This window comes from Kutzneria sp. CA-103260, from assembly GCF_018263855.1.
GTDB lineage: Bacteria > Actinomycetota > Actinomycetes > Mycobacteriales > Pseudonocardiaceae > Kutzneria.
In genome coordinates this window covers 575,680-633,350 of record NZ_CP073318.1, presented here as the reverse complement: position 1 = coordinate 633,350, position 57,671 = coordinate 575,680, and the positions used below count along the sequence as shown (strand labels likewise).

Annotated in this window: 20 protein-coding genes (2 of these 20 only partly in view); 4 read left to right on the top strand and 16 right to left on the bottom strand. The window is 71.1% G+C overall.

What is annotated here, in order from left to right; translation table 11 throughout:
• Window positions 1–1,037: the 3' portion of an aldo/keto reductase gene (locus JJ691_RS02665; RefSeq protein ID WP_211767204.1), read on the top strand. 7 nt of this gene lie to the left of the window's left edge; only the last 1,037 of its 1,044 coding nucleotides appear in the window; its start codon lies off the left edge, out of view; its stop codon occupies window positions 1,035–1,037.
• A gap of 78 nt (window positions 1,038–1,115) precedes the next feature.
• Here the strand turns inward: JJ691_RS02665 and JJ691_RS02660 are convergent, their stop codons facing one another.
• The 15 genes from JJ691_RS02660 to eccCa form a co-directional block, all read right to left on the bottom strand.
• Entirely contained in the window at window positions 1,116–2,639 is a 1,524-nt protein-coding gene (locus JJ691_RS02660) for a dolichyl-phosphate-mannose--protein mannosyltransferase (protein WP_442912602.1), read from the bottom strand.
• A gap of 102 nt (window positions 2,640–2,741) precedes the next feature.
• Window positions 2,742–4,919, bottom strand: a complete 2,178-nt coding sequence (locus JJ691_RS02655) for a hypothetical protein (protein WP_211767202.1) — start codon at window positions 4,917–4,919, stop codon at window positions 2,742–2,744.
• 194 nt (window positions 4,920–5,113) lie between these two features.
• The gene (locus JJ691_RS02650) at window positions 5,114–5,617 is read right to left on the bottom strand and encodes a type VII secretion system-associated protein (RefSeq protein ID WP_211767201.1); all 504 of its coding nucleotides are present in this window, start codon (window positions 5,615–5,617) and stop codon (window positions 5,114–5,116) included.
• A complete protein-coding gene (locus JJ691_RS02645; protein ID WP_211767200.1) occupies window positions 5,607–33,572 on the bottom strand; it encodes a putative nucleotidyltransferase substrate binding domain-containing protein in 27,966 nt (9,321 codons plus the stop codon). The genes JJ691_RS02650 and JJ691_RS02645 overlap by 11 nt, the downstream gene beginning before the upstream one ends.
• Before the next feature lie 77 nt (window positions 33,573–33,649).
• Window positions 33,650–35,302 carry a hypothetical protein gene (locus JJ691_RS02640; protein WP_211767199.1) on the bottom strand — a complete coding sequence of 551 codons (1,653 nt, stop codon included), beginning with the start codon at window positions 35,300–35,302 and terminating at the stop codon, window positions 33,650–33,652.
• A gap of 25 nt (window positions 35,303–35,327) precedes the next feature.
• On the bottom strand, window positions 35,328–35,759 hold the full coding sequence (locus JJ691_RS02635) for a YbaB/EbfC family nucleoid-associated protein (RefSeq protein ID WP_211767198.1): 432 nt from the start codon (window positions 35,757–35,759) through the stop codon (window positions 35,328–35,330).
• 28 nt (window positions 35,760–35,787) lie between these two features.
• The gene (locus tag JJ691_RS02630) at window positions 35,788–38,922 is read right to left on the bottom strand and encodes a hypothetical protein (RefSeq protein WP_211767197.1); all 3,135 of its coding nucleotides are present in this window, start codon (window positions 38,920–38,922) and stop codon (window positions 35,788–35,790) included.
• A gap of 83 nt (window positions 38,923–39,005) precedes the next feature.
• Window positions 39,006–39,584, bottom strand: a complete 579-nt coding sequence (locus tag JJ691_RS02625) for a hypothetical protein (protein ID WP_211767196.1) — start codon at window positions 39,582–39,584, stop codon at window positions 39,006–39,008.
• 15 nt (window positions 39,585–39,599) lie between these two features.
• Entirely contained in the window at window positions 39,600–39,887 is a 288-nt protein-coding gene (locus JJ691_RS02620) for a hypothetical protein (RefSeq protein ID WP_211767195.1), read from the bottom strand.
• A gap of 43 nt (window positions 39,888–39,930) precedes the next feature.
• Window positions 39,931–40,260: a WXG100 family type VII secretion target gene (locus tag JJ691_RS02615; RefSeq protein WP_211767194.1), complete on the bottom strand. Its 330-nt coding sequence runs from the start codon at window positions 40,258–40,260 to the stop codon at window positions 39,931–39,933.
• Window positions 40,261–40,330: 70 nt separating this feature from the next.
• Window positions 40,331–43,489: a right-handed parallel beta-helix repeat-containing protein gene (locus tag JJ691_RS02610; RefSeq protein WP_211767193.1), complete on the bottom strand. Its 3,159-nt coding sequence runs from the start codon at window positions 43,487–43,489 to the stop codon at window positions 40,331–40,333.
• Window positions 43,486–46,563, bottom strand: coding sequence for a hypothetical protein (locus tag JJ691_RS02605; protein ID WP_211767192.1), 3,078 nt, complete (start codon window positions 46,561–46,563; stop codon window positions 43,486–43,488). Before JJ691_RS02605 ends, JJ691_RS02610 begins: the two co-directional genes overlap by 4 nt.
• Before the next feature lies 1 nt (window position 46,564).
• Window positions 46,565–47,920, bottom strand: coding sequence for a type VII secretion protein EccB (gene eccB, locus JJ691_RS02600; protein ID WP_211767191.1), 1,356 nt, complete (start codon window positions 47,918–47,920; stop codon window positions 46,565–46,567).
• Window positions 47,921–47,925: 5 nt separating this feature from the next.
• The gene (gene eccD / locus JJ691_RS02595; protein ID WP_211767190.1) at window positions 47,926–49,410 is read right to left on the bottom strand and encodes a type VII secretion integral membrane protein EccD; all 1,485 of its coding nucleotides are present in this window, start codon (window positions 49,408–49,410) and stop codon (window positions 47,926–47,928) included.
• Window positions 49,411–49,483: 73 nt separating this feature from the next.
• Window positions 49,484–53,431 (bottom strand): type VII secretion protein EccCa, encoded by a 3,948-nt coding sequence (eccCa, locus tag JJ691_RS02590; RefSeq protein WP_211767189.1) that lies wholly within the window; start codon window positions 53,429–53,431, stop codon window positions 49,484–49,486.
• Window positions 53,432–54,311: 880 nt separating this feature from the next.
• Here eccCa and JJ691_RS02585 point away from each other — a divergent pair.
• From JJ691_RS02585 to JJ691_RS02575, 3 genes are all read left to right on the top strand, one after another.
• On the top strand, window positions 54,312–55,382 hold the full coding sequence (locus JJ691_RS02585) for a phospholipase D-like domain-containing protein (RefSeq protein ID WP_211767188.1): 1,071 nt from the start codon (window positions 54,312–54,314) through the stop codon (window positions 55,380–55,382).
• A gap of 26 nt (window positions 55,383–55,408) precedes the next feature.
• On the top strand, window positions 55,409–56,395 hold the full coding sequence (locus tag JJ691_RS02580; RefSeq protein ID WP_211767187.1) for a class I SAM-dependent methyltransferase: 987 nt from the start codon (window positions 55,409–55,411) through the stop codon (window positions 56,393–56,395).
• A gap of 74 nt (window positions 56,396–56,469) precedes the next feature.
• On the top strand, window positions 56,470–56,619 hold the full coding sequence (locus tag JJ691_RS02575) for a hypothetical protein (protein ID WP_211767186.1): 150 nt from the start codon (window positions 56,470–56,472) through the stop codon (window positions 56,617–56,619).
• Between the two features lie 13 nt (window positions 56,620–56,632).
• Here the strand turns inward: JJ691_RS02575 and JJ691_RS02570 are convergent, their stop codons facing one another.
• A protein-coding gene (locus tag JJ691_RS02570) for a hypothetical protein (protein WP_211767185.1) crosses the window boundary here: on the bottom strand, window positions 56,633–57,671 show its 3' portion. 524 nt of this gene lie beyond the right edge of the window; only the last 1,039 of its 1,563 coding nucleotides appear in the window; its start codon lies beyond the right edge, outside the window; it ends in the stop codon at window positions 56,633–56,635.

The following is a 57,671-nucleotide window of genomic DNA, read 5'->3' as shown; positions in this document are numbered from 1 at the left end:
ACGTGAAGCTGGGCGCGACCGGCCTGGACGTGTCGCCGATCGCCATCGGCGCGATGACCTACGGCCGGCCCGACCGCGGCCACCCGGCCTGGTCGCTGCCCGAGGAGGAGTCCCGGCCGCTCATCAAGCACGCCCTCGACCAGGGGATCAACTTCTTCGACACGGCCAACCTGTATTCGCAGGGCTCCAGCGAGGAGATCCTGGGCCGGGCCCTGCGGGACTTCGCCGACCGCGACGACGTGGTGATCGCGACCAAGCTGCGCCACCCGATGCGCTCCGGCCCCAACGGCAAGGGCCTGTCCCGCAAGGCGATCATGTCCGAGGTCGAGCACAGCCTGCGCCGGCTGGGCACCGACTACATCGACCTGTACCAGATCCACCGCAACGACCCGAGCACGCCGCTGGCCGAGACCCTGGAGGCGCTGCACGACCTGGTGAAGGCGGGCAAGGTGCGCTACCTCGGGGCGTCCTCCATGCACGCCTGGGAGTTCAGCAAGGCCCTACACGCGCAGAAGGCCAACGGCTGGGCCCGGTTCGTCTCCATGCAGGACCACTACAATCTGTTGGCCCGCGAGGAAGAGCGGGAGATGCTGCCGCTGTGCGCCGACGAGGGCGTGGGCACGATCGTGTGGAGCCCGCTGGCCCGGGGCCGGCTCGCGCGGGCCTGGGACGACAACGTCACCGCCCGGTCGCAGACCGACGGCAGCTACGCCGACATGCTCTACGCCACTCCGGACAGCGACCGGCGGATCATCGACGCCGTCGGCACGGTGGCCGAGGCTCGCGGCGTGAAGCGGGCTCAGGTGGCCCTGGCCTGGCTGCGCACCAATCCCGTCGTCACGGCCCCGCTGGTCGGCGCGAGCACCGTCAGCCAGATCGACGACGCCGTCACGTCGCTGGACATCGACCTGACCGCCGAGGAGATCACCCTGCTGGAACGGCACTACACGCCGAGGCACGACTTCCAGGGCATCTCCGACGACGCCGAGTTGCAGCGGATCATGGCCCGGATCCCCCAGTTCACCACCGCCTCCTGACCATGATCAAAGCTCAATTACTGACGTTGAACGAGAGGAATGCCCCCTTCCAAGCATCAAGGGGTTGACAAACGGGGGTCAGCGCCAGCTGGGGAGCCAGAGTTCGGCCTGCCACTGGGCGGCGCTGATCGGATCGCCGTTGAGGATCGGCCACAGCCAGACGAAGTTGGCCACCACCAGGCCGGTGTAGATGGCCACCACCAGCAGTCCGGTGCCACGGCGTTCCGCGCCGGCACGCGCCCGCCCGAGGATGTCGCCGCAGGCCAACACCAGGCCCAGCACCAGGAACGGCGCCATCGGGGTGACGTAGAAGAAGAACATCTGCCGGTCGATGTTGACGAACCAGGGCAGCAGGCCGGCCAGGTAGCCGACCATCACGGCCGCGTGCCGCCAGTCGAACTTGACGAAGGCCCGCCACAGCGACCAGCCGATCACCGGGAAGGCCAGCCACCACATGGCGGGAGTGCCCACGAGCATTTCGGCCTGCACGCACCGCAAAGCCCCGCAGGCCGGCTGTTCGATGTAGTACAGCATCGGCCGCAGCCCCATCGGCCACGTCCATGGCTTGGACTCCCAGTAGTGGGTGTGGTTGCTGCTGAGCAGGTTCTCGTGGAAGTGCAGCACATCGGCCTCGTAGCCGAGCAGCGACTGGAATGCCGAGTCGGTGATGTGCCGGTCGTAGGCGGTCTCGCTGCCGAACCACGCCCACCACGTCCCGAAGTACACCACCACGGGAATCACGAGGAGGCCCCACAACGCGGGCAGCAGATCCCGCATCAGGGTTCCCATCCACGGCCGCTCGACGCCCGCGGCCCGCCGGGCCAAGGCGTCCCAGATCACCGACAACAGACCGAAAGCGGCGACGTAGTAGAGCCCGTTCCACTTCACGCCGCACGCCAACCCCAGCGAGACGCCGGCGGCGAACCGCCACCACCGGAAGCCGAGCCGAGGCCCCCAGGGCGACACATCCACCCAGCCCTCGGTGACGGCCACCGCCAGGCGTCCCCGCACGAGATCCCGGTCCACCAGCAGACAAGCGAAGGCGATCAGCACGAACAGGGCGACGAAGATGTCCAGCAGGGCGGTGCGCGACTGCACATGGCTGACGCCGTCGCAGATGAGGAACACTCCGGCCAGCGCGCCGAGCATGGTGGACCTGGTCAGCCGCCGTCCGATCCGGACGATCAGGAAGACGCACACCGCCCCGGCGATGGCCGAGGAGAACCGCCAGCCCCAGCCGTCGTAGCCGAACAGCCATTCCCCGATGGCGATCAGGTACTTGCCGACCGGCGGGTGCACGATGAACGTCCATCCGGCGCCGACGTCGTCCTCGTAGCCGCCGTTGCGCAGCATCTGCCACGCCTCGACGGCGTAGTACTTCTCGTCGAAGACGGGCGTGCCGCGATCGGTGGGCCAGTCCAGGTTCCAGAACCTGACCAGTCCTCCGATCAGGGTCACGGTCAGCGTGACGACCCATCCGCGCACGGTGTCGGTCGGCCGCCACACCGCCAGCCGCTCCAGTGGCCCGGCCGTGGACGGCCGCGTCGTCGGCGGCACCTCGCCGACATCCACCACGGCATCGATCGTCATGGCACCGATCATGACCGCCCACCCGTGAAAACCCCGCGAGTCCCGCTCTCAGGCAACTGAAACACCAGTTCCGAACTCGACATTCAGTTGCCCCACAGCGGGACTCGCGGAGGTTCAGGGTGGGGAGCCTACGGAGCGGCCGAAGCGGATGGGGTCGGCGACGGGGCCGGTGGCGGCGCGGAGCTTGGCCGCCTCCTCCAGGCGGGCCAGCTGGTCGCCGCCGCCGATCTCGCCGAGCAGCACTCGGTTGTCGTGCACGCCCAGCACCTGGAAGCGGGTGCCGGGCAGGAACACGATGGGGTCCAGCTCCGGCTCCAGCAAGCCGGTGCGGCGGGCGCTGTCGGACCAGATGACGAACTCGGCGTCGCCGGGCAGGGCCGCGTCGTCGGCGGTGACGGCGTTGAGGAAGCTGACCTCGGTGAGAATGGCGCCGGTGCGGTGGGTGCCGGGATCGAGCGCCCCGCCGCAGAACGCGACACCCTCGTACATGGGTAGCCGCTGCAGGCCGGAAATGACGCAGCTGAGGAACGGCAGCAGGGCGTCGACGTCGCCGGACAGCAGGGCCTCGTCGGCCTTGCGTTCCCCGGCGGCCAGGTAGACCAGCACGGCCACCAGGTCGGTGACCACGGACTGGAGCTCGCCCTCCCGCAGCTCGGGGTGCTGCACGAGCACTCGTAAGACCCTACTGGCGTACGAGTCGTACTGGTCGCCGAGGGTCCGCAGCATCCAGCCCCGGTGCTCGTCCAGCGCCGTCTCGGCGGCGACCAGGGTGTCCAGCAGCGTGTCGACGTCGATGCCGGGGTCGACCAGGAACGGCTCGACCCGGGCCGGCACCGGCGGCGGCTCCACCACCGGCCACGCGTCGGCCGGCGCCTGCTGCCCCAGTTCCATCTGCCGGCGCAGCAGCACCATGGTCGGCAGGTCGTCGCCGATGTCGTAGTTGATGTCGGCGTCCACCGCGGTCAGCACGGATTCGGCGACGACAGCGGTCGGCTCCTCGACCACGACCGGCTCCGGCTCCTCAGCCTTGGGGGACTCGCCGAACACCAGCCGTACCACGCGCTGCGTGTCGGCGTCGAGGCCGGCGAACAGCTTGGCCCCGGCGACGCTGATCTCGTCTCCGACGGGCTCACCCGGCACGCCAACGGTCAGCCGCGCCCACTCCGGGTCGACCGGCATGCCCCGCACGACCTCGGCCCCGACGGGGGTGGCCCCAGCGGCTCGCACCCACAGCCCGGCGGCCACGGCCTCGACGACAACGTTGGCGGTGAGCTCCCACAGCCCCGGCCGCAGCGACTTCAGCCCGGCCACCGGCGGCCGGGCGGCGATGACCTCGGGCGGCTTGCCCGGCCGGTACCGCAGCTCGCTGGCGAACGCCCGCCAGGTGGGGCGGCCGTCGGGGGCGACGATGCCGACCTCGATGCCCCGCTCGGTGGACACCGGCAGCCCGTTGAAGGCGATCACCGGCCGGCCGATGGTGTCGGCGGCGAACTGCCCCAGGTCGGCCCCGAACGAGGCGAACCGGACCCGGCGGCGGATCTCCTCGGGCAGCGCCTCCCACAGCGCCCCCAGGTCGGCCGACGGCAGCTGGGCCTCCTCCGGCCCGCCGAGCACGACCGTGAGCACGTCCATCCGCACCGGCACGCCGAAGGCCAGGGTGGAGTGCCGGCGGGTGGCGGCGGTCGGGGTGGCGTGCAGCCACAGGCCGGTCGGCACGGGTTCGGCCACCGACACCGGCCCGGCCCGCCACGGGGCCGTCGTCATGAACGACTCCCACTCCGGGGACGGGAACCGCGCGCCGAGCGATTCGCTGGGCTTGTCCGGGTGGAAGCTGCGCCACGAGCCGGTGGCGTGCGCGTTGGCGACGAACGTGGAGCCGCCAGGCACCGGCACCAGCGTGCCGTCGGCGGCGACGACCTCGGCCTTGAGCTGGTCGGAGAGCCACTGCGCGGCGATGGCACGGGTCGGTCCGGCGCCGGTGGCGCTGCCCGCGCCCGACACCGCCAGCCGCACCGGACCACGACCGCGCAGCGCCTGCACGAGCGCCGTCCAGTAGCCGCCGTCGCCGCCGGCCGGGAAATCGACCACGACGATCGTGCGCCCCGGGTCGGCCGGCACCGAGCCGGCCAGCGCCATCGCGTGCCAGCCGGGGCCGGGCGGCGCGGAGACGACCAGGGCGGACCCGACCTGCCTGGTCTGGAACTCCACGACGGGCGACTGCGGCTCGGCCGCGGGGCGCCGAGACTTGAACCCCTGGGGCTTGGGCCGCCGCGACCGCAACCAATTGATCATGGCGCGCCGATCCGAGCCCGCTGCCCGCCCAGCCCTGCGGGCTCATCCACCCGTTCAGGTGGGGCGGTCAGCTGCTCATCGGGTCCGGACGCCACGCGCACGCCCCCGATACTGCCAGGTCCCCACCGAGTAGTTCACCCGGCCGGGTGAAGCACTCTTGATCCAGGTCGGTTGACGCCAACAACCCGGCTCGGTCACCCGGCGGCGTCCGCGATGGTCGAGGCCAACAGCCGGGTCGACGTGGCCGCACCCGGGTTGACCAGGGCGTCCACCTCGTGCTCGGCCAGCATGCCGGCCAGCTCCGCGGCGTTCACCACCTGCCACGCCTCGGCCCGGACCCGGCCGCGGTGCGACGGCGCGGTCGTCACCAGCAGCGACAGCACGTCGTCCGGGGCGGGGGCGACGACCGGCCGATGGTGCTCGTCCAGCGCCACGCCGAACTCGGACTCGCGGAGCACGGCGAACAGCGCGTCGGCGTCGACCTCGCCGTCGGCCATCAGCCGCAGCGCGGCGTCCACCGGGTCGGTCGGCGACTCCGGCGTGGCCGGCTCGTAGTCCGGGTTCGGCTCGAACCGGCCGACCGCCCCGTCGGCGGCCACCAGCCAGCCCCCGACCACGGCCTCGGCCGGCGGGTTCTGCCCCTCCGCCGCCGGCTGCCAGACCGGGTCGACCAGCAGCATCCACTGGTCATCGGACATCTGACGTCATCTCCTCGATCGACACCGGTTCAAAGCCTAGCCCCAACCGCTTCATGTCCTGGGCGACCGCGGCGGCGGCCACCGCGGGCCCGCCCTGGGCGTAGGCCCGCGCCACGCCCTCCAGCACGTGGGACAGGGTGAGCCCGGCAGTCACCGCGTCACCGGCCTGCCGCAGCAGCTTGCCCACCACGCCGGCCTTCTCCAGCAGACGCATGGCGTGCGGCATGGCGGACGCGAGCTTGCCGGCGGCCGCCTCGCCCTCCAGCGCCCGGGTCCCGTCGACGGCGTCCCGCGCCGACGAAACGACCAGGTCGGTGGTGTCGTCGTGGGCGCCGTGCCCGGCGAGGCTGGACGCCAGCCCGTCCTCGTCGAGGGACGGCGTGGCGTGCGTGTCCGGGATCGGCTCCAGCAGGTGCGGGTTCACCGGCTGCGGCGTCGGCTCCGACCGCCAGCCGCCGTTGGCGATCCACCGCCGGACCCGGGACGTGCCGTTGGGCGAGAAGCTCGCGCCCAGCACCCGGCCCTTGTGCACCAGCGGACCGCCGCCGGCGGCCCGGCTCTCCGTGGCGCCGTGCGGCGACTGAGCGGCCTCAACCGACCGGCTCGCGTCCTCGTGGGACGCGTGCAGGGTGACCACGGCCTCCCGCGAGTTGGCGCGGCCGGGCTCGTGCACCCCCTGGATCCCGTTCTCCGGCACCAACTTCTCCGCGTCGATCTCCCGCGTCCTCGGCGGCGTCATCCGCTCCAGGTGCCGCGACACCAGGTGGATCAGGTGCTCACGGGTGTCCGAGGCGCGCAGCTTGCCGGTCGCCTCGGCGGTTTCCTTGGTGTTGCCCAGCATCGAGCCGTTGCCGTAGCCCTTGATGTGCGCCTCCGGCAGCGGCAGCCCGTCGGCCTGCCGCTCGATGGCCAGCTCGGCCAGCTTGCGCGCGAAGTCGTCCAGGCGCTCGGACCGCATGCCGGGGTCCAGCGCGGTCTGCTTGTGCCGGAACGGCACGGTGACCGGCTCGTGCGCCACCGGCTCGGACAGCGGGCCGTTCTCCCCCAACGGGTTCAGCCGGACCGGGCGGCTCACCTTGCCGGCGCCCTCGTCCCAGCTGGACTCGCCGGTGACGGTGAACCGCTGCCGGGTGTGCTCGCTGACCGGCACCGGCACCCAGCGGTCGTGCCGGTCCAGGTACCGGTCGGTGATCGAGTGCACCGAGCCGGCCAGCTTCGGGTCGGAGGCGATGTGCGACAACACCGTGGCGGTGACGATGTCCGGCCGCTGGTGCCGGCTCGCTGCCTTGTGCACGGCCGCGAGGTCCAGATGCCCGCCGTTGGCCGGCAGCTTCGCCACCGAACTGTCCACAAGGGACTTCGCGAGGGCGATCGTGCCGGCGCGGTCGGACAGCCCGATCCGGCCGTCCGGCCGAACGTGGTCGCGCCCGGCGTACTTCCAGTCCTTCTGCATGGCGTGGACCATCTCGTCCACCATGGCGGCCTCGTGCTTGGGCAGCACTTCGCCGTAGACGTTGAAGTGGCCGCCGCTCTCCAGCCCGGTGAACCGATCCCCGTCACGGTGCCCGAAGCGCATGATCGTGCTGCCGCCGAGCGTCGTGTCGGTGAGATCCTTCTGCTGCAACGCCTTGTGCAGGTCGTGGGCCAGGCCGCCGGGCCCGGTCTGCGCGCCGGCCTCGCACGCCAGCAGCATCGTGGTGCGCCGGCCGTCGCCGACGGCCTTGAGGAAACCGCCGCTGCGCGCGGCGATCTCGCCCATGGTGTCCGGACGGACGTGCACGTTGCCGAGGCCGCGGACGTGCAGGCTGGCCGTGTACGGGTTGGCGTGGAAGGCCAGCACCGCCGAGTCGTCGGCCAGGCCCGGCCGGGTGGTGGCCAGGTCCGAGTCGATGGCGCCGCGGTCCTTGCCGTCCGCGTCGTACTGGTAGACGCGGTCGGGGTTGCCGCCGCGGGCCCACCGGTCGGCCGCGCGCTGGTCGGATTCCTCCTTGTAGAACGAGGTTCCGAACACCTTGCCGGACGAGTCCCGCAGGTCGGTCTGGGTGACCCGGCCCATCGGGAAGCGGCGCTCACGGCCGGCGGCGTCGTGGCCGCTGAACCAGTCCTGCCGCGTGTCGGCGTGGCTGCCCGAGTGCGGCATGGAGTCCACGCCACGCTTGGGTTCCTGCGACAGCTGCTCCAGGTGGTGCTGGGTCAGCTTCTCGCCGGCGTGGTGCTCGGTCAGGCCCAGCGCGGTGCCGATCTTGTGCGCCAGCTGCTCGCCGGTGCTGTCCGCGCGCCACACGTCGTGCCGGTCCGGACCGGACTCGGTGATCTTGGCGCGGACGTCGGCGTCCAGCCGGTCGTCGACCCGCTCCAGCCGCACCCGGAAGTGGTCGCCGTTCGGCAGCCGCTCGTGGTTGAACTGCTGGTCCGCGCCCTGCTCCAGCTTCTTCCACAGCTGGTCGACCTGGCGCGGCGTCCGGCCGCCGGGCTCGATGTGCACCTTGACGGTGGCCTCGCGGACCCAGGTGCCCGGCTTGACCTCCATCCGGCGCATCTCGTAGTGGAACCGGTTCTGGCCGACCTGCGGCCGCACGAAGTTCAGCGGCGCGTCGTCCCGGACCAGGTCGATGTCCGCGTGCGACACGGGCTCGTGCGGCGTCGGCGCGGTGTGCTCGTCCGGCGCGGCGACGATGTGCTCCCGGTCCCGCACCAGGTGCTCGCCCTCGGCGTGCATCCGGTCCAGCAGGGCGTGGTTCTGCTGGAAGCCGGCCAGGTCGCCGTCCCGCAGCGCCTGCATGGACCGCTCCCGCGCCGCACCAGCGTTCGCCATGTGCACGGCGGCGTTGTGGGTGTTGAGGTCCAGCTGCTGCCGCTGGTGGGTCAGGTCCTCGTCCAGCGACGCGGTGACGTGCTCCTCGTCGTTCGCCCGGAAGTGCTGCCCGAGCTCGGCGCCGAGGTCGATCGCCGGCAGGTTGAGCGCCGGCAGGTGCTCGGTCGGCGGCGGCGCGTCCCGGGACGGCGGAGGCGGCGGGGGCGTCGGGTTCTGCCGGGCCAGGGCGGAATCCCGCTCCCGGCGGGCGGCCCACCACGCGTCCTCGGCGTCCCGGGCCCGCCGGTACGCGTCGACCGCGGCGGCACGGGCCTGCCGGCGGGGCTGGTCGACGGCGCGGATCGGGGCCATCAGCCGGTTGCGGTCCAGCGTCAGCTGGTGGCCGTGCTGGTTGGCCTCGCCGAGCTGCCGCTCCAGGTCCGGGATGCGGTCCTGGTGGCCGCCGGCGTAGGCGTCCCACAGCTGCTGGCGCAGCTGGTTGACGTGGTCGTTGTGGTCGCGCTGGTCCTGGAGGTTCTGCGCCAGCTCGTCCCGGTGCTGGTCGCGGAGCTGGTCGATGCGGGGCTTGGCCCGCAGGTACTCGTCGTCGACGGCGTGCTGCGCGGTGACGACGTCCTTCTCCGCGTCATGCCAGGCCTTCTCGGCGTCGCGGACCTTGTCCTGGGCGTCCGAGACGTCCCTGGGCAGCGAGCCGTCGTCGTAGACCCGGATCCGGGACGAGTCGTCGAACTTCAGCGTGACGCCGCGGTCGCCCTTGACCAGCCGGATCTCGGTGTCGTGCACGAGGACCTTGGTCCGGCCCAAGGTGGACGTGGAGCTGCCGGTGGCCGGGTGGACCGGGCCGCCGGAGCCGAGGCTGCGGCTGTTCTCCATGCCGCCGCGGTCGAGGTAGATGCCGGTGCCGCCGGCGTTGACGTCCCGGTGGTGGGCGCTGTGCGGCGGGTCGGTGACGTTGCCGCCGAGGCCGCCGATGATGGCGTTCACCGAGCCGGACACCGACCGGTTCACCGAGGTGTCGATCGAGCTGTGGTCGGTGCGGCCGCCGCCGAGGTCGACCGAGTCGCTGACGCTGACCAGCCTGGGGTTGGTCAGCTTGGCGTACGCGGTGAGGCCGGCCTCCTTCAGGCCCGGCAGCTCGACCGGGCCCTTGGCCATGGCCGGCATGTTGGCCTTGATCACCTCGGGGGTGAGCGTGGTGGTCAGCGCGTGGTCGGCGGTGCTGCTCAGGTCGCCGGCCAACTGCCGGGCCTCGTGTCGGATCTCGTCCACGTCGCCGGTGAAGTCGTCCACGTGCAGCTCGTCGGGCAGCCGCTCGCCGTTGCGCTGCCACTCCTCGTGGTCGCTCGGCGTCGCGTCCCGGAACTGCTCGACTTCCGCGTGGTGGCCGACCGGCCCGTTGGTGGCCGTGCTGACGTCGTCGGCCAGCTTGCGCACCACCAGGTCGTGCGGGTCGGAGTCGGAGACGGCCAGCGACTCGCCCTTGTGCTTGAACTCCAGCTGGAAGGTGACCGGCAGCTTGTAGCGGGCCTGCGCGCCGCTGGCCGAGCTGCTCTGCGTGATGTCGGTGGAGTCGGTCTTGGTGGTGCTGTGCCCGGTGGAGTGGCTCAGGCTGAACGACGTCGCGTTGTTCACGGTCATGCTGGCCGACGAGTCGGGCAGGTGCGGCAGGCCCGTGCCGAGCAGCCGACCGCCGACGCCGGAGCTGGCGTCCTTGCCCTTCATGCTGGCCTCGGACAGCGCGCCAGTGGCGTCGTGTGACAGCTTGCTGCCGTCGTTGGTGACGCCCAGGTAGGTCGCGCCCTCGTCGGTCGGCCGCGCGTGCAGCACGACCTCGTAGTTGTCGTGGGTGAACGTGTTGGGCTTCGGCGTCATCAGCGAGACGCCGCCGTTGAGCGCACTGTCCACAAGGGACCTAACACCGTCCTGAGAGGACTGTTCGTCCAGCCGGCGCAGGTTGCCCATGGCGTCGGCGAGGACGGACTGCGGCAGCAGCTTCGGGCCGAGATCGCCGAGGTTGTGCCGCAGCGACGGCACCAGGTTCACCAGGTCGCCGGTCGGCTCGACATGGCCGAAGCCGATCGACGGCCGCTCGGTGTTCAGGGTGCTCGGCGTCGGCAGGCCCGGCTTCGGCCCGATCGGCGCGTCGCCGGCCAGGTTGTGGTCGGGCAGCGCGCCCATCTGCCGCGCTTCCTGCTCGGTGACGCGGACGAACACGCTGTCCGGCAGCTCGACCGTGCGGCCGGCGGTGCGGACGTCCGTGTCGTGCACGATGCTCGTCTGCCGCGACTCCGCCACCACGTGCACCCGGGCGTCCATCTGCACCAGCACGGTCCGGCCGTGCGGCGAGGAGACGCTGTGCTCGGCGGTGCCGCCCAACGACTTCGTCAGCTTCGACGTCCACGTCCAGTTGCGCAGGCTCGCCACCGCGAACACGCCGGCCCGCCCCTTGGCGTGCGGCACGTCCGGGGTGAGGGTCAACGCGTTGCGGGACGCGGAGGTGCCCAGGTTCAGGCCGAAGGAGTGCTGGGTCTGTTTGCCGCCGGAGGCCGAGTAGCCGCCGGAGTCCTGGTGCTTCAGCGAGATGTCGTCCGAAATGGACACGATCTTGGGGTTGCTGAGCTCCATGGTCATGCCGACCGCGCCCACCCGGTCCGCGACCCGGCGGTTGTGCTGGAGGCCGTCCACCTGCACGCCGTGCTTGACGACCTGCGGGTCGGCGGTCAGGTTCTCCGGGCTGAAGGCGTGGTGCAGCGCGTCCGCGCTGACCGTGCCGTTCAGCGACAGCGACCGGTCGCCGCCGGCCGCCTCCGCGAGAGCCTCATCGGCGGCGCGCTGGATGTGCTCGGCGCCGACGATCGCCTCCACCCGCTGGAACTCCGGCTGCCGGGTGCCGCGGGCCTGCGCGCGCAGGTCGTTGATCGACGGCGGCGTGTCCATCCGCGTGGTGACGTGGTTGTCGACGTGGGGGGCCGCCGCGGTGCTGCGGGTCAGGCTCTCCGGCACCATCACCGTGACCTCGCCGCGCGGCGGCCGGCTGAGGCCGCCGGGCCGGGCCACGTGCGGGTTGTTGTGCACTTCGGGCACGTGCTGGCCGGGCGTGCCGGGGGTGATCCGGCGGATCCACGACCGCACGCGGCTGTGGTCGTTGACGGTGACCTCGTAGTGCACCTTGGCCTTGAAGCCGTGCACGTCCTCGCTGCCGCCGGTGGACAGCTTGTGCCCGGTCGACGGGCCGGCCTCGGTGGAGTGCGAGCGCTGGTAGCCGTACTGCGCGCCGATCGAGGCCGTCGGCGCGCCCTTGACGTGGCCGCCGTCGAACGGCGTGGTGACCCGGCCGTCCGCGTAGACCGTCACGCCCTTCTTGGACGTGCCGGAGACGCCCAGCTTCGTCGACGTCGCGCCGGACCCGCTGACAGCGTGGTCCGGGGCCTTGCCGAGGTGCTGCATGTCGGTCAGGCGGGCCTTGACCGTGACGGTGACGTAGCGGTTGAAGAACAGGCCCGGCTTCTTCAGCCGGATCTTCATGCCGTCGCCGAGCATGCTGTTCATGTTGGCCTTGAGGTGCTCGTCGGACAGCTTGGTGTCCAGCTCGCGCCGGTTGGCCGCGGCCAGCGCGGTGTCGCCGCGCGAGGCCCCCGTCAACTTGTCGCCGCCGAAGTCCGGGGCCAGATCCTTGAGCTCCTCGTTGTTCCGCAACGTGTCCTCGACCCGCTCGCGCACCTCGTCGCCGCCGGACAGGTGGAACACCTTGGCCAGGCCGAGGGACTTGCCGCTGGCCAGGTAGCTCGGGGCGTGCTGGGCCTGGGGCGTCGGCTCGAACTGGCCGTGCGCGCCGTTCGGCACGACCAGGCCGGCGTTGTGCGCCTCCAGGCCGGACATCCGGACGTGCGCCGAGGCGTCGTGCACGGTCACCGGGTTGTGCCCGATCACCTGCATGTGCAGCCGGAAACCCATCTTGTACAGGCCGCTGACGCCCTCGGACTCCAGCACCGACTGCCACTTCGCGGCGTCGCCGACCTTGGTGCCGAGGCTGTCGGTCTTGCTGAACGCCGTGGTCAGGCTGGCGCCGGCGGCGATGCTGTGCGTCGGGTCGGCGATGCCGGCCGCGCTGCCGCCCAGCCACAGCTCGCCGCCGGTGGTCGAGGTGTTCGACCGGCCGGGGCCGCCGGAGCCGCTCAGCGTGGAGCCGATCTTGTAGCCGCCGGCGCTGCTCTCCAGCGCGGCGTCGGCCGGCTCGATCCGCATCCGGACCGCGCCGATCCGGCTGCCGTCCGAGCTGATCAGATCGGGCGAGTAGATCCAGTCCTTGGCCATCGCCGGCAGGTTGTCCTTGACGTTGCCGGCGCTGACGAACTGCTGCAGCACCTTGCGGCCCGGCGAGCCGATCTCGGTGATCTTCGGGTGCAGGTCGGCCGCGACCTTGTCGAAGGCCTCGCCGATGCCGTGCACCGACTCGGCCCCGAACACGCCGAGCCCGTCCAGCCGCACCGGCCGCGGCGTCGTGTCGTGCGAGGGCGTGTTGGTCTCGTGCGGGAACGCCAGCGTGGCCTCGTGCTCGAAGCTCACGCTGCCGGCCGGGTTGGTGTTGACGCCGTGCTTGTCCGTGACCGAGATTTCCAGCGTTGCCTTGCCCTGCACCACATCCGAGCCGGTGTGGCTGATCGACACCGAGTGGCCGGCGCCGTGGCCGGACTCCAGCGTCACGCTCGGGGCGGCGTGCAGGATCGAGCCGAACACGTTGCCGCCGCCGATGCCGTTGCCGGCGCTGACGCCCATGGCCAGGTCGTGCTGCTTGGTCTTGGTCGTGCTCTCCGAGGTGGACCGGTCGGTGCCGCCGGAACGTTCGAGGCCCCGGTTCTCCTCGGTGGTGTGCTGGGCGTCGGTGAGGTCCGTGCGGGCCTTCACCGTCGCCTCGTACACCTTGTCGCCGACCCGGATCTCGAACTTGCGGCCGTCGCCGTGCAGCGAGTCGAAGTCCTGCGTCACCACGTGGTGGATGGCGTCCAGGCCCTGGGCTCCTGCCCGCTCCCCGACGGTGTGCGGCAGCTGCTCCAGCACCGCCTGCTGGGTCTGGTGGGCCAGCCGGTCGCCGTCGATGAGCTTGCCGAGGCCCAGCGAGTCGCCGTCGTGCACGTAGCTCGACAGCTGGGTGTGGTCGTACGGCTCGGGCTCGTCGTGCTCCCGGATCGCGTCCAGCGGCTCGAAGGCCGGCAGCCGCGGCGCGCGCTGCGGTCGCTGGAGCGGCTGCCGGGGGTGGTCCTGGGTGGTGTCGTTGTGGTGGTCCTGCTCGTCCAGCCGCAGGGCGTTGCGGTGGTTGGACGGGCCGGCCTCGGACTCGCCGACGATGCCGTGGCGGTCGAACACCGGCGCGGGCCGGGACGTCGTCACGGTGGACTGGTCGTTGCGCAGGCCGCCGTGCTCGCGGACGTAGTCGTCGATCTGCCCCTGCGTCGGTTTGGCCGGCATGCTGTCGCCGAGCCGGTCGGTCAGCGCCGGGTCGTCGTACACGCGCGACAGCGGCGTGTCCATGGTGATCCGCTCGGCCCCGTAGTTCTGGATCGGGCCGCCGACCTGGGTCTCGCCTGGCACCAGAAACGCGACCGCGTCGCCGTTGTCCGCCGAGACGGTCTTGTGCAGGATCATGCCGACCGGGAAGTGGTTGTCGGCCGGGTCGTAGCCGGGCACGAACTTGATGTCGTCGCCCTCGCCCATGCCGGTCTTGCTGATCGCGGCGCCGCCGGCGATGTTGCGCTCGGTCGTGAACGGCACGAACCGGCTCTCGCGGGTGTCGAAGTTCGGGTGGTCCTCCATGCCCAGCGGCGGGATCACGCCCTCCTCGACCGTGTGCCAGGTCGGGTGCCAGGCTGGGATGCCGCGCTGCAGCCGCAGTCCGTTGGTCAGGTACTGGTCGACCTGGCCGAAGATGTCGGCCCGGTCCTGCGGGTCGGCGTCGTCGCGGAACAGGTCCTTGCTGATGAAGGCCTCGTGCTCGTTGAGCTTGTAGAAGTTGCCGACCTCGTGCGCCGGCAGGTCGTGCGGGCCGAGGTGCAGCGTCACCCCGTTCGCGGTGTGCTCCACCAGTGGCGGCGGCGTCTGCTGGCCGGTGACCGCGCCGATCGCCTTGTTCAGCCACGAGGGGGCCGGCCGCTGCCAGCCCGGCTCGTTCGGGTCGTGCCGCAAGGCGCCGTGCTCGGCGACGTAGTCGGCGACCTGCTGCTGATTCGGCCGCGCCGGCATGTGGTCGGCCAGGGTGTGGCCGTCGTCCTCGCCGCCGAAGACGTGCGACAGCGGCGTGCCCATGTGCAGGGTCGCGGCGTCGAAGTCGTGCAGCGGGCCGCCGAGTTGCGTCTCGGAGGAGTTGATGAACGCGATGGCGTGGCCGTCGCCCTGGGTCACCCGCTTGCTCAGCACCATGCCGACCGGGTGGGCCGGGTCGGTCGGGTCGTAACCGTGCACGAAGCGGCGGTCGTCGGCGGTGCCGTGCATGCCGCGCTGGGACATCGCCGCGCCGACCGCGGTGTTGCGGTCCGCGGTGAACGGCACGTACCGGGTGTCCCAGGTGCTGAAGTCCGGGTGCTCCCGGGTGCCAAGCGGCGGGATCTCGCCGCCCAGCACGTGGTGCCAGGTCGGGTGCCACGCCGCGATGCCCCGGTGCAGCGTGATCCCGTTGGTCAGGTACTGGTGCACCTGCTCGTGGACCAGCGCCGCGTCCCCCGGATTCCGGCCGTCGACCAGTTCCGAGCTGATGAACACGTCCTGGCCGACCAGCTTGTGGAAGCCGCCGACCCGGTGCGCGTCGAACGTGTGGCCGTTGCCGAGGTCGATGTGCTCCGGCTCCGGTTCGGGCGCGAAGGCGTTCTTGATCTTGTCGAAGAAGCCCCGGCGGTCCTCGTGGGTGGCCGGGCCGTGGTCCTGGTGCTGGCCCGAGCCGACCGGGTGCTCGTCGAAGTTCTCGGTGTGGAACGCGTGCGGGACCGCCTTGTTGGCGACCTCGACGTGCCGGGCGTCCCAGTGGTTGCCGGACTCGATCCGGTTCGCGATGTCGTCACGGGTGCGCTGGTCGACACCGGGCAGGTAGCGCTCCGGGTCGTTGCGCACCTCGTCCGCGACCTGCTTCCAGACGTCCCGGCTCTGGTGCTCGGCACCCAGGTGCTCGTTCACCCGGCTGGCGAAGGACCGGCCGACGCCGGAGCCGGTGTACAGGTGGCGCTGGATCTGCGGCTCGGCCGGCAGCGGCTCGGCGTGCAGGCCCCGCGGCACCTCGTGTTCGCCGCTGAACATGCCGTGCGTGGTGTCGGGGACGGCCGCGTGGTCGTGCGCGACGTCCTCGATGCCCTTGATGTCCCTTGGCTGGTAACGGGAATTCGGGTTGGCGAGGCCGTCACCCATCGGGCTCTTGCCGTCGTCGATCCGGTTGCGCAGATCGTGCCGACCACCGTCGAGGCTCTTCGCCCGACGGCCGTCGTCACTGTTGAGAACCCGGACGTTGTCGTCCTTGCCGGCGATCCGGTTCGGGTTGCCCTCGCTGCGCGCCGTGTCGTTGTAGCGGTCGGGAAGACCGAGGTAGTGGCCGATCTCGTGCGCGTACTCGCGGTCGGTCGCGTCCAGCGGGAACCGGTGTTGGTTCACCGCACCGCTGTGGTTGACCTTGATCGACTCGTGCGCCGCCGCGGGGTCGTCGTGGAACTCGACCCGGACGTGCAGCTCGTCGCCCGAGTTGGGCAGCTTGTGCTGGTTGTTGAACGCCTTGTCCACGCCGTCCTGGATGCGCTGCTTCAGCGCGTCCAGATGGGACTGGTCGACACCGGGGCCCTTGTCCAGGTGCAGCTTGACCGTGTGCTCCTGCACCCAGCGGCCCGGCTCCACCTCCATCCGCCGCACGTCGTAGTGGATCTTGCCGTCGACCTTGCTCAGGTCCGCGGGCCGACCGTCGTCGTGCGTGCGCGGAACCTTGCGGATCACATCCGGGTCGTCGAGCCGGACCGTCCGATGTGGAGCACGGTCGCGGCCCTCGTTGTACTGCCTGTGCCACTCCTGCCCGGACAGGTGGCCGGGCTTGCGCGGACCGGAGTGCGTTGCCGGCGGCGGGGTCTCGGTGTGCGGGGCCGGCACCTCGGTGGTGTGCTCGAACTGCGGGGCGTTGCGCTCCGGCAGCGTCTGCGGGTGGTCGGGATCGTGTCGCAGCGCGCCGTACTGGTTGATGTACGCGTCGACTTCCTCCGGCGTCGGTCGCCGCGGCACGATCGCGCTCAGCGGCCCGTGCACGTCCGGGCCCAGCGCCGCGCTCGCCGGCGTGTTCATCCGGAAGGTCGTCGTCTCGTAGTCGCGGACCGGGCCGCCGATCATCGTCTCGCCCGGGTTCATGAAGGCGATGGCGTCGCCGTTGGCGAACGACACGGTCTTGGTCAGCACCTTGCCGACCGGCTGGTTCGGGTCGCTCGGGTCGTAGCCGTGGATGAACTGCCGCTGGTCTCCCGGCCCCATGTTGCTGTTGCCGACGGCGACGCCCGCCGCGATGTCGAAGCTCTCGCTGAACGGCACGAACCGGGACTGGTCGGTATCGAAGGTCGGCCGGTTCTCGGTGCCCCGCGGCGGGATCTCGCCGTTCTCCACCGCGTGCCAGGTCTGGTGGAAGGCGGCGATGCCGCGGTGCAGCGTCAGCCCGGTGGTCATGTACTGGTGGACCTGCTCGAGCACCTGGCGCTGTTCGGCCTCGCTCACCCGGTCGTCGAGCAGGTGCGAGCTGATGAAGATGTCGCGGTCCTTGACCTTGTAGAAGCCGCCGACGTCGTGCGCGTCGACGTGGTGGCCGTTGCCCAGGTCCAGGTCGAACGTCGGCGGGCCGGTGAGCGAGGACAGCGCGTTGGTCGCCCGCTCCCACCACGGGCCCGGCCGCCCCTCGGACCGATGCTCGTCGGCCCGGGAATCCCGCAACCGCTGGGTGAAGTCGACGAACTTCTGCAGGTGCTCGGTCGGGTGCCCGCCCTGGCGCGCGTGCTCGATCTGCTCCTGGACCCGGTCGTGCACGGTCTGGAGATCGTGGTCGCTGTAGCCCCGCCAGATGTGCGCGGTCGGGTCGTCCTCCTGCCGCATCGCGTGCAGGGTGATCGCCGTGTCGCGCTCCTCGCGGAGCTGGGCCAGGCGATTCTCCAGGCGCTGCACGTCACGGTCGGCCGCCTGCCGGCGGTTGGCCTGCTCGCCGGTCCGGAACAGGTCCGTCACGTTCCGCCGGTCGCGCTGGGCCGTCGCCTCGGCCAGCCGGTTCTCGACGCCCCGCACCCGCTGGTCGACGATGTCCGGCCGGGCGGCGTGCTGCGAGGCCTCGATCATCTTCTGGATCGCGGCCGACCGCTCCGGATCACGCTCGTACGTCTGCCGCATGTCGGTCAGCGTCTTGGTGTCGAGGCCGTACAGCGACGCCTCGAACGACCGGATCGGCGTGCCCTCGTGCACCGGGCCGAACCCGCCGGGCACCACCATGTCCATGTCCGGCGCGGCGGACCGTGTCGGCTGCTCGGACCGCATGAACGGCTGCGGCCTCTGCTCGACGTGTCGCGCGGGGGCCGGCTCGTGGCCCGGTTCGTGCTGACCCGGCTCGTGGTGGCCGGTGTTGTCGTGCAGGGCGCTCAGGTCGTCGATGCCCCGGTCACGCCCCAGTTGCTCGGTGAAGTCCACGAACTTCTGGAGGTGCTCGGTCGAGTGCCCGCCCTGCCGGGCCGGCTCGATCTGCTCCCGCACGTTGTGGTGCACGGTCGCGAGATCGGCGTCGCTGTAGCCGCGCCAGCCGTAGCCGGTCGGGTCGTCCTCCTGACGCAGCGCGTGCATGGTGATCGCCGCGTCGCGGTCGCTGCGCAGCTGGGCCAGGCGGTTCTCCAGGTTCTGCACCTGGCGGTCGTCCGCCCGCCGCTGGGCCTCCTGCTGTTCCCGGCTCGCCTTGGACCTGAACGCGTCGGGCAGCCGGCTCGGCGCCGCGTTCTGGTCGCGGCGGGCCTTCGCGTCGGCGAGGCTCTCCTCGGCGGCCCGCACCCGCCGCTCGAACAGGTCGGGGCTGCCCGCGACCCGTGAGATGTCGATCATCCGCTGGACCGCGGCCAACCGCTCGGGATCGTTGGCGTGCATCTGCCGCATGTCGTTCAGCGAGTCGCGGTCGAGGCCGTGCAGGGACGCCTCGAACGACCGGATCGGCGTGCCCTCGTGCACCGGGGCGAAACCACCGGGCACCACCATGTTCATGTCCTGGCCGTCGGCCCGCGTCGACGGTCCCGGCCGCATGAACGGCTGCGGCTTCGGCTCGGGCGCCGGCGTCGGCTCCGCGTCGTGCGCCGGATGCAGGTCGTCGTAGCCCCGCTCACCGCGCATCTGCCCGGTGAAGTCCACGAACTTCTGCAGGTGCTCGGTCGGGTGCCCGCCCTGCTGCGCGTGCTCGATCTGCTGCTGGACGTGGTCGTGCACGGTCTTGAGATCGTCGTCGCTCAGGTCCCGCCACACCGGCGCGGTCGGGTCGGCCGGGTGCCGCAGCGCCTGCATGGTGATCGCCGTGGCACGGTCGTTGCGGACCTCGGCGAGGCGCTCCTCGTGCTGCTGCACCCAGCGGTTGGCCGTCGGCCCCGGGTTCGCGTGACCGTCACGGAGGGCCTTCGCGTCGGCGAGCCCCCGCTCCACGGCCCGCACCTGGTTGTCGAGGACCTCGGGCCGGGCGGACTGCCGGTCGAGGTCGATCATCCGCTGGACCGCGGCCGACCGCTCCGGGTCGTCGGCGTACGTCTGCCGCAGATCGCTCAGCGACCTGTGGTCGAGGCCGTACAGCGACGCCTCGAACGACCGCAGCGACCGCTCCTCGTGGACCGCGCCGATGCTGCCGGGCATCAGGTGGTCAACGCCCGGAGTTCCGTTGTGCGGCAACGATTCCGGCCGCATGAACGGCCCCGACTCGTGGTGGCCCGTATCGTTGGCCGCACCGTCGAACAGCGAGTGCTCGGGGGCCGAACCGCTGATCCCCAGCTCCCGCACCTGGTTGTACACCCCGTACAGGCGCTCGGTCGGGTGCCCGCCCAGCCGCGCGTCGTGCATCAGGTTGTTGAGGTGGTCCTCGACGGTGATGAGGTCGTCGCGCGACATCTTGCCCCAGCCGGGCGCCTTCGGGTCGGCCGGCTGACGCAGCGCGTACGCGGTGAGGGCGTCGGTGCGCTCGGACTCCAGCCGCTTCAGCTCGGCGGTCAGCTCGCGCTCGTGCTGTGCGAGCCGCTCCTGCTCCTCCCGGTGCTGCGCCTGCGCGCGGCCGCTCGTCGACGCGTCCGGCACCACGTCCGTGGTCTGCCGCAGGTCGTCGACCTGCTTGCGCGTCTCGTCGACGTCCCGCGTGAGGTCGCTCAGGTGCTGTTCGAGGCCGTCCTCCTGATAGCGGCTCATCCGAGCGATCTCGTCGGTCCGCTCCTGGTTGCCGCGCCAGTGCTCGGCCTGCGCCCGCAGTTGGTCGGCGCTCATGCCGTGCAGCGAGGCCTTGAACGCCGCGTGGTCCTCGTCCTCGGTGAGCACCGGGCGCTCGTCGACGTCGTGCGGGCGGAGCTCGGGCTCCTGGGCCTCCAGGCGCGCCCGCTCCTCCGCGAAGCGGCGCAGCCGCTCCTCGTGCATCCTCTCCTCGCGCTCCGCGCGGCGCTGCTGGCCCTCCTTCAGCCGCTGGCTGAGGCGGTCGAGCCGCTGGATCCGGTCCCCCATGCGGGAGGCGTCGGCGAAGCGGTCGCGGTAGTCGTCGTGCTCGGCCAGCGACAGCGCGTGCTCGATCTCCTTCACCACCGCCTTGGCCTCGGCCTCGGCCGCGCGGTGCGGGGCGAGGTCCTCGGCCGGCTCGAACATGTGGGTCAGGCGGTGGCTGAGGGACTCACGCTCCTCGAAGCCCAGCCGGTAGTCCTCCACCGACTGCTTGGCCTTGTCCAGCGCGGCCTTCAGCCCGTCGACGCCCTGGAGGGCGACCTGGCCCCACGCCCGGCGCACCGTCGGCTCGTTCTGCACCCGCTCGTGCAGCTTGCGCAGGTCCGAAGGGTCGAAGCCGGCCCTCTCGGCGAGCTCGACCTGCCGGCCAAGGTGCTCGTCGAGCTGGCGGAGCGCGGGGTAGCCGAGCTTGCGGAGCCCGTCGGCGTTGGGCCCGGCCACGTAGTGGTCGACGGCGTGCATCATGTTGGCCTGGCCCTGGTTGGCGGCCAGGTGGGCCAGCTCCTGGTTGGTGGTCCGGAGGCGGCCTTCCAGCCCCGCGATCTGCGTCTTGCGCTGGGTCTCGGCGGCCTCGTCGGCGGCGTTGCGCAGCGCCTTGGGCTTCCAGGTGCCCTTGGACTTCGCCTCGCTGATCCGGTGCTGGAGGTTCGCGGCCCGGTCCTGCAGCACCTTCGTGTAGCCGGACGGGCCGTCCGGGTGGTTGGCCGCCCGCTTGAGGATCTGCGTCTGCCGCGCGTGGTCGTACGTCGACCGGTCGTTGCCGTAGCTGACGTCCTCGACGTGGTGGCTGACCTGGTCGGTGTTCCGGCCGCTCAGCCAGGCCTGCATGCCGTCGAGGATCTCCTTGGGAGTCTGCTCGCCGAGCGCGGAGTAGCGGCCGTCGTGGGACTGGATCTCCACCTGTGGCCCGGTTTCCGGGCCGTGGTGGGTCTGCACGCCGTTGTGGTCGACGACGACGTGCGCACCCATCGCGTTGGCCACGGCGTCGGGCAGGTGCTGTCCGACGCGCGAGTTGTGCCACGACGGCGTCTGCACGCCCTTGCCGACCAGGTCGGCCGACGTCGGCATGGCACCGTGGTCGACGACGGACCTCGTGATGTGGTCGACGATGTCGTGGTCGCCGCTGGTCAGGTCCGGGCCGTCCATCATGCCGCGGACGGTCTGCCACCGCCGCGCCGACGGTGTCGCGAGGTCGTCGGCGAGGTTCGAGCGCCACTGCTCCAGCTTGGCCTCGTCGGTGAGCCCCTGCTGGCGCGGCTCCAGGTCGGGGGCGAACTTCTCCAGCGTCCGCTGGTCGACGTGGTCCGCCGCCCAGCGCGACAGGCTCTGGTGGTCGAGACCCTCGTACTCGTGCTGCTGCGGGTTCTGCTCGATGTGGTGCACCACGGCGTCAGTGGTGGTGTTCACGGCCTCGTGGCTGCCGAACGGCGACGCGTGCTCGACCGGCGCGTGCTGCATCGCCGAGCTGCGCAGGATCGACTCGACCAACCCACCGTCCAAAGTGGACTGATGTGGTTGCTTCGGCGGAGCCGGCGGGGCTTCCTCCTCGACGTGGTGCCCGCCAACGGGTTCGTCGTCGAAGGCGCCCGGCACGCGGTACGTGGGCTCGTCGGCGTTCCGGTCGAACACCGGCGCCGCCCGGCCCTCGTCCTGCTGCTGGTTGAGATGGTCCCGCATGTGCTGCTGGTAGCGCTGCACGGTGTCGTGGGCCTGGCGCAGCTGGTTGGCCTCGTGCGAGCTCAGCACGTAGGTGTCGCCGTCCACCCGGGACTCGTGGTTGGTCCGGATGGGATTCCACTTCGACTGCGCCGGCGGCAGCCGGTAGTTGTCGTTCTCCACGCCGAACTTGCCGTGCATGCGCTGCCGGATCGCGGTGACGTCGTTCATCGCGTTCCGGACGTCGTGGGCCAGGTCGCTCGGGACCACGCCGCGCCGCTCCAACTCGTTGACGCGGTCGATCGTGTTGGAGTGCTCGGTGATGCCGGAGTGCACGGCCAGCCAGCGCGTGCCCATGGTCAGCGAGCGCAGGAACTGGTCCTTGATGTTGGCCGGGCCGGCGGGCATCTCGCGCGGCCGGGTGTTGGCCCGCTCGGCCAGGCTGTCCCGCACCTCGTGGCGCACGTTGTCCGGCACGTTGGCGTAGGCCGTCTTCATGGCGTCGAACGCCGGCGTGTGGCCGGTGCGGTCGGCGTGGTTCATGCCGTCGACCGGCACCACCCGGGAGTCGTAGATGACACCGAAGTTCGGGGCGCCGCTGGGCTGGTTCATGCTCCGGGTGGCCACCGCGTCCGGCCGCGCGTCCTGGTGGATCGGCAGCCACAGGGTGTCCGCCTCGAACAGCACCTTCTCGTCGCCGGTCGAGCGCGGCAGCTTGCTGATGTAGCGCTCCCGGCCGAGGTTGAGCATGTCCTCGGTGAGGCTCTGCATCAACTGGAGGTGCTGGTGCTCGCGGGAACCCGGCTGGACGTCGCCGACGATGGCGAAGTCCAGGTCGCTGGCCGGGCCGAGCTCGCGGCGGCCGTAGCTGCCGACAGCCACGACCGACCACGGGTGGTCCGGCTCGCCGATCATCTTGGCGGCCGTCTTGGCCGCCTCGCCGACGATGTTGTCGGCCGAGGCCAGCACGAGGTCCGAGGTGGCCCGGGAGATGTCGTGGTCCAGCCCGGTGTTCGTCTCCACCGCCCGGCGGGCGCTGGCCGACGCCGCCTCCATCCGGTTGGCCAGGTCCTCGGCGCTGTTCAGCACGTCGTGCAGGTGGGCGACGACCAGCCGGTTGCCCAGCTCACCGGCGGTCTGGTGGCGCTCCGCCGTGGTCAGGTCGTCGCGGCCCAGCTTCTGGGCCAGGTCCTTGGCGTGCTGGTCGTCCATCCGCTCGGCCAGGTGCCGGGCCAGGTCGACCGAGGCCGGGTCGTGGTACTTGCCGACGTTGTTGGCGAAGTCGTCGGTGATCCGGTCGACCAGCTTGCGCTCGCCGCCGGTGTACATGTCCTCCGGCATGGTCGTCTCCGACAGCTTCGCCGGCCGGGACTCGATCTGCTCGGGCTGGTGCGGGTGCGGCTGGTCGTCGCCGCGGTGCGCGTGGTGCTCAAGCGGGTGGCCGTCGAAGTTGTCGGTGTGGAAGGCGTGCGGCGCGGCCTTGTTGGCCGCGGCCACGTGCTCCGGCAGCCAGCGGTCGCCGGACTCGATCCGGTCCGCGAAGTCGCTGCGGGCCTTCTCGTTCGCGCCCGGCAGGTAGCGCTCCGGGTCGTTGCGGATCTCGTCGGCCGTGCGCTGCCAGACGTTGCGGCTGTCGTGGGCCTCACCGAGGTGGTGGTTGAGCATGCTGGCGAACGACTTCGCCACACCCTGCCCCGGCTTCGGTCCGATGTGGACGGTGTCGTCGGCGATCTTCGGCGGCGGGTTGTCCTTCTGGTGCAGGCCTTCCGGCACATCCCGCTCGCCGGTGAACATGTCGTGCGAGGTGTCCGGCAACGCCGCGTGATCGTGCGCGACGTCCTCGATACCCTTGATGTCCTTGGGCTGGTAACGGGAATTCGGGTTGGCCAGGCCGTCACCCATCGGGCTCTTGCCGTCATCGATCCGGTTGCGCAGATCGTGCCGACCACCATCGAGGCTCTTAGCCCGACGGCCGTCGTCACTGTTGAGAACCCGGACGTTGTCGTCCTTGCCGGCGATCCGGTTCGGGTTGTCGGGGGTGGCCGCCCGATCGTTGTAGCGGTCCGGCAGGCCGAGGAAGTGGCCGACCTCGTGGGCGAACTCGCGATCGGTGGCGTTGAGCGGCCACCGGTGCTGGTTGACCGCACCGTCCTGGTTGACGTGGATCGACTCGTGGGCCTGCCGCGGGTCGTCGTGGAACTCCACCCGGACGTGCAGCTCGTCGCCCGAGTTCGGCAGCTTGTGCTGGTTGTTGAACGCCTTGTCCACGCCGTCCTGCACGCGCTGCTTCAGGGCCTCGATCTGCGTGTGGTCGACGTTCGGTCCCTTGGCCAGGTGCAGCTTGACCGTGTGCTCCTGCACCCAGCGGCCCGGCTCCACCTCCATCCGCCGCACGTCGTAGTGGATCTTGCCGTTGACGTGGCTCAGCTGCGCCGGGCGGCCATCGTCGTGGGTGCGCGGCACGTTCCGCTTCACATCTGGATCGTCCAAATTGACCGTCCGATGTGGAGCGATATCACGGCCCTCGTTGTACTGCTTGTTCCACTCCCGCTGGGTCATGCCCTCGGGCTTGCGCGGGCCCGTGTGCGTGGCCGGCGGAGTGTGCGTGCTGGGCTCGCCGTCGCCGGTGTGCGGCGTGGTGTCGCTGTGGTGGGTCGTGTCGTTGGTGTTGTTGTGCGACACGGTGTTGCTGTCGTGCGGGGTGTCGCCGGTGTGGTCGATCGCCGGCGCGGAGCGGCTCTCCGGCGGCAGCTGGGTCCGCGCGTGGGTGTTCAGGAAGTCCATGTACCGCTGCGTGGTGTCGTGGACCTTCTGTATGTCCGCGGCCTCACCGTGGCTCAGCACATACGTGTTGTTCTCGATCTTCGACGTGTCGTTGGGGCTCTTGCCGAAGGAGAACCGCGGCTTCGGCGGCGGCATGGTGAAGGTGTCCTTCTCACCGCCGTACGCGCTGTGCATGCGCTGCCGCAGCGCCGACACCTTGTCCATGGCGTCGCGCACGTCCCTGGCCAGGGCCGGCGGCAGCGTCCCCTGGTGCTCAAGGGCGGTCACCCGGTCGATCGTGTTGGTGTGGTGGGTGATGCCGGAATCCACCGCCAGCGCCCGGGTGCCCAGCGTCAGCGCCCGCTGGAACTGCTGCTTGACGTTGACGCTCCTGGTCCAGTCCACCGGCTTGCGGAAGTCGTGCAGGTTGTCCCGCAGGCCCTCGCGCACGTTCTCCCGGTCATTCCGGTCCACGTTGCCAACGGCGTTTTTCATCCGGTCATGCACCGGCGTGCCGTGCGAGTTGTCCACATTGGGCACACCATCGACGTGCACCGGCCGGGAGTCATAGACCACACCGGCCTTCGGCGTGTCGCCGGGCATCCGGCGGCTGGTGTTCGCGACCTGCTCGGGGCGCGCGTCGGCCTGCGTGTCCAGCCACAGCGGGTCCGCCTCGAACAACGACTTGCCGTGCGGGGACCGCTCGTTCGGGTCGGACATCAGGTGCTCACGGCCCAGGTTCAGCAGATCTGAGGTGGTGTCCTTGAGCAGTTCCAGGTGCGCGTGCTCCCGCGAGCCCGGCGGCACGTCGCCGACGATGGCGAAGTCCAGGTCGCTGGCCGGGCCCAGTTCCCGACGCCCGTAGCTGCCGACCGCGACCACCGACCATGGGTGGTCCGGCGCGCCGACCATCTTCACTGCCTGCTTCACGGCCTCAGCCACGACCCGGTCGGCCGAGTTCACCACGTGGTCGGAGACCGCCCGCGCGGTAGGGCCATCGAGCTTGGTGTTGCCGTGCGCCATGGTCTTCGCCGTGTCGGAAGTGAACTTCATCCGGGTGGCGAGGTCCTCGGCCGTCTGGTGCACGTCCGCCAGGTGGTGCGAGACCAGGCGCTTGCCCAGCTCGCTGGCGTACTGCTGGCGGACGCCCTCGTCGATGCCCGGGTGCGCCATCTTGGCGGCCAGGTCCTTCGACCCCTCGTCGCCCACCTTGTCGGCCAGGTGCTTGGCCAGGTCGATGCCGGCGGCGTCGCCCCACTTGCCGGCCTTGTCGGCGAAGCTGTTGGTCATCTGGTCGACCAGACGCCGCTGGCCGTCGGTGTACATGCCCTCGGGCATCGTCCGCTCGGCCAGCGGGCGGGTGATGGGCGGGGCCGCCGGCGGCGGGCCGTCGTGGTGCTGGCCGGTGTTGTCGTGCGTGTTCTGGTCGTGGCTCGTGGACGGGTCGTGGCTGGTGGACGGGCCGTGCTCGGTCGGCTGGTGAGTCAGCGGGACGTGGCTGGCCGAGCCGTCGTGGCTGGTGGCCGGCGTGTGCTGGGCCGGGGCCGGGGTGTGCTGGGCCGGGGCCGGGGTGTGCTGGGCCGGGGTGTGCTGGGCCGGCGGGTTGCCGTCGCCCTCGCGGTCGAACACCGGCGCCGGCCGGGACGTCACCGGGTTCGGGTCGTTGCGCAGGCCGCCGTGCTCGTGGATGTAGTCGTCGATCTCCTGCTGCGACGGCTTCGGCGGCATGTCGTCGCCGAGCCGGGTGTTCATCCTCGGGTCGCCGAAGACCTGCGACATCGGGGTGTCCATGTGGAACACCTCGGCGCCGTCGTGCCGCACAGGGCCGCCGACCTGGGTCTCGGTCGGGTTGATGAACGCGACCGAGTCGCCGTCGTGCGCGGACACGGTCTTGGTCAGCACCATGCCGACCGGGTGGTTGTTGTCCCTCGGGTCGTAGCCGGGCACAAAACGGCGGTCGTCGCCCTCGCCCATGCCCTTGTGGCCCATAGCGGCGGCCGCGGCGACGGTCCGGTCGGCGCTGAACGGCACGAACCGGGTGTCCCGGGTGCTGAAGTCCGGCCGCTCGCCGTTGCCCAGCGACGGGATCTCGCCCCGTTCCACCTGGCTCCAGGTCGGGTGCCAGGAAGAGATGCCCCGGTACAGCTTGAGGCCACCCTTCAGGTAGTCGTCCACCTGCTTGAAGACGATCTCCTGGTCCCGGTGGTCGGCGTTCTGCTCGAGCAGGTCCTTGCTGATGTAGACGTCGTGGTCGTTGAGCTTGTAGAAGCCGCCCACGTCGTGCGCGTCGAGGGTGTTGTGCTCCAGGTCGAGCTGGACCGTCTCCGGGCCGGCCACCGCGTTCTTGATCTTGTCCCACCACGGGGCCGGCCGTGAGCCCGGCGCGTTCGGGTCGTTGCGCAGGCCGCCGTGCTCGTTCTTGTAGGTCTGGATCTCCTGGTCGGACGGCTTGCCCGGCATGAACGAGCCCAGCGTGCTGCCGTCGTCCTTGCCGCCGAAGACCGCGTGCGCCGGCGTGCCCATGTGGAAGTGCTTGGCGTCGTAGTCGTGGATCGGGCCGCCGAGCTGGGTCTCGCCGGAGTTGATGAACGCGATCTCGTCGCCGTTGTTGGCGGAGACCTTCTTGGTCACCACCATGCCGACCGGGTGCGCCGGGTTGTTCGGGTCGTAGCCGGGCACGAAACGGCGGTCGTCGCCCTCGCCCATGCCCTTGTGGCCCATGGCCGCGCCCATCGCCACGTTGTGGTCGGCGGTGAACGGCACGTACTTGGTGTCGCGGGTGCTGAAGTCCGGGTGCTCGCCGCTGCCCAGCGGCGGGATCTCGCCGCCCTCGACCTGGTGCCAGGTCGGGTGCCAGGCCGAGATGCCACGGTGCAGCGTCAGCCCGTCGTTGCCCAGATACTGCTTGACCTGGTCGTAGACGATCGCGGCGTCGCGCGGGTCCTTGCCGTCGATCAGGTGCGAGCTGATGAAGACGTTGTGGTCGTCCAGCTTGTGGAAGCCGCCGACGCGGTGCGAGTTGAAGGTGTGGCCGCCGCCGAGGTCGATGTGCTCCGGCGGGTTGAAGGCGTTCTTGATCGAGTCGAACAGGCCGTGCCGGTCCTCGCGGGTGGCCGGGCCGCTCTCGTGCGGCTTGCCGCCGCCGACCGGGTGGCCCTCGAAGTCGTGCGCGCCGAAGGCGTTCTTGGCCGCCTTGTTGGCCACGTCGATGTGCTGGGAGTCCCAGTGGTTGCCGGACTCGATGCGGTTGGCGACGTCGTCGCGGGACTTCTGGTTCGCGCCCGGCAGGTAGCGCTCCGGGTCGTTGCGGACTTCGTCGGCCGTCCGCTTCCAGACGTCGCGGCTCGAGTGCTCGGTGCCCAGGTGGTCGTTCAGGTGGCTGGCGAAGGAGCGGCCGACACCCGAGCCCGGGGCCGGGCTGTGCGGCGTGGGCTCTGCGGCGTGCGGCGTGGGCTCCTCGGTGCGCGGCGGCGTGTTCTCCTTGTGGTGCAAGCCATCCGGCACCGGCTGCTTGCCGGTGAACATGTCGTGCGAGGTGTCCGGCAACGCCGCGTGATCGTGCGCGACGTCCTCGATGCCCTTGATGTCCTTGGGCTGGTAACGGGAATTCGGGTTCGCCAGGCCGTCACCCATCGGGCTCTTGCCATCGTCGATCCGGTTGCGCAGATCGTGCCGACCACCGTCAAGGCTCTTGGCCCGACGGCCGTCGTCACTGTTGAGAACCCGGACGTTGTCGTCCTTGCCGGCGATCCGGTTCGAGTTGTCGGGGCTCGGGGCCTTGTCGTTGTAGCGGTCCGGCAGGCCGACGTAGTGGCCGACCTCGTGGGCGAACTCGCGATCGGTGGCGTTGAGCGGGAAGCGGTGCTGGTTGACCGGTCCGTCGTGGTCGACCCGGATGGTCTCGTGCGCGCCCTTGGGGTCGTCGTGGAACTCCACGCGCACGTGCAGCTCGTCGCCCGAGTTCGGCAGCTTGTGCTGGTTGTTGAACGCCTTGTCGACGCCATCCTGCACGCGCTGCTTGAAGTTCTCGATGTGGGTGTCGTTGACGCCCGGACCCTTGTCGATGTGGAACTTGACCGTGTGCTCCTGCACCCAGCGGCCCGGCTCCACCTCCATCCGCCGCACGTCGTAGTGGATCTTGCCGTCGACCCGACTCAGCTCGGCCGGGCGGCCGTCGCCGTGGGTGCGCGGCACGTTCCGCTTCACATCGGGATCGTCCAAATTGACCGTCCGATGTGGAGCACGATCACGACCCTCGTTGTACTGCTTGTTCCACTCCTGCTCGGACAGGTGGTCGGGCTTGCGCGGGCCGGAGTGGGTGGCCGGCGGGGTGTGGGTGCTGGACTCACCGTCGCCGGTGTGGAGGGTGTCGCCGGTGTGCGGCGCGGGGTCGCTGTGCTGGGTCGAGTCGTTGGTGTGGGACGCGTCGTTGGTGTTGCTGTGCGGCGAGGTGTTGCCGCCGTGCGTCGTGTCGCCGGTGCGCGGCGCGTCGTTGGTGTTGCTGTCATGCGGGGTGCTGCTGGTGTGCGGCGTTTCGTTGGTGTTGCCGTGCAGCGTGGTATTGCTGTCATGCGGGGTGTGGTCGATCGCGGGCGCGGATCGGCTCTCCGGCGGCAGCTCCGTGCGGACGTGCTGGTTCAGGAAGTCCATGTACCGCTGCGTGGTGTCGTGGACCTTCTGTATGTCGGCGGCTTCGCCGTGGCTCAGCACATAGGTGTTGTTCTCGATCTTCGACTCGTCGTTGGGGCTCTTGCCGAACGAGAACCGGCCCTTCGGCGGCGGCACCCGGAAGGTGTCCTTCTCACCGCCGTACGCGCTGTGCATGCGCTGCCGCAAGGCCGACACCTTGTCCATGGCGTCGCGCACATCCTTGGCCAGGGCCGGCGGCAACGTGCCCTGGTGCTCCAACGCGTTCACACGATCGATCGTGTTGGTGTGGTGGGTGATCCCCGAATCCACCGCCAGTCCCCGGGTGCCCAGCGTCAGCGCCCGCTGGAACCGGTCCTTGACGTTGACATCCTTGGTCCAGTCCACCGGCTTGCGGAAGTCGTGCAGGTTGTCCCGCAGACCGTCGCGCACGTTCTCCCGGTCGTTCCGGTCCACGGTGCCGATGGCGTTTTTCATCTGGTCGTGCACCGGCGTGCCGTGCGAGTTGTCCACATTGGGCACACCGTCGACGTGAATCGGCCGGGAGTCGTAGACCACGCCGGAGTTCGGCGCGTCACCCGGCATCCGCCGACTGGTGTTCGCAACTGGCCCGGGACGCGCGTCGGCGTGGGTGTCCAGCCACAGCGTGTCCGCCTCGAACAGCGACTTGCCGTGCGGAGACCGCTCGTTCGGATCGGCCATCAGGTGCTCACGGCCCAGGTTCAGCAGATCAGAAGTGGTGTCCTTGATCAACTGAAGGTGGGCGTGCTCCCGCGAGCCGGGAGGCACGTCGCCGACGACCGAGAAATCGAGGTCGCTGGCCGGGCCGAGTTCCTTGCGGCCGTAGCTGCCGACCGCGACCACCGACCACGGGTGGTCCGGCGCGCCCACCATCCGGACGGCCTGTTTCACGGCCTCGGCCACGACCCGGTCGGCCGAATTCACCACATGGTCGGAAACCGCCCGCGCGGTCGGGCCGTCGAGCTTGCTGTTGCCGCCCGCCAGGGCCTTCGCCGTGTCGGAGGTGGCCTTCATCCGGGTGGCCAGGTCCTCCGCGGTCTGGTGCACGTCCGCCAGGTGCTGGGCCACCAGGCGCTTGCCCAACTCGTCGGCGTACTGCTTGCGGATCTCCGGGTCGATGTCCTTGTGCGCCATCTTGGCGGCCAGGTCCTTCGACCCCTCGTCGCCCAGCCGGTCGGCCAGGTGCTTGGCCAGGTCGATGCCGGCGGCGTCGCCCCACTTGCCGGCCTTGTCGGCGAAACCGTCGGCCATCTGGTCGACCATCTTGCGCTCGCCGGGGGTGTACATGTCCTCCGGCATGGTCCGCTCGGCCAGCTTGGGGGTGATGTGCGGCGGCGCCGGCGGGCCGTCGTCGTGGTGGCCGGTGTTGTTGTCGTGCGCCGGTTGGTCGTGGCTGGTGGACGGTTCGTGGCTGGTGGACGGCGCGTGCGGGGCCGGGGTCTGGGCGGCCGGGGTGTGGGTGGCCGGGGTCTGGGCGGCCGGGGTGTGGGTGGCCGGCGGGTTGCCGTCGCCCTCGCGGTCGAACACCGGCGCCGGCCTGGACGTCACCGGGTTCGGCTCGTTGTGCAGATCGACGCTTTCCGTCTTCGGCCGCGGCGGCGGCACCGTCCGGTTCTGGTCGCTGCGACCCTTCGGGCCCGTGTCCGTCTTGTCGTTGCCGCGGGTGTTCGGCCGGTTGTCCGACGGCTGCGAGCGGTTCGGCGTCGGCGACGCCGTCTCCCGCTCCGGCGTGCTGCGGGTGTTGTTCGACGGCGCGCCGTGGTGGTCGCCGCCAACGCCCATCGGCGGCGGCACGACCGGATTCTGTTGCGGCGTCTCGGTTTCGTGCGGGATCGGCGTCTCGTTGTGCGGCACGGGCTGGGTGGTCGACGTCTCGTGCGGCGTCGGCGCGGCCGGGGTGTGGTCGACCGGCGGGGCGTGGTTGACCACCGGAGCGTTCTCGACCGGCGGCGTGTGGTTGGCGACCGGTGTGTTGTCGACGACCGGGGTGTGCTCGGCCGGTGGGGTGTGCTGGGCCGGCGGCTCGTGCGGAGTGGGCGGGGCCTGCTGGGTGAGCGGCTGCTGGACCTGCGGCTCGTGCTGGGTGACCGGCTCGTGGGTGGTGGTGTTGTCGTGCGTGGTGGTGGGAGCGCTGTCCTTGGGCAGGTTGCTCTCGGTGCTGATCTTCGGAGCGTCGGTCTTGGGGGTGTGGTCGACGGTGACCGGCCGGTCCGAGCCGCGCGGGGGCGGGGTGGCGGACGGCTGCGTCGGGCTGTTGGTGGTGCCGCGGCTCGGCGGAGGCGTGTTGCCGACGCCGCGTTCGCCACCGGTGTTGGTGTTGTTGCCGCGGTTGTCGGTGACGGGGCCGTCGTGCTGGCCGCCCATCATCGGCGGCGGCGCGGACTGCTGCGGCTGCTGGGTGTGCGGCTGCTCCTGCGGAGCGCGGACCGGACCGCCACCGGTGTCGGAACTGGTGGTGGTGTTGGCGGTCCGCATGCCGCCGAGGTTGCCGGTGTTGGTGTCCGAGCTGTGCTGTTGCACCGTCGAGTCGTCGTGGTGCTGCTGCGCCAGCGGCGGGGTCTGGTGCTGCTCGACCGGCGTGTTCTGGTGCTCGGCCGGCGGCGCGGCGTGTTCTGCCGGCGGGGTGGAGTGCTGCACGGGCGGAGCCGACTGCTGCACCGGCGGGGCCTCGTGCTGGACCGGCGGAGCGGAATGCTGCACAGGCGGCGCCGAATGCTGCACCGGCGGAGCGGAATGCTGCACCGGGGGTGCCGCGTGCTGCACAGGCGGGGCCGAGTGCTCCACGGGCGGGGTCTGGTGCTGCACCGGGGGCGCGGCCTGCTCGGGGGGCGGCGTCTGGGTGTGCTGCACGGGCGGCGGCGCGGACGTCTCGGTGCTCTGCTGCACCGGCGGCTGCTCGTGGGTCTGCGGCGGGGCCTCGTGCGACTGGGGCGGGGTCTGCGAACCCTGCCCGCGCGGCGGCGCCGACTGCTGCGCCGGCGGCGTGTTGCTGCCACGGGAAGGCGGCGGCGTCGAGGAGCTGTTGCCCTGGCCGCCACGCGACGGGGCCTGCGGCGGCGGGGCGTCCTGGCCTTGCTGCACGGGCGGCGGCGGGGCCGCCTCCTGGTGCTGCTGCACGGGCGGCGGTGTGCCCTGCGAACCACTGCTCTCGACGGGCGGCGGCACGTTGTTCGGCGCGCCGGAGTTGTTCTGGGAGCCGGAGTTCTCCGCCGGGGGCGGCACGTTCTGCGAACCGGACGACGACGCGGGCGGCGGGGCGCCCTCGGAGTCGTGCGAGTTGCTGTTGCCGCCGCCGGTGTTGAGGAAGTTGTTGCCGCCGACGTTGGGGGGCGGGCCCTCCAGGCCCTCCAGGCCGGAGTGGTTGCCGTTGCCGTTGCCGGAGTTGAAGTCCTCGGAGTGGGTGTCCGGCGGGGTGAAGTCGCTGGAGGTGTTGGGCTTGTTGAAGTCGCCGGTGTCGAACTTGGGGGTGTTGACGTCGCCGACGTGGATGTCGCCCATGTGCGGCGAACCGCCGCCGTGGCCGCGACGGCCACCGCCGCCGAGGGCGCCGGCCAGACCCGAGGTGAGGCCGTAGCCGAGGTTGGCGTCGTCGCCGTTCATCAGGTTGCTGATCTCGGTCATGCCGAGGCCGGTGGCGCCGCCGGTGATCAGCTGGCCGATGAACTTGTCGCCGAAGCCGGTGGTCTTGAACTTGTTGAGGCCCATGCCGATGCCGCCGCCGAGTGCGCCGCCGATCGCGCCCATCTCGGCGGCACTGCCGGTGTTGGCCCAGTTCCACGAGAAGTCGTCGCCGTTGAGCTTGGCCTTGATGGCCTGGATGGTCTGGATGGCGACGTCCAGCGCCACCTGGGAGACGACGCCCATCAGGATGGCCATCGCCAGCCGCCGCAGGATCATCGTCACGGTCAGCCGGGTGGCGGCGATGAAGCCGGGCACCAGGGCCTCGCTCGCGCCGAAGGTCCAGAACGCGTTGGCGGCGGCCCAGGCCAGCTCGGCGGCCAGCAGCACCAGCTGGCCGATGATCATGTACTTGGAGTACTCGGTCTGCTGCGCGGTCTTGTTGGACAGCTGGGTGATCTGCTTGCCGGCGTCGACCAGGGCCGGCAGCTGCTTGTGCATCTGGGTGACGAACTGCGCGAACGCCTCGGCCGGCTGGCCGCTCAGATTGCCGGTGACCAGATTGAACAGCGGCTCGAACTCGCCGGAGATCTCCTGGATGGAGTTCGAGAACTCGGTCCACGCGCGGCCGAGCGCGCGCAGCTTGTCCTCGTCGCCCTTGGGCCACGCCTGACCGGCAACGATCTTGAACAACCAGTCAAGCTCGGAGGGCATCTCCAGACTCATGGCCTGTCCTTCGTTTTCTCACGGCAATCCGACGGCGGTCGGGCCCGGCCCGCCGGTGGCGGACCGGGCCCGGTCGGTCACTGCTCGGGGACCACGGGGATTCGCGGTTCGAGCGGGGTGAACCGCTCGGGTTCCAACTCGGCGAACCCGGCCGGCTCGGCGGGCACGCTTTGACGCTCGGGCTCCAACAGCCGCTCCGACACCGGCAGCGCCGGCTCGGTCGGCCGCACCGGCTCGTCCAGGCGGGCCGGTTCCAGCCGATGCGCCGGCTGAAGCGGCGTGCCCTCCTGCACACGTTCAAACGTGTGCACCGGTTGCGCCGGCGTGCCTTCATGCACCCGCTCGAACGAATGCGTCGGCTGGAGCGGAGTTCCTTCGTGCACGCGCTCGAAGGAATGCGTCGGCTGGAGCGGAGTTCCTTCGTGCACGCGCTCGAAGGAATGCGTCGGCTGGAGCGGAGTTCCTTCGTGCACGCGCTCGAAGGAATGCGTCGGCTGGAGCGGAGTTCCTTCGTGCACGCGCTCGAAGGAATGCGTCGGCTGGAGCGGAGTTCCTTCGTGCACGCGCTCGAAGGTCTGCGCCGGAGTGCCTTCCTGGGTCGGGTAGGTCACCCGGCCCTCGGTGGACGGCATCGAGTCCGGGATGCCGACGCCCTCGTGCACGGACTTGACGAACCGGGGCTCGGCCGGGATGGACTCGTGGGTCGGCAGCAGCGTGCCTTCCCGCAGAGTCCCCTGCTGCAACGGCTGCAACGGCTCGGCCGCCTCGCGGGCCAGCAGGTGATGGGCCGGCGTCGCGGGAATGGCCTCCTCCCGAGCCAGCAGCGGATGCGCCGGCTCCTCCGGCAGCAGGCGGCCCTCGGCCAGCACACCGCGCTCCATCGGCTCGGCCGGCACACCTTCCTGCGCCGGCAGCAACCGGTCCATCGGCCGGAGCGGCTCGGCGGGAATGCCGGGCTGCACCGCGTCGAACCGCGCCGGCTGCAACGGCTCCAGCGGGGTCCCGTCCTCCCGCGTCGCCGGGATGCCCGGCTCCAGCGGCTCCAGCGCGTCCATCCGCCGGGCGGGAATGCCCGGCTCGGCCGGCGTCAGGGCGTCGAACTGGGCCGGCTGCAACGGCTCCAGCGGCGTGCCCTCCTCACGGCCGAGCGGAACGCCCTCCTCGGTCGGCAGCAGCGCGTCCATCCGCCGCCGGCCCTCCATCGGCTCCAGCGGCGTGCCGTCCGCGTTGGTGGCCGGGATGCCGGGCTCGGTCGGGGTCAGGGCGTCCATCCGCCTGGCCTTCATGAACTGCCGCGGCTGCATCGCGTCCATCCGGCGGGCCCGGGTCAGCGGCGGGTTGTCGCCGTTGCTGCCGTAGCCGTCACCGCCGCCACCGCCGTAGTAGCCGCCGCCACCCGAGTCGTCGGAGTCGGAGCCCAGCCGCCGGGCGGTCTCCTTAGCCGAGTCGTCGATCTTGCTGTAGCCGTTGATCATCCCCTTGATGCCCTTGGCCACCCCGTGCGTGGCGTCGGCCATGCCGGACGCGCCCTGCAGCGTCTGGTCCCGGCTGGTGCCGTACTGCTTCCAGAAGTTCTCGCCGTTCTTGTCGTCGCCCCACGGCTTACCCAGGCTGTCCAAAGTGGACTCAAGATGCTGGGTGATCTGCGAGAGCCGGTCGCCGAGGCTCTTCAGGCCGTCCACCGCCGGCCCCATGCCGTCGGTGTTGACCGAGAAATTGCTGTCAGCCATCAGAAACCTCCTTCGGTCGGGCCGGTCAGTCCTCGGCGCCGGGCACGCGGCCGTTGTCCACGTACTCGCGGACCACGTCGGACATGAACGGGTTGCGCGGCAGCGCCTTGCCCAGCTCGGAGTTCTCGCCGAACAGCTGCGAGATGTCGATGCCGGCCGGCGCATTGGCCGCCATCAGCTCCTGCTGCTGCTTCATCACGTGCGCACGGGCCGCGTTGAACGTCTCCATGATCACGTTGGCCAGCTCCATCGGCGCCATGTCGCGGTAGGCGTCGGTGGGGAACTTCAGCTCCAGGATCTGCCCCTGCGGACCCACCGTCACCGACACCGACTTGCGCTGCGAGGCGGCGGTGCCGGTGATCTGCTGCATCTGCTTCTGGTGCTCGGTGATCTGCTCGAGCTGGCGGTGGTAGTCGGCCATCATCTCGTTGATGGCCTCGTCGTACGGCGACGACATGGTCAGCTCCTCTCGCTCGTCGAGACAGTCATCCCAGCACCCCCGGCAGGTCCGAGCCGCGGCCGTCCCACTGGTCGGCCCGGCGGTCGAGCAGGTCGGCGGAGGTGCGCTCCGGCTCCTCCTCGCCCTCCTCGGCGTCCGCGTCGGGCTCGGGTTCGGGCTCCGGCATCGGCTCGGGCATGGCCGCCGAGCTGCGCAGCATGACCTCCTCGGCCGGCTGCCCCGGCGCGGTGACGACCTTCTCCGGCCGCCACGTCGCCAGGTGCGGCTGGTCGGCCGGGGCCGGCACGCCGCGCATGTCGCCCTGCACCCACTTGTCGTTGTCCTCGACGGGCGCGTCGGTCTGCACGTCGCCGTCGCTGTTCTTGCCGCCACGGCCGAACAGCCACGGCATCACCGCGACGGATCCGGCGCCGCCGGCCTCCCACGCCGTGAAGTCCTCGGCGCCGTCCGAACCGTTCACCATGGCCACACGGTCGGGAGGCGTCATCGGTTCAGCCGGCGCGGCGTCGTGCCGGGTCCCGCCCGGGTTTCCGTGCTGGTGCTCGGCGAAGGCCGACTCGCCGAACCCGGCCCCGCCCGGCGCGAGCAGGTGCGAGGCCTCGGACCGCTGCCCGCCCGGCGCGGCGCCGGCCGGTTCCGAGGTCGGCAGCGGCGGGATCATCAGCGGGCTGGTCGGGGTGGTCGCCTGCGGCTGCCCGTCGCCGACCACAGTCGCGTCCGTGGCCGGCAGGTCGGACAGGCCGCCGCCGGTGCCACCGACCGCGCCGGTGCCACCGGTGATCAGCGACGACGGGTCGCTGCCGTTGTCCTCGAAGCCGCCCGGGAACTCGGTCGGGTTGAGCAGGCCGCTCGCGTCCGACTTGGTCGGCGCGTTGTTCTGGCCCGCCCCCGCCCCCGCGCCGCCCGGCATCATCGGCATGCCCGGGGTCCCGGCCGGGCCGCCCGCGGACGCGAGCTGCTGCGGCGTGGACTCCAGGCCCTCCTCGCCGAGGGCCTCGTCCACCGGCAGGTTCGGGTTGTCGACGGAGGTGCCGTCCGGCGCGGTGGCCGGGGCGATGTCGCCGTCGAACGCCGACACCTGCGGGAGGTCCAGGCCGGACAGGCCGCCGGAGCCGCCCTCGGCGGCGCCCGCGCCGCCGGTGATCAGCCCCGACGGGTCGCCGATGGCGTCGTCCAGGCTGCCCGGGAACGCCGTCGGGTTGAGCAGGCCGCTCGCGTCCGACTTGGTCGGCGCGTTGTTCTGGCCACCCGCGCCGCCGCCCATGCCGCCCATGCCCGGCGACATCGGCATGCCCGGCGTGCCGGGGCCGCCGGCCTGCTGCTGCTGGCCGCCGCCGAGGCCCTCGGTGCTGAGGCCGCCGTCGCCGAGACCGTCGCCGAGGCCGGCCAGCGACGGGTCGCTGACGTCGGTGCTGCCCGGGAAGGCCGCCACCGACGGCAGGTCGGCCGCGCCGCCGAGACCGCCACCGCCGCCACCGGCGCCGGCGAGGTCGCCGAGTCCGTCCAGACCGGACAGTCCGCCACCGAGGCCGGACAGCGCGCCGGGGCCGCCGGTGAGCAGCCCGGACGGGTCGAACCCGTCGCTGAGGTCGCCGGGGAACGGCGTCGGGTTGAGCAAGCCGCTCGCGTCCGACTTGGTCGGGTTGTTCTGGTTGCCCTGGCCGCCGCCCATGCCGCCCATGCCCGGCGACATCGGCATGCCGGAGCCCATGTTGTTCTGGCTGCCGGGGCCGTTGGCACCGCCGAGACCACTGTCGCCGAGGCCCGGGAAGTCCTGCAGCGCCGGGTTGTCCGACACCAGGTTGTTGCCGAGGTCGCCGAGACCGCCGGCGCCGCCGAGGCCGTCCGCGCCACCGCCGACACCGCCACCGAGACCGGAGTCACCGAGGCCCGGGAAGTTCTGCAGCGCCGGGCTGTCCAGGCCGCTGGTGTCCAGGCCGCTGGTGTCGGTGAACGGGTCGCTGCTGCCGTTCAGGCCGCTGGTGCCGAGATTGTTGTCGAGCCCGCTGTTGCCGAGGCCACTGTTGCCGAGACCGGGGAAGTTCGTCAGCGCCGGCGGCGAGAAGGGCGAGCCGCCACCGAGACCACTGTCGCCACCGAGACCACTGTCGCCACCGAGGCCGCTGTCGCCACCACCGGGGAAGTTGGACAACGCAGGCGAGTTGAAGTCGCTCAGGCCGGGGCCGTTGCCACCGAGACCGCTGTCGCCACCACCGGGGAAGTCGCTCAGGCCGGGGCCGTTGCCACCGAGACCGCTGTTACCACCGAGGCCACTGTCGCCACCACCGGGGAAGTCACTCAGACCGGGACCGTTGCCACCGAGACCGGTGTTGCCGGCGAAGTTCTGCAGCGGCGGCGGCGAGAAGTCGCTGCCACCGGGGCCATTGCTGCCGGGGCCGGTGCCGCCGGGATTGAACGGGTCGGGGGTGCCGAACGGGTTGTTGCCGTCGCCGAACGGGTTGTTGCCGTCCCCGAACGGGTTGTTGCCGTCCCCGAAGGGGTTGTTGCCGTTGCCGAACGGGTTGTTGTCACCGCCGCCGTTGGGCCCGGGGTTGTTGTCGGTGCTCGGCGGGGTGAAGCCGTCGTTGGTGACCTTGTAGTTGTTGGACAGGTTGGTGATGACGGTCCGCATGTCGCGGTTGAGCGCGTCGACGACCTGCTGCTTCTCGTGCACCATCACCACGCCGTCCACCACATGGGCGCCCATGTTGATCGCCTGCTGGGCGTACCAGTGGTCGATGGCGTGCAGGGTGTTGATCGCGGACTGCAGATGCTGTCCGTTGGCGTACACCTGGTTCGGGATGTCGTCCGACGCCACGTCGCCGGCCAGCACCTGCGCGTTGGCGTGGATATTCTGGCCCAGCTGATACATCATCTGGTTGAACTGGCCGGCGGCCGCGCCCTTCCAGGGCGCGTCGTCGCCGTAGGACAGGGCGTCGGCCTGGTCCTTGATGCTCTGCGACACCATCTGGAGCGTGTTCTTCACGTACTCCAGCGTGTTGGCCGCGGTGTAGAGCGAGTTCGGGTCGGACAGGCCGCTGTTGCTGTTGTTTCCGTAGGCGCCGACGACCGCGTCCATGATCTTGTGCCAGTCCCACTGGGTGAAATCATCCGGGGTCCCCTCGCCGGGGTTGTTGCTGTCCGGATTCGGATCCGCCATGGCTCTTCCACTTCTCTGATCTCAGCGGGACGGTGGCACAGCCGGCCGCCCGTCCACTTCGGACGGACGGCCGGTCGCCGGTGCTACGGGGTCGTGCCGTCGCCGAACTTGGAACCGGCGGAGCCGACCGCGGTGATCTCGCCGGGCACGTCGCCCATCGCCCGCGACAGCTGCTGGCCGGTGACCTTGTTCAGGTCGTCGATGTTCTCGTAGTCCCTGGCCAGCTTGAGCACCGCTTCGTGGGTGTCAGTGACCGACTTGACGCACTTCTTGAGCACGGTCTCGAAGCCGGACTGGAGCATGCCGTCGCCGGCGTCCCCAGTGAGCATCGTCTTCATCACGTGCCCGGTGTTGAAGTCGCCCGCCTGCACCTTCGGCATGCTCTGCACGTAGGACAGGGCCTTGTTCAGCGGCTCGATGAGCTGACCGATGTTGTCGGCGAAAATCTTCATCGACGGCGTGCTCACCGTGGTGCTGCCGCTGCTGCCGTTGCCCTTGCCGGGCACGTTCGGCGGCGTCAGCGACGGCGAGCCGTCAGGGTTGGTCGGGCCTCCGCCGGTGACCGGCGGCGGCGCGTTGTTCGGGTCCCAGTTGGTCAGACCCGGCTTCGACGACGACGAGGACGAACTGCCCCCGCCGAGCAAATCTGCGTAGCCAGCCATTGTCGACCTCCGGGGTCAGGACCAGGTCTGCGTGCCGACCTTCTCGCCGTGCGTGATCAGCTCGTGGATCTGCATGAGGTCGTGCTGGGCCCGCTGCAGCTTCTGGGTCATGTCCTCGTGCGCCTGGTTGTAGTGCTGCTGAACCAGCATGAACTGGTCCTTGGTGGCGCCGTCGGTGTCGGCCAGCCGCGAGTTGATCGCGCTGACCAGCGACTCGCCGACCTGGGTCAGCTCGTTGGCGATGCCCTGGAGCGCCTCACCGATCTGCGGCGTCGTGTCCAGCTGCATGGAGTAGTCGGCCATTGTCTTCTCTCTCTCGGATTCGTTCAGGTAAGGGGGAAGTGGGTCACAGACCCTGCAGGCCGCCCATGGAGCTGGTCGTGCTGCGCGCCACCGTGTTGATGTTCTCGTGGGTGCCGCTGAAGTTGCTGTGCGTGCTGACCATCTTCTCCTGCATCTCGCGCAGGGAGGCCAGCACCTTGTTGGCGCCTTCCTGGAAGTTGCTCATCGCGTCCTGGAACAGCGTGGCCGCGTCGCCGGTCCACGCGGCGGCGAGCGAGTCGCACTCGCTGATGACCCGCTGCAGGTCGCTCTGCACCGAGTCGACGGCCTCCTGCTGGCTCTGCGCGGTCCCGGAAAGACCAGCAAGATCGATCTTGGAAATCGACGACGCCATGTGGCTTCGCTCCTCACAGCTGGTGGTGCGCTAGGTCACCACGTTGGTTTGTTTCGGTGTCCGGTCCGGCTCACGCCGGCACGGGCACCGCCTTTCGCTCCTCGACCGACGGCTTGGCACCGTCGAGGTCGGCCGTGGTGACCGTCCTGGAGGTGGTGCTCGCCGCGACCACCGCGGCGAGCTTGTGCGCGTCCCGCACGCCGCCGGCCGGCAACCCGGCCGTCAGCATCGCGGCGACGCCTTCCCCCGCCTGCCAACCGTTCTCTGTCCACCAGCGGACGACGAGTTCGGCCCTCTCGGCCGGCGAGTAGTCGGTGAAGCGCAGGTGCTCGGCGAACCGACCGGCGAGTTCGGTCCGGCCGAGCAGTGCGCCGATGAGTTGCTGCTGCCCCACGAGCAGCAGCACGGTGTCCGCCGGGGCCGCCGCGAGCACCTCGCGCACCGCGTTGACGACGCGGCCCTTCTCGACATCGGACCGTTGCAGGAACAGCGGATCGATGTCGACGAGCAGCGCGCCGCCGGCGGCCGCCCCGACCGCGACCCGCACCCGGATCTCGGCCTGGCCGTCGAACTTGCACGGCAACGAGGACAGCGGCAGCTCCACGACCGCGCCGGCGGCGATCAGCCCCAGCTCGGCCAGCGAGCGGGTGAACAGCCGGGCCACGGTGCGCCGGCCGCTGCCGACCGGGCCGTCGAACACCATGTTGGCCAGGCCGGCCAGCGGCTGTCGCCGGCGGTGCAGCGCCAGCAGGCCGGTCAACCGGGCCAGCAGCGCGTCCTTCACCGCCTGCTGACCGACCAAAGTGGACAGTCGGCGGGCGCTTGGGCCGGGCGGCAGGTTGTCCTCGGGCGTGTCGCTGCCGTCGTCGCCATCGGCCATCGGCACGTCGGTGGTGGCGAACCGGCTCAGCTCGTTGTCCGCGCCGCCGGAGATCGCCAGCCGGGAGGCCTGGGTGGCGATCATCGATTCGAACAGCTGGCGGGCCACACGGCCGTTACCGAAGGTCTTGCCCTTCGGCGTCTTGTCGAAGTACCGGTGCAGCGCGTTCAGCACGTCGTCGTCGAGCTCGTAGTAGTGCTTGGCCGCCATGCCCCGGACGATGGTGACCAGCTCGTCCACCGTGTAGTTGGGGAATTCCACGGTCTTGGTGAACCGGGAGGCCATACCAGGGTTGGAGGCGAGGAACTGCTCCATCTGGTCGGTGTAGCCGGCGACGATCACCACGATGTCGGTGCGGTGGTCCTCCATCAGCTTCATGACCGTGTCGACGGCCTCCTGGCCGAAGTCCGGGCCGGAGCCGCCGGACTGGCTGGTCAGCGTGTACGCCTCGTCGATGAACAGCACGCCGCCGAGCGCCTTCTCGAACACCTCGGTGGTCTTGATGGCGGTGGCGCCGATGTACTGCGCGACCAGGTCCTGCCGCGCGACCTCGATCATGTGGCCCTGGCGGAGAATCCCGAGTTCCGCGAGGACCGAGCCGTAGAGCCGGGCGACCGTGGTCTTACCGGTGCCGGGCGGGCCGGCGAACACCAGGTGCCGGCTCAGCGCGGGCATCGGCAGGCCCATCTGCTCCCGCCGCTGGGCCATCCGGTTCAGGTTGATCAGGCCGGTGACTTCGGCCTTCACCGAGTCGAGGCCGACGAGGCTGTGCAGGTCGGCCAGCGGGCCGTCGCCACGGTGCGACGCCTGCTCATCGCCCTGGTCGGCGGCGGCCGCCGGAGCCGCAGCGGGGGCTGCCGGAGCGGCCGGCTGGGCGTTCGCGGTCGGGGCCGGCGCGGGCGCCGCGGGGGCGACCGGCGGCGCGGGCGGGGCCGGCGGGGCGCTGCCCTCGTTGTCGAAGATCTCGCAGGAGTCCAGTTCGGACACTCCACTGCCCTGGACGTCGATGCCCGGCCCGGAGTTGTGGTGCACGCGGCAGCGGGTGGCCCGCAGCGTGCCGCCGTCCGCGACGACGATGCCGGCGCCGCGAACCTCGGTGACCTCGCTGGCCTCCAGCGTCAGCACGCTGCCGGAGCCGATCTCGATCGGGCAGCCCAGCGCCGCCGCCGAGCTCACGGCCGCCCGCGCCTGGCCGGTCAGCAGCAGACCCGCGCCGGCGGCGGTGCGCACCCGCAACTCGTCGACGCGGCCGGTGGACGAACCCTCCAGCGCGACGCCGACTCCGTTGGCCAGCTCGATGACGGCACGGCGCAGGTCGATGCCGGAGTCGACGACCCGCACTCCCCCGTCCACCGAGAGCCCGTCGATGCGGGGCTTTCCGCCACCGCTCACCAACACCGCCGACTGGTCAGCCTTGGTGACAGTCAGCATCTTGACCGTCGGGTCCGCGGAGGCGTCGACCAGCAGGCCGATCGGGCTCTCCGTGATGGTGCAGTTCTCGATCACCGGCGACGCGCCGCCGGTCACATGCATGCCCTGGCGCGCGGCGCCGGTCAAGGTGCAGCCGCGCAGCGTCGGCTTCGCGCCGTTGGCGATGTGCACGGACTGGCCGCCCGAGCCGCTGAACGCGCAGTCGGTCATGGTGACCGCGCCCGCGCTGGTGAGATAGGCGTCCAGGCTGGCGCTCTCGGTGATGCTGACCCGGGTCAGCTCCGCCTTGCCCTCCTGCTCGATCACCACCGCCGGCTTGCCGCTGCCGACGATCTTGGTGTCGGCGATCTGGCCGACGCCGGAGCCGTTGACGCACAGGCCGTTGCCCTTGACATGGTCGAAGACGCAGCCGCGCACCTGCACCCGGCCGTTCTCGGCCACGACCATCGCCGACGAGCCGACCTCGGCGATCACCGTCTCCTCGACGGAGCTGTTGCCGACGGAGGTGACCACGACGCCGGCGCCGGTCGGGTTCTGCACCCGGCACTGCCGCATCGCCACCACGCCGGTCTGCCTGGCCAGCACCGCCGTCCAGGCCGCGCCGCCGACCCGGCAGTTGTCCAGCGCTGCCTCGCCGTGCCGGACGTCCAGCACCGGCAGCTCGGCGTCGTCGCCGGTGATGTCCAACCCGGACAGTTGCACCGCGCCGCCGGCGACCACCAGCGTGCTGCCCTTGGTGGCGTGCAGGCGAACCGTGCCGGGGCCGTCCTGGGCGCTGATGGTCACGACGCCGGTGATGGCCAGCGACTCCTCGTACCGGCCGGCGGCGACGTTGATCACCGAGCCGTCGGTGGCCTTGGCCAGCGCCTCCGCGATGGTGCGGAAGGCGCCCGGCACCTCGAGAACCTGCCGGGTCATGCGCTCGTCCTCTCCATGGCGGTGGAAAGCAGTCCGGGCGGGGCGCTGGCCGTCGGCCGCGCCGCGGCGGCGCCGGCGACCTGGGCCCAGGCCTGCGCGGCCTGGTCGAGGCCGCCGAGCGCCAGGTCGTCGAACATGCTGCGGCCGGTGTTGACCTGGCCGTCCTCGCCGATCTCGGCGGTGGACAGCTCGCGCAGCAGCACTACCGGGTTCGGCTCGTCCCGGACTTCCAGCACCTTGAAGTTGGTGCCCGGCACGAACAGCACCTGGTCGTCGACGGACGGGTCGATCAGCTGGGTGCGGCGGGCGGTCATCGACCACACGCGGAACTCCACCTCGCCGTCCATGGCCGGGCGGCCGGCCGTGGTGGCGGTCAGGAAGGCCCATTCGCTGACCAGCAAGCGATTGCGATACCAGTCCAGCTCGGACTCGCCGGCCGCCGCCCACAGCTGGGTCGCGCCGCGGTAGGACGGCAGGCGCTTCAGACCGGAGGTCACGACGCGGGCCAGCGGCACGTGCGGGCCGGAGACAGCCGAGCGGACCGCCTCGTCCAGGCCGGCGCTGTCGCCGGTCAGGTAGACGCGGACGCCGACCAAGTCGGCCAGCACCTCGTCGGCCTGCATGCCGACCCGGAGGCCCGGCACCTGCGACAGCATCCTGGACACTGTGCTGGCGGCCACGTCGTACTGGGAGTTCAGGGTCTTGCGCAGCCAGGCCCGCTCCTCGGTCAGGCCACGGTCCGGCGGCACCGCGCACGCCCCCGCCGCCGGCACCGGCTGCACCGCGACGGCGCGGGCGGCGACGGCCTCCGGCTCCGCGACGGCGACCGGCTCGGGCTCCGGCGCCACGACGGGCGTCGGCTCCGGCAGCGGCTCGGGCTCCAGGATCGCGGCCGCGTCGGGCTGCGGCGTGGACTCGACCTTCGGGGCCTCGGCCTTCGGCGCCGGCGCCGGGACCGCGATGGCGGCGAAGTCGATGCCGAAGTCCGGCACCGAGGACTCCAGCCGCAGCCCGGTCGGCATCGCCGCCGGCGGCGCGTCGACCGCCGAGGTGACGATCGGCTTCGGCGCGGCCTCAGGCTCGGGGGCAGCGGCCGGCTCAGCGACTACCGGCGGCTCGGCACCAGCACCAGCAGCGGCGGCAATCGGTCCGGCGGCGGCTGGCGGCTCAGCGACAACCGGCGGCTCGGCGATTGCGGCAGCGGCCGGCGGCTCGGCGGTGACGGCGATCGGGTCGGCGGACTCGGTGACCGGTGTGGCCGGGGCATCGGTGGCCACCACGGACGGAGCCTCGACCACAGGCAGCGCAACAGGCTCAGCGGCCGGGGGCTCCTCGTCGACGGTGCCGCCGGCGAGGCCGATGACGGCCGATTCCAATACGATGTCGGTGCTGGCACCGGGAACGACGGGCTCGGCCGGCTTGGCCACAAAACGGGCGGACAGGGTCGGGGAATCCAGCTCGTCATCGCGGTCGACGGCGGGAACCACGGGCATCGCCACGAAGGGCACGGCGACAGTTGCCGAATCAAGCTTGTCAACGATGTCGCCAGCAGCCGCAGGACCGGCGGGCTCGGCCACAGCGGGGACGGCATCAGGCTCGTCGACGACGTCGGCGTCCTCGATCATGTCGGCGGACACGACAACCGTGGCCTCGACCGGGGCGTCGACCGACGCGGCCGGCAGGGCCGGGAGAGCCAGCCGGGGGGCCATCAGCTCGACGCCGTGGTCGGCGGGGAGCTCCACGGACTCGGCGGTCCAGCGGCCGGGCACGGACTCGACGACCATGCCCCGGGCCGGCAGGACCGGCACGTGGTGGCTGTTGGCGATGAGCACGGCGGCGGGCAGCACCCGGAACATGCGGCGCATGGCCGGATCCATGGTGGCCAGGATTTCCCCGGCCAGGGCCTGCATCCGGTCGGTCAGGTGCCGCGAGGAGGTGTCGAACACGACGGCGGCGTGCCGGGGGTCGCTGGGGGCGGTCCGCACGTGGTCGGCGTTGACCGGGGCGACCGGCGGCCGCAGCCACAGTCCACTCTGGACGATCTCGACGACGGCGTCGCTGGCGTACCAGTAGACGCCGGGCGACAACTCGGAAGCGCCGGGCATCGGGGTGTCATAGGCGACCAGCTGCGGCGGCATGATCCGGCCGGCGGCCGCGGCGCGCGGGTGGTAGCGCAGCTCGCGGGCGAAGGAACGCCAGCCCAGACCGCCCTCGGGCGAGACGACGTGCACGGTGCCCTCGGTGGACGGCAGGCCGGCGTAGAAGGTGACCGGCGCGCCGAGCTGGTCCGCAAGCGCTTGCCCCACCGAGGAACGCAGCACCTCGACCGGTCCGTACTGGACGAAGCGGACCCGGTCCCGGTGCTCCGGCGGAACCGAGTGGCAGAACCGGGAGATCTCCGCCATCGGCACCGGCCGCGAGTTCGGCGACCCCAGCACCACGGTCATCAGGTCCGAGCGCGGCACCAGGCCGGAGATCAGCAGCGCCCGCTGGTCGTCGGCCGACTCCAGCGGCCGGATCCACACGCCGGCCGGCAGCGGCTCCACGACGCTGACCGGGCCGGGCTGCCAGATCTGCTCGGCGCCGGGGAAAGTCCAGTCCGGGATCGGGAAGTGGCGCGAATCCTGTTGCGGCGCACGGCCCCGGCGGAACCGGACCCAGCCGACGCCCTGCAGCGCGGAGCTGAACAGCGCGCCGCCGGGGGCCATCACCACGTCGCCGTCGGGCACGAGAACGGGGCAGTTGAGCCGTTCGGCCAGCCACTGGCCGGTCATCACGGCCGCGTCACGGGAATGCTTGCCCAGCACCAGCCGGTAGCCGCCGCGGCGGCGGCCCAGCAGGGCGGCGACGGCGTGCCAGAGCTCGATCGGGCCGTCCGGCGGCACATCAGCCACCACCACGGTGTGATCGGGGTCGGGCGCGATCATGCGGGCGAAGGCCAGCGCGCGCGGGTTGAGGTGCCCCTCCAGGTGCAGCAGCAGCGCGTGCCCCGCTTCGACGCACGCCACCTGCGGCAGTGTCCCGGAATCGGACGTCCCCACGGCCCAGGTGCGCAGCCTCGTGCCCAGCATCATGTCACTGCCCTCCTCGGGTGTTCGCCGCCAGCACCTGCGCGCCCATCACGAGATCCGGCCCGGACGGCATGGCGTCCAGGACCTCCTTGGGCACGCCGACGGCGGAGCCGCCGATCTGGAGCGGTCCGAACGCCTGCTGCGCGACCCGGAACTTCTCGCCGAGATCGGTGATCAGGTAGTACACACGCTTGTCGGCCTGCTGCGGCGCGGGCTCGCTGACCGCGATCAGACCCTTGCCGGCCGGCACGTTCATGGTGATCTGCCCGGCCGACATCTTGATCGGCTCGATCACCAGCGACCCGAGGCCGACCGCGTCGCCCGAGGAGCGCTGCCGCACGCACACCGCGGCGTCGTCGGCGCTGTAGGTCTTGGACGTCACCATGTTCGGCATGCCCTGGAGGGTGGAGTGGTCGCCGGACTGCGGCAGCGCGACCAGGGCGGCCGTGCTGACCTGCCGCGGCTGGTGCGCGCCGGGCCGGCTGAGCAGCAGGGCCAGCGAGGTGTCGTTGACCGGGGCCACGCCGTCCTTGCGCAGCACGAAGGTCTCCTTCTCCGCACCCACAACGGATTCGAACAGGTCACCGACCTTGGACGGCTGACCGTCCACAGTGGGCCCGTTCTGGCCGGCGCCGTCGATCACCGGCACGTCCAGGGTCTGCCCGGCGTGCAACTGGTGGATCCAGGCAGTGGGCACCAGCGTGGGCGCGGTGTCGCCCAACCCCAGCGCCACCAACGCGGTGTGCGAGCCGATCGGGTAGATCGTGTTCCGCCACACCACGTAGTTCACGTGATCCTGGCCCTGCACAAGGAACTTCGAGTCCGCGGGGAACGCCGTGGTCGGCGAGTTCGGGTCCACGTCGATCCGCATCGTCGGCTCGTCCGCGCCCGGGTCCGCGCACAGCGACCACTGGGCCGGCAGCATGTCCTTGGCCTGCGGCACCGAGTCCGGCGCGCCGGGGATGCCGACCGACCGGCCGTGCGGGACGCCGACCAGGGAGGCGCGGGAGACCGGGGTGAACGTGCCGGTGGTGTTGGTGCCGGCGAAGAACAGCATCGCCGAGGCGGTGTTCAGCGTCGGGTACAGCGTGCCGTTGATGTAGAGGTACCGGTTGCCGGTCTCCTTCTCCACCACGATCGCGCCGGGCTTCTTGTAGTCGTTGTTGCCGCCCGGGTTGATCAGCCCGTAGATCGCGAATCCGCCGCACAGCAGCACCGCGACCAGCACGCCCCACATCAGGCCCAGCGACGAGCGGCGCAGCGGCGACTCGCCGCGGCCGGGGTCGCCCGCGGTCAGGGCGCTGGCCAGGCGCGAGGTGACGAACTGGTAGGCCTGAACGTGATCGCGTCGAGTCTGCATCCGCCTCAGCCCGCCAGTGCCCGGAAGAAGTGGTACGTGTCCAGCACGACCAGCAGCAGCGGCACCAGCGCGATCGCGGTCCACAGCTCGGCGATGTCAGCCACCTGGCCCCAGATCGGCAGCAGCCGGGTGGTCGGCAGCCGCCAGGCGCCGATCACCAGCAACGCCACCACCAGCACCACACCGACGAGAAGGCCGATGCGCCCCACCGGGGCCAGCGAGAAGGCGTACGCGACGACCACCGCGGTGATGATCAGCGCACCGGCCCAGACGGTCGCGCCGCGCTGCCACACCGACAGCAGGGACTTGGCCCGCAGCAGACAGGCCAGCCCGAACACCAGCGGCAGCACCACGCTGATCCAGCCGTCCACGCCGATCAGCACGAGGCTGTCCACCAGCGCCACCACCGACGACGCCACGACCACGGCGGTGAGGTAGCCGTCCGCGAGAGCGGACCGGCCGGCGATCATCGACGCCGGCGCGGGGTCGATGTCCTGTTGGAGCTCGTCGGTGGTGCGCGGGAGGGTCGGCACCCGCAGGCGAGCGAGGCGGGCGGCGACGCGCGCTCCGAACGTGGCGAACAGGAACAGCGCGACCGCGACGATGCTGACCGCGCCGGCGGTGTCGGCCGAGGTGCCGGTCCGCAGCACGGAGCCGAGGATCGCGCAGATGCCCAGCAGGCCGGCGGTGCCGTAGATGGCGACCCCGCCCCGGGTCGCGGCGGCGAGCGCGCCGGCGACCAGCACCACGCAGATCCCCGACAGCAGGACCCCGGACGGCTGCGGGGCGAACATGTTGGCCGAGTCCTGCGCGCCGACCAGGCCGGCGGCCGCGGCGAACGCGCAGGCGGCGATACCGCCCACATAGGACAGTGGCCGGTCGTCGCTGAGCTCGTTGATGGCGACCGCGCCGCCGCCCAGCGCCAGCGTGATCACTCCACAGTAGATCGCGATCAAGCCACCGGGGCCGCCGGCCAGCAAGGTGGCGACGCCCAGCGCGACGGCCGCGAGTGTGGCCAGCCCGATCAGCGTGCGGCGCGTGGATTCCGGCCGCCAGCGGTCCGGCCGCGCGGCGATGGCGTCGGCGATGCCGTCGGCCAGGTCGTCGTAGGTCAGCTCCGGGATCGGGGCCTCGGCGGCCCGCAGGTAGAGCACGTCACCGTCGTGGATCTCGGCCTGCTCCGGCGTGGCGTCCAGGTCCAGCGGCGACTCGCCCAGGCGCTGCAACACCCAGTCCCTGCCCTCGGCCTGGCCGCGGTTGACGTGCCGGGCCAGCACCGGCACCAGCAGCCCGAACGTGGCGGCGCTGGGGATCGCCAGGTCGGCGCGGCCGTCCGGGCCGTGCACGGTGATCCGGCACAGGTCCGCGGGGCCGGAACCGCCTGTGCCCAGGGGAATCTGGTCGATCGAGGCGTCCGACACGGCCACCATCTGCCCGTGGGGCATGGCCGGGAACGACGCATCGGCGCCGATCGCGTCCGTTGGCCTCATGCTGACGTCGCTCCTGTCGTGGATCCGTAGTGGTGAGACGAGCTCGGTTTGCGGTCGTGACGGGGTTTCGGCATCACGCCATCCCGGTTTGCAGGAGACGCACGTCACGTCGGGTCACCAGCTGGGCCCGCCCCGGCGGCAGCTGCCGCGGCTTGGCCTCGCCGAGGAACTTGCCCTCTTCCTTGGGATAGCTCAGCAACACGCCCGGGTTGCCCAGCTCCCACATGCGGCGCAGCAGCGGATCCATCATCGCCCGCATCGCGCCGGAGGTGCTGCGGGCGATGACCACGTGCAGCCCGATGCTGGCGCCGTGGGCCAGCAGCGGGATCAGCGGCTGCATCGGGGACGCCATGCCGCCGCCGCTGACGAACAGGTCGTAGTCGTCGATCAGCACGAACAGCTGCGGCCCGGTCCACCAGTCCCGCTTGGGCAGCCGGTCCGGGGTGATCTCCGGGCCGGGCATCCGGCGGGTCATCGACACGCCGGCGTTGCCGATCAGGTCGGACAGCGCGTCCGGGTCGACGGCGTAGCCGATCCGGTACGGCTCCGGCACCTCCTCGTGCAGCTGCCGCCGGGTGTCGGCCAGCAGGATGCGCGCCTCGGTCGGGCCGTAGCGGGAGATCACGTTGCGGGCGATCAGCCGCAGCATGTTGGTCTTGCCGGTCTCGGTGTCGCCGAACACCGACAGGTGCGGCGTCATGTCGAAGTCGTGCCACACCGGGGACAGGCGCTGCTCGTCGAGGCCGATGCAGAACCGGGCGAACTCGGGCTGCGGCGCGGGCAGGTCGCCGACCGGCAGCTTGTTCGGCAGCAGCCGGACCTCGGGCGCGGACTGGCCGGCCCAGAAGGTGGCGATCTCCTCGACGGCCGCCTTGGTGGCGGTGGTCAGGTCGTCGGTGGCCGACGAGCTGTCGATGCGCGGCAGGCCGGCCAGGAAGTGGAACTTGGCGCTGGTCAGGCCGCGGCCGGCCTGCTCGGGGACGCGGGCCGCGACGCGGGCGCCCAGCTCGGACTCCATCGGGTCGCCGAGCCGCAGCTCCAGCTTGGTGCCGAGCACGTCGCGCATGGCCGGCCGGATCTCCGACCACCGGTTGGTCGCGACCACCACGTGCAGGCCGAAGGCCAGGCCGCGGGCGGCCAGCTCGGTGATGCGCGGCTCCAGGTCCTGGAAGTCGGAGCGGACCGTGCCCCAGCCATCGACGAGCAGGAACACGTCGCCGTTCGGGTCGCTGATCTTGCCGGTGGTCCGGCCCTGCCGGTAGGCGACCATCGAGTCGATGCCCAGCTCGGTGAAGATCTGCTCGCGGCGCTCCAGCAGCTGCGCCAGTTCCTCGATCGTGCGCAGGACGCGGTCGCGCTCCAGCCGGGTGGCGATGGAGCCGACGTGCGGCAGGCCCGCCGTCGAGACCAGACCACCGCCGGCCAGGTCGAGGCAGTAGAACTGGATCTCCTCCGCGGTGTGCGTGAGGGCCAGCGACAGCATCAGCGTCCGCAGCAGCGTGGACTTGCCGGACTGCGGCGCGCCGACCAGTCCGATGTGGCCGTTGGCGCCGGACAGGTCGGCCACCAGCAGCTCGCGCAGCTGCTCGTACGGGCGGTCGACGATACCCAGCGGCACCCGCAGCGACCGGGTGGCCGGGTGGTCCAGGGCGGTCATGCCGCGCACCGGGTCCGGCACGATGCCGGGCAGCAGCTGATCCAGGCTCGGCGACTCGGACAGCGGCGGCAGCCACACCTGGCGGGCCGGCGGGCCCTGGTCCACGAGGCGGTCGATCAGCACGTCCATCAGGCTGTCCTCGCCGTCGCCGGCGGACTCCAGGCGGACTTCCTCGGTGGTCTCGACCGGCTCGTCGTCTTCGGGACGGCGGATCCGGCCGGGCATCAGCCCGAACGGCGCGACCTCACCGACCACCTTGGACTGCGCGGCCGGCGAGCTGTCCGGGGCGTCCGGGCACGGACCGGACACGTAGGCCGCCTTGAACCGCACCAGGTTGGTGGTGTCGATCTTGAGGTATCCGTGGCCGGGCGCGGACGGCAGCTCGTAGGCGCTGGCCACGCCGATGACGCTGCGGGACTCCATGGCCGAGAAGGTGCGCAGCGCGATCCGGTAGGACAGGTGGCCCTCGACGCGGTGAATGCGGCCCTCGTCCAGACGCTGCGAAGCCAGCAGCAGGTGCACGCCGAGCGACCGGCCCAGCCGTCCGATCTGGACGAACAGGTCCATGAACTCCGGCTTGGACGACAGCAGCTCGGAGAACTCGTCGACCACCACGAACAGCACCGGGAACGGCGCCAGCTGGGTGCCGGCGGCACGAGCCTTCTCGTAGTCGTACAGGGAGGAGTAGCCGTGCTGGCGCAGGAACTCCTGCCGCCGGTTCATCTCACCCTGCAACGAGTCCTGCATGCGGTCGACCAGGGGCAGCTCGTCCTGGAGGTTGGTGATCACCGCCGAGGTGTGCGGCATCTTGTCCATGCCCATGAACGTGGCGCCGCCCTTGAAGTCGACGAGCACCATGTTCAGCACGTCCGACGAGTGGGTCGCGGCCAGGCCGATCACCAACGTGCGCAGGAACTCCGACTTGCCGGAGCCGGTGGCGCCGATGAGCACGCCGTGCGGGCCCATGCCGCCCTGCGCCGACTCCTTGATGTCGAGTTCGACGACCTCGCCGTTCTCGGTGACGCCGACCGGCACCACCAGCCGGGCCCGCTGGTTGCGCCGCGGCCGCCACTGCTGCTGCACGTCGAAGCCGCGGGCGTCGCGGATGCCCAGCAGCGTGGTCAGGTCGAAGTTGCTCTCCAGCGGCTCGTCGATCAGGTCGACGGTGCCGCTGGTGCGCATCGGGGCCAGCAGCCGGGCCACGTTCTCCGCGCCGGACACGCTCATCCGGTCCGCGTCGGCCGTGCCGGTGGAGTCGCCGGCCGGGAACTCGACCTGCTCGCCGGCCACGGTCAGGCGCAGCACGTCCGGACCGCCGTGCATGCCACCGGTGACGTCGAGCAGCATCACGTTGCGCAGGCCGGTGTCGAGCAGGCGGGAGTGCTCCGGGATCTGCACCCGGTGCGCCACCACGACGTGGAACGGCTCGTTGGGGCCGGGCGGCACGGTGCGGTCGAAGTCGGGCCGGTCGGTGACCGACGGGCCGAGCAGGTCCATCAGGGTGTCGTGGTCGCCGGACACCATGCGCACCGGGCCGGCCTCGTCGCGGGCGGTCGGGTGGGTCAGGTGCGGCAGCCACTTGCACCAGTCCCACTCGGCACGGCCGGGCTCGTCGGTGAGGATCGAGATGCGCAGGTCGTCCGGCGAGTGCAGCACCGCCAGCTGGCACACCATCGCCCGCACCAGGGCCAGCACCGGCCCGGCCTCGCCGGCGAATTCCACGCTGGTGAAACTGCGCAGTCCCACCGCAATGGGCAATTCGGACACGGTCCGATAGGCGCGGATGAAGCGACGCAGCGCGATCGCCGTCAGCGGTTCGAGGTCCTCGATCGGGCGAGTGCGCGGCGGCACGAACTCGAGCGCGGCCCGCTGCGCGCCCAGGCCGATGCGGACTCGGCCGAAGTCCTCATGGCTGGCGCGGCGCTCCCAGAGGCGCGGGCCGGACACCAGCGACCACAGCGAGGAGGGCTCGGGATTGTCCCAGCGAGAGGCGGCGCGCTGCTCGTCGGCGGCGGCGCGGGCCTGGCCGCGCAGCTGCGCGAGGTAGCGGAGGTAGTCGCGGCGCTCGGCGCGCATCTTGCGCTTGCGCTCCATGCCCTGGCGCCCCAACTGGGTGACGCTCATGCTGACCATGGAGACGCCCATCATCCCGGACATCATGTACACGGTCGGAGAGCTGCCGGCGATCGAGAACATCATCACCATCGCCGCGCTGCCCAGGCCCATCGGCAGGTACACCAGGGCCGAGCCGAAGTCGAGGCTGGCGGGCTCGCCGAGCACGGGAGGCTCGGCCAGCTCCACCTCTCCGGTCGGCAGGGCAGGACCGGCGACGCGCTGCGATCGCTTGACGATCACGATGCTCATCAGTCTGGCTCCAGGGCTAGCGGCGGCTCGTCAAATGCTATGCGTTGCTTTAGGGCACTGTTGTACTACAGGCACCTACGGCAACCTATGAGTGCCCTAATGTCTCACGTCGCCGACGCCACATTGGACGGCGACATGCCCGCCTTCCCTGACCTGTACGGCAAAGTCGGGCAACCGGCGAAAACTTTCGGGCAGTCGCTTCTGGTGACCAACAACGACACGCAGAAGCACAACGCAACAATGTCGTACCGTTTTCACTACGTCACATTTGGGTAATGCACACACCTCACACGACCAACCGGGAAAGCCGGTTCGCGCATGTGACCTACTTCACACTCGACTGAGTGGTGCGAGCTCGTGACCATCACGCCAACCTCTCGACCGCGCAGAGGTCCACTATGGACCGAAGTTGAGCGCGGCGCCACAGAAGCGCGTCCTGTGTCCTATGGCCTCAACGTCGACCACGGGGGGCCTGACGCCCGATCTTGCCCCTGCGGCCGGGCAGGACTGCACGTTCGACCACCGATCCCTGGGAGCGCTCTCCTTCCGTCTGCCAACAGCATGCCGAAGGTCTATCAACGGCTTCTCCACGACTTCTCCACACCCGTCCAGCGATGCGCCGATCCCCACGTCAGACGCGGTTTCGCGGTGTCCGGACACGTGCCGGCGCACGCCCAGTCGGCACGCGCGGCGGTGATCATCAAGGCCGCCGGTCACGCACCGCGAGGCAACCGACGCGCAGCGCACCGGCAGGCGATCTCGAATCGTTACCGCGCACAGGTTTGACCGACGCGAAAGCGGATTTCGCCGGCCGGCTGAAGGGTGGCACTCACTCGGTCGGCGGTCCCGACCGATTCGCCACCCGCCTGTCATGGAGGCCATGACTGAGATCACCTTCTTACGCGACACCGCCCATGGCGGCCCGGCAGCCCAGCCGTCCCGGATCGCCGCCCAGCTGGCCGCTTTTGTCGGCGCCGCCCGCACCAGCGTGCACATCGCGATCTACGACTTCCGCCTCGGCGACGCGCTGGCCAAACCGGTGGTGTCGGCGCTGACCGAGGCCGCCGCCAACGGCGTCGACGTGCGAATCGCCTATGACGCAAGCAAACCCGCAACCGGCTTCGCGACGCTTGGCGCGGACCCGGCGCCACCAGGCACCGCCCAGTGGCTGCATTCGAGACTCGGCGAGAGCAAGGTCGGGCTGAGACCCGTCACCACTCCGTCCGGACAGCTGATGCACGACAAGTACGTCGTCGTGGACGGCAGACGGGTGTGGACCGGTTCGACGAACTTCACCGACGACGCCTGGACCCGTCAGGAGAACAACATCCTGCGGATCGACTCCACCGCGCTGGCCGCCGCCTACGAGCAGGATTTCGAGCAGTTGTGGGAGTCCGGCGACATCCGGCGCACCGGCGTCGGCGACCGCGGAGCCACCACCGTCGGCCCGGCGACCGTCTCCTGGTCGTTCGCGCCCGGCGAGGGCCGGGCGATGGACTCCGACCTCGTGGCGATGGTGAGTGGCGTTCGCGACCGACTCGTGATCGCCTCGATGGTGATCACCTCACACGCCCTGTTGTCCGCGCTGGCCAAGGCGGTCGGCGCCGGCGTGCACCTGAGCGGCATGGTCGACGCCGGGCAGATGGGGTCCATCGCGCACGAGTGGGGCAGGAGCAAGTCGGCGGCGTCGGCGCAGGCGCTGGCCGACTGGACGACGGTGTCGGCCCGGCTGGTCGGCAAGAGGTCCACGCCCTACACCCCGACCGGCGTGCACGACTTCATGCACCTCAAGGTGTTGGTCAGCGACGACACCGTGGCCACCGGCTCGTACAACTTCAGCGCCAACGCGGAGGCCAACGCCGAGAACCAGCTGCGCATCGCCGCCCCCGGCATCGCCGACGAGTACGCCGCCTTCATCGCCACCCTGGTCAAGGCCTACGGCAAGGCCTGACCGGGACCGGCCCGTATCGTGGCCGCGTGGACAGCGACCAGATCCAGCGACCGCCGCTCGACCCGACGCTCGTACAGGACGAGATCGACGCTCGGGCGGCGTTGCTGGCCGGCGACTTCTCGCACTGGGCGCGGGCCGGCGAGCACCTCATCCGCGAGGAGCACAACAACTTCCCCGAGCGGCTGTTCCTGTTCCGCCTCGGCGACGTCTGGCTCGTCGGGTCCAAGACCATTTCCGATCTCGTCGTCGAGCACGGCCTGCCCGGGCTGTTCTGCAGCCGCGTCCACTGGCACAACGTGCTCGGCCCGCTGACCTCCGTGCGCACGTCCGACACGGGCGTCCAGGTCGGCTTCCGGCCGCTGGACGAGGCCGCCCGCCGGGCCGCGTTCGACGCCATCACGCCGGAAACCGAGCTGATCCACCCCTTCCCCAAGCACCGTGTGCCGGGGCAGGAGGTCATCGCCGAGGGCTGGGAGGTCAACGACCACGAGGCCGCCCTGCTCAACCTCGGCGAAGAGCACATCCGCCGCTACACGCTGGAGCGGTTCGGCCCGCGCTTCGCCCACCTCACGACGGACGTCGTCGCGTACGATCCGGCTTGCTCGACCGGCCGCTTCCTGGCCGACTTCGCGAGCCTGAACCCGGAGCGGATCCGCACCGTCGGCCAGGACCTCAGTCCGGAGATGGTGGAGTACGCCGGCGCCCACCTGGAGCGGGTCCATGTCGGGGACGCTCTGACGCCCGCCGTCGCGCCGTTGAGCGTGGACATCATGTTCGTCCGGTTCCTCAACAACGAGGTCGTCTCCACCGCCCAGGCCCGCCAGATCCTGCCGCGGCTGGCCTTCTGCCTGAAGCCCGGCGGCACCATGGTGTTGCTGGGCCACAGCCCGCTCCTGGTGGACGCCACCGACCTCACCGGCGCCGGCCTGACCGTGACGCAGACCGTGGCCCGGCAGGACGGTCACGTGTTCCAGTACTACGTCTGCGAGACGATGCGACTGCGGTCGGCGTGATCTCTGGATCGGTGGAGCCGGTTCGGAGCAGTCGTCGATTCACGTGGGGCCGCTAGCCTCGACCCGGCGATCGGATGACCAGGGCCACCCGGAAGGTGCTGTGGGCGCTGCTGGACGTCGAGGAGTGCTACGGCCTTGAGGTCGTCCACCGCACCCGGCTCGCCGGCGGCACCGTCCCCCGGCGAGTCCCGCTCTGGGACACACCGAATGCAAGTCTGAGGTAGATCAACAGCGCTTTCAGGCCATCCCCTTCAGCAGGGTCGGCAGATCCACCGCCACCCGGGACAGGCTGAAGCCGTCCGGCGGCACGCCCTTCGGGGAGCTGATCCACCCGCCGCGGTCGCGGACCCGGGTGTGCTGGTCCCCCACCAACAGCAGCGACACGTAGCAGCCGTAGTCGATGGCGAAGCCGTCGTAGAGCCGGCCGGGATGCTGCGGGTCGACGATGCCGCGCCGCAGCAGGTGCAGCAGCCGCGCGTCGTAGAGCTCGTCGATGGTCTCGTAGGCGGCGTACCCGAGCTGGTCCAGCACGAAGGTCCGGGACCGCCGGTTGCCGACGATCTCATCGACGAGCAGCTGCAATGTCCGCCGAGCGGGTTCGTTGACGGCCAGGGCGTTCCGCTTGTCCCGCAGGTACCAGTCCTTGGCCGCGTTGCGCACGTCGGCGAGGGCGATGGGTTCGGCGTTGGCGTGCTGCGCGGCCAGGGCGGCGATGTTGATGGCGTCCCGGGGCACGCCCTCGGCGGCCCGCACGAGCTCGGCGAACGCCCCGCGACGGAAGGCCTCGCCGAGGAACGCGTCGGCGTCGGCCGGCGGTTCCCGCATCATGGTGGCCAGCCGCGGCCCGGCGTGGTTGTAGAACAGCTGGCCGAAGAACTCCTGGGCCCGGTTCTGGGTGTGGTCGAAGATCATGAAGTCGTCGAGGCTGACCGCCGAGGCCGCGTCGGAGCCGACCTCGATGCCGAGGTAGTCGTTGCCGTTGGGCACGAAGAACCTGGAGCGCCGCTCGATGGCCGCGATCTTGACCGTGATCCCCGGCACCGGCAGCACGCTGCGGCGCAGCAGGTCGGCCAGCAGTGGCTGGAGATCGACCGGCAGGCTGCTCCACTCGTCCAGCAACACCCACAACCGGCTGGGGCGCATGGCTTTCGCCACGGCCCGCAGCGCCCGGCCGAGCGGACCGAACAGCACGCGATGCTGTTCCACGCCGGTCCGCCGCAGCCGGCTCTCGGCGCGGACGGTTCGCTGCTGCCCGGCGGAGATCCGCCCTCGGGGC

Excerpts from the sequence above, each read along its gene's own strand:
- eccD (WP_211767190.1), bottom strand. The coding sequence starts at position 49,410 with ATGAGGCCAACGGACGCGATCGGCGCCGATGCGTCGTTCCCGGCCATG.
- JJ691_RS02650 (WP_211767201.1), bottom strand. The coding sequence starts at position 5,617 with ATGTCCGATGACCAGTGGATGCTGCTGGTCGACCCGGTCTGGCAGCCG.
- JJ691_RS02585 (WP_211767188.1), top strand. The coding sequence starts at position 54,312 with ATGACTGAGATCACCTTCTTACGCGACACCGCCCATGGCGGCCCGGCA.
- JJ691_RS02615 (WP_211767194.1), bottom strand. The coding sequence starts at position 40,260 with ATGGCGTCGTCGATTTCCAAGATCGATCTTGCTGGTCTTTCCGGGACC.
- JJ691_RS02660 (WP_442912602.1), bottom strand. The coding sequence starts at position 2,639 with ATGATCGGTGCCATGACGATCGATGCCGTGGTGGATGTCGGCGAGGTG.
- JJ691_RS02605 (WP_211767192.1), bottom strand. The coding sequence starts at position 46,563 with ATGATGCTGGGCACGAGGCTGCGCACCTGGGCCGTGGGGACGTCCGAT.
- eccB (WP_211767191.1), bottom strand. The coding sequence starts at position 47,920 with ATGCAGACTCGACGCGATCACGTTCAGGCCTACCAGTTCGTCACCTCG.
- JJ691_RS02620 (WP_211767195.1), bottom strand. The coding sequence starts at position 39,887 with ATGGCCGACTACTCCATGCAGCTGGACACGACGCCGCAGATCGGTGAG.
- JJ691_RS02635 (WP_211767198.1), bottom strand. The coding sequence starts at position 35,759 with ATGTCGTCGCCGTACGACGAGGCCATCAACGAGATGATGGCCGACTAC.
- JJ691_RS02630 (WP_211767197.1), bottom strand. The coding sequence starts at position 38,922 with ATGGCGGATCCGAATCCGGACAGCAACAACCCCGGCGAGGGGACCCCG.
- JJ691_RS02645 (WP_211767200.1), bottom strand. The coding sequence starts at position 33,572 with ATGAGTCTGGAGATGCCCTCCGAGCTTGACTGGTTGTTCAAGATCGTT.
- JJ691_RS02625 (WP_211767196.1), bottom strand. The coding sequence starts at position 39,584 with ATGGCTGGCTACGCAGATTTGCTCGGCGGGGGCAGTTCGTCCTCGTCG.
- eccCa (WP_211767189.1), bottom strand. The coding sequence starts at position 53,431 with ATGAGCATCGTGATCGTCAAGCGATCGCAGCGCGTCGCCGGTCCTGCC.
- JJ691_RS02655 (WP_211767202.1), bottom strand. The coding sequence starts at position 4,919 with ATGATCAATTGGTTGCGGTCGCGGCGGCCCAAGCCCCAGGGGTTCAAG.
- JJ691_RS02610 (WP_211767193.1), bottom strand. The coding sequence starts at position 43,489 with ATGACCCGGCAGGTTCTCGAGGTGCCGGGCGCCTTCCGCACCATCGCG.
- JJ691_RS02575 (WP_211767186.1), top strand. The coding sequence starts at position 56,470 with ATGACCAGGGCCACCCGGAAGGTGCTGTGGGCGCTGCTGGACGTCGAG.
- JJ691_RS02640 (WP_211767199.1), bottom strand. The coding sequence starts at position 35,302 with ATGGCTGACAGCAATTTCTCGGTCAACACCGACGGCATGGGGCCGGCG.